This window comes from Streptomyces barkulensis, from assembly GCF_002843305.1.
Lineage (GTDB): Bacteria > Actinomycetota > Actinomycetes > Streptomycetales > Streptomycetaceae > Streptomyces > Streptomyces barkulensis.
This window is the reverse complement of the sequence record NZ_PGSG01000026.1, coordinates 1-53,630: the sequence shown is the minus strand read 5'-3', so window position 1 is coordinate 53,630 and position 53,630 is coordinate 1. Positions and strand designations below refer to the sequence as shown.

Below are 53,630 nucleotides of genomic sequence, written 5' to 3'. Positions count from 1 at the left end.
GCCCGGGCGCCGGACGGTTCTCCGTGCCCGACGGACGAAAGGTGCCGACATGACCGCGAACAGCCCGTACGAGCAGCCCTCGGGCCACGGCCCGCAGAGTTCGCAGGAGGCCCGGGTGCAGGCGCTGGAGACGCAGGTGCAGGCGCTGGCCGAGGCCGTCCGGGCACTGGCCCGGGGCCTGGAGCAGCCCCCCTCCCAGGACACGGCGCTGCCCGAGGAGGCGGCCCGCGGGGCCAGGCTGGCACACGAGATCCTGCTGGCCCAGGGCCTGTAGACGACGCCTTCGGCCGCTTGCGGCCCGCCCCGCCCGGCGGGCGCGACCGGCGGGGCGCTGACAGACTGGGTAGGCGAGGGGGCGAGAGACTACCCCGGAGGCGGCTATGACGAGTTCACAGGGGCGTCGGCCGATCGTGGTGGGAGTGGACCCCGATCCCTCCCGGCGGGCGGCCCTCGCCTGGGCCGCGGACGAGGCCGCCCGGCGGGGCCTGCCGCTGCGCGTGGTGCACGCCCAGGGCGTGCCGACCGGCGGTTACTGGTCGTCGGAGCTGCGGCCGTCCTGGGAGCAGTGGAACGAGGCGCTGCACGAGGCCGGCGAGCGGGTGCTGGAGGAAGCGGTCGCCTTCGCCGGGGAGCGGCAGCCGCGGGTGGAGGTCTCCTGGCTGCTGGCGGAGGGGCATCCCGCCTGGGTGCTGCGCGAGGAGTCGCGGAACGCGGCGATGGCCGTGGTGGGTTCCTGGCACCTGTCCTCCGCGCAGGAGCTGTTCGGCTCCACCGCGGTGGGACTGCCGCTCACCGCCCACGCCACGTGCCCGGTGGTGGTCCTGCGGGAGCCCGAGCACCTCACCCGGCAGCCGCCGTACCTCGTGGTGGGCGTCGACGGCAGTCCGGACTCCGCCGCGGCCGTCGACTTCGCCTTCGAGGAGGCCTCGCTGCGCGGCGCGGCGCTGCGGGCGCTGTACGTGTGGCATCCGCCGCTGCTGGGCTCCCTGGACGAGGACGCGGCGGAGCAGGAGGCCCGCCGGCTGCTGTCGGAGTCGGTCGCGGGCCGCACAGCCGCGCATCCGGAGGTGGATCTGCGGCACGAGTTCGTACGAGGCCATCCGGTACAGGTCCTGGCCGAGGCTTCCGAGCAGGCTCTCGGCCTGGTCGTGGGCACCCGGGGCCGCGGGGGCTTCACCGGGATGCTGCTGGGTTCGGTGAGCCAGGGCGTGCTCCACCACGCGCGCTGCCCGGTCTTCACCGTCCCCGCCGGCGGGCACACCGCCTGACGCGGCGCTTCGCCGTCCGGATGCGGGGGGCGGTGGAACGGACCAGAATGGACTACCGGTCCAGGCGTCCGAGGGCGCCGGGGCGCCCAGGCGCCCGGGGACTCCCCGTGGAGCCGGGGCCACCGCGGTCGCCGGGCCCGCCGGACCCGCCGAATCCACAGCATTCCCGCATTCCCGCATTCACAGCATTCACCGCATTTCCGATGCGAGGAGACTGCCATGACCACTGCCCGGGACATCATGCACACCGGCGCGGAGTGCGTCGGGGAGCACGAGACGCTGGACGCCGCGGCACGGCGCATGCGCGACCTCGACGTGGGCGCGCTGCCGATATGCGGCGACGACGACAAGCTGCACGGGATCATCACCGACCGCGACATCGTGGTGAAGTGCCTGGCCACGGGGGGCGACCCGACCAGGACGACCGCCGGTGAGCTGGCCCAGGGGCGGACGTTCACGGTGACCGCCGACACGGACGTCGAGAAGGTGCTGGACACGATGGAGAAGCACCAGATCCGCCGGGTGCCGATCATCGACGAGGAGAAGCGGCTGGTCGGCATGGTCAGCGAAGCCGACCTGGCGCGCAACCTCCCCGAGACCGAGGTCGGCCGGTTCGTCGAGGCCGTGGTGGCCAAGCAGATCTGACCACCGCTCCCGCGGGGCCGGGGCTCCGGTCCCGCGGGGACCGCGGGACCGGAGCGCGTCAGCGGCCTCCCGCCAGGGGCGGGCCGAAGCGGACGTCCACGCGCGGCGCGTACAGCACGCTGAGCGGGGCCCCTTCGGGAGCGGGCAGCCCGCAGGCGGCGACGAGGTCCTCCTCGCACTCCAGGAGCTCGGCGCGGTGCAGGGGCCAGGTCCCGTGGACGTTGGGCAGGTACACCGTTCTGCCGCCGTACCAGGCCGTGTGCAGCCCCCAGCGGGCCGTCAGGAAGTGCTCCAGGGCGGTGGGCTCGGCGATCCGCTCCCCCACCCGCACCCGGATCCGGGTGGCCGGGCGGCCCCGGCCACCCGGCCCGATCCTGGCGCTGGTCCACAGCAGGTCTCGGCCGCCCCCGGTGCGGCGGCGCATGGAGGCCCAGCGGTACGGCAGGCGCAGCGCGGCCCGCGCCCCGAGCACCGGCAGCAGCCGCGCGCACTCCAGCGTCAGGAACACCACCCCGCGCCGCCCCCGCCGGTCCACGCCGTACACGCGCACGTTGGTCTCCGGGAAGCTCCCCAGGTACGGCAGTCCGGGCCCGCGGCCGAAGCCCAGACCGTGCATCCGGAAGGGCACCAGCCCCACATGGGCGGTGCCCTCGTGGACGTCGGGGCGGACTCCGGCGGGCAGCAGCGGGGCGACCGCCGCCGGGGCAACCGGCCAGTGCAGGAAGGTCACATCGCGCCAGGACTGCGTCAGCAGCGCCCGCCCGACAGGGCGCGGGCCGACCGTCGTGACGGGCTCGGCGGACTCGTCTCCCCACCGGCTCATGGGCGCTTTCCCCCTCACTCCCGGCCGTCCGTGCGGTCCGTGCGGTCCGTGCGGTCCGTGCGGTCCACCGCACAGTACTGCGAGGGCCCCGGCCTCACCGTAGGCTGGCCGGTGTGCGCACCGTGGAGTTGCTTCCGGACGGCGCCGCCGAGCTGGCCGTGCGCCGGGCGTGGCGCCATCTGGCCGCGGCGGGGATGCCCAGCCAGGAGGCGCACACCCATCCGACCAACCGCCCCCACCTCACCCTGGCCGCCGCCGGCGCACTCCCGGACGCGGCGCGCCAGAAGGTGACCGAGGCGCTGGCCGCCCTGCCGCTGGGGCTGTGCCTGGACGGACTGCTGCGTTTCGCGGGCCGCACGCACGTCCTGGCCTGGGCGGTGCGGCCGGACCCGGAGTTGCTGCGGCTGCACGAGGCCGTCTGGCGGGCGCTGGCCGCCTCGCCGGAGGCCGGGGGGAGCGGGGGGACGAACCCGCTGCACGCCCCCGGCCGCTGGGTTCCGCACATCACCCTCGGACGCAGCCGCCGGCCGGCCTGGGACCGGCCGGATCCGGAGTTGCTGCCCGCCGGGCTGCGGGGACCGGTGCGGGGCCGTCTGACCGCCGCTCGCAGCTACGACTCGGCCACCCGCACCACCGAGTCCCTCGCGCCGTAGGGGCCCGCCCTGGGGTCCGCCGCCCGTCAGCCGGCCGTACGGCCCTCCCGCGCAACCAGTGTGAAGGTGTGCCCGGCCGGGTCGGAGTACAGGCACACGTCGCGCGGGCCGCCGTTGTCCCTGGTGTCGACCGGACGCGCCCCGTGCCCGACCGCCTCGCGTTCGGCCTCGTGCATGCCGTCCCGCGGAACCAGGATGTGCGGATGCGCCTGGAGCGAGTCGTCCGGGCGGGGCCGGCTCGGCGGCGTGAAGCCGTGGTCCCACCGGGCCGCCAGGCGGATTCCCTCCGCTCCGGTCACCTCGACGAAGTCCGGATCCACGCCCCGGCGCACCTCGGCGCCCAGGAGGTTCGCGTAGAACTCCGCCAGCGTCTCGGGGTCGGCGCAGTCCAGCACCAGCACGCTCGTCTTCTGCATGGGCACGGGTCACCCCCACGGGTCGCCGTCGGCTGTCCGCCGGACCCCGTACACCCGAATCGCCGGAACAGCGTCCCGATCCTCCAACTCCTTTAGGGACAAGCCGGTTCACGGGCCGGCCCACCCGCATGCCCGCCTGCGCACGGATGCCGCGCGGACTCCGGGCCGGCGCGGAGTGGATCGGTACAGAACGGACACACCCGGCGAGGCTGTCGCACCGGGTCCGTGGGTAGGTTCCGTCCATGACTGATGTCGTGGACGCAGACGAACTCCTCCGTCGCATCCGGGTCGCACGCGACTGGGCGGCCGAGAGGGAAGCCGGGACCGGGGGCCTGTCCGGCGCGGGCGAGGGCGCCGACCCCACGGCGGCCGGTATCGACCGTGTCGCCTTCTCCGTGGTCCGCGAGGTGCTGGACGAGATCATCAACCCGGGCACCCACTCCCGCCCGCGGTAGGTTCCGGTTCCGGGGGCGCGGGCCGACGGGAACCGGCTCGGCTCACGGCCGGCCCGCGCCACCGCCGCCCTGCCGGCGCCCGGGCGGTCCGTGCCGCCCACGGCCGCGGGAGGAGCCTGCCGGGTCCGCCGCGCCCGGACGAACCGCACGGGTCCGGCGGTGAGCGCCCGCGCCCCGGCGCGGGCACCGCGCCCTCTCCCCCACGCCGTCTTCCGTGCCATCACCTGCCGCGGGTCGCGCACGGGCCGCCCCGCCGCGAGTGCGGCCGACGGGGCTCCGCCCGGTGGCCGGGCGCGGGACGTCGCGGCCCCGTCGCCCCGCATTCACGGGCACGCCCCGGCCTCCTCTGTACTGCCCCGCATGGCCACTCGGGGGTTCGGTCCGGGAGACCGGAACCGCTCGAACCGGCCCACGGACGCATCCCACAGAACCGCTCACAACCCTTCACGCAAGTACACATAGGGAATTTCCTACGCGCCCGCCGTTGGCATCCGTGCGCTGTTGTGGTGGTGTCCTCGCATTTCTAGTGTGGTGTTCGGCTTCGAGGGATTCGCGACGACCGGCTGCGCACGGGCGGGCGGACAGGCCGCCGTCCTTCCGGGACGCCGGCGCCTCCCGCTCCGGCCGGTCTCGAAGCCCGCGCGGAACACCCGCGTGCGCACCACACCGCACCACACCACACCACACCACAACCGAAAGGAAACGATCATGCGCGCTTACGTGCGTCCCACCCTCGCCATGGCCGGCGGCTTCCGCAGGACGACCGGGCTCGCCGGCAGGGCCGCTCCGGACCTGCTGGGCGGCAAGAACCTGCTCTGACACGGCTCCTGCCCAACGGCTCCGCACCCTGCACGGGTGCGGAGCACCGGCCGGCCCTCCCCGCCGGCCGGACGGCCGGGTGGCAACCGCTGCCACCCGGCTCGCCCGTCCTCAGGTCCCGTGACCGAAAGGTGTGTACGCCCATGGGCGGCTCCTTCTCCCCACCTCCCGCCTCCACGTGGTTCGTCGTCCTCCCCGACACCGAAGCGGCCGCCGGGATCGGCGCACGGGCCCGCGCGCACGCCTCACAGGAGGTGGCTCACCCCTCCGGCCGCCCCTGGATCCTGGGTCGCTGGGCACAGGAGGCGCTGACGCTGGGGGACTGCGGCGACGCGCGGGTGGCGGTGCTCGGCGAGCATCTGGTCACCGCCGAGGAGGCCACGCGTGCCGCCGCGGCGGCACGCGGCTCCCTGGCCTCGCTCGACCGGTTCGCCGCGGCGTGGCCCGGTGGCTTCCACCTCGTCGCGAGCGCCGCCGGCCGGGTCCGGGTGCAGGGGGGCGTGGTGGGGATCCGGCGCGTCTTCCACGCCGACGCCGGTCCGGTGACGGTGGCGGGCGACCGCGCGGACGTGGTGGCGGAGCTCGCGGGCAGGAACCTGGACGAACGGCGTCTGGCCGTCCATCTGCTGACCCTGAGTCTGCTGCACCCGCTGTCGGGGCAGCCCGTGTGGGACGGGGTGGAGCGCCTGCCCGGCGACCACTGGCTGTGCCTCCCCGCGGAAGGGGGCGCGCGGCGATTCCGCCGGTGGAGGGCGCCGGACCCCTCCGTGCCCCTGGCCAGAGGCGCCGAGGCGCTGGCGGAGGCGCTGACCACCGCCGTCGGGGTACGCACCCGGGGCCGCACCCTGGTGACGGCGGACCTGGGCGGCCTGGACTCCACCGCGGTGTGCTGCGCGGCCGCCCGCGGAACGGCCCAGGTGGTCGCCTACACCGCGCAGACCCACGACCCGCTCGGCGACGACGCGCACTGGGCCCGCCGGACGGTGGCGGCCCTGGGGAACGTGGAGCACCATCTGGTCCCGGCCGAGCGGATCCCCCTGACCTACGACGGTCTGGACACGTTCGACGACCGCCTCGACGCCCCCTGCCTGATGGCCGTCGACCACCGGCGCCGCATGAGTCTTCTGGAGCTGGCCGCGCGGCGCGGCTCCACCCTGCACCTGACCGGCATGGGCGGCGACGAGCTTCTGATGGGCTGCGCCGCGCATCTGCACACGACGGTCCGCACGCATCCGCGGACCGCCCTGCGGAACCTGCGGGGCTTCACCGCCAAGTACGGGTGGTCCCGGCGGGAGGTGCTGCGCCAGCTCCTCGACCGGCGGGACTACTCCTCCTGGCTGAAGGGGGTCGGGAAGGACCTGCTGCGGCCGCAGTCGCGGGAGCGGGAGCCGCTGCTGGAGTGGTGCGTTCCGCCCCGGCTGCCGCCGTGGACGACGCCCGACGCCGTCCACGCGGTGCGCGAGCGGATCCTGGCCGAAGCCGCCACCGTGGAGCCACTGGCTCCGGGGCAGGGCCACGGACCCCACCGGGAACTGGCCACCATGGATCTCACCTCGCGTTTCGCCCGGCACGTCGACCAGATGGCCGCGCCGCTGGGAATCGCCTGCGAGGCGCCCTACTACGACGACCGGGTCGTCGAGACGTGCCTGGCCGTACGCCCACAGGAGCGGATCACTCCCTTCCGCTACAAGCCGCTGATCGTGGAGGCCATGCGCGGCATCGTGCCCGAGGAGAGCCGTACACGGGCCACCAAGGCCAATGCCGGGATGGAGGCGGAACTCGGCCTGCGCCGCCACCGCGAACGGCTGCTGGCCCTGTTCGAGGACTCCCGTCTGGAACGGCTGGGCCTGATCGACGCCTCCGCACTGCGCCGGTGGTGCGAACGCCCGGTGTCGGCGGAGCTGGGCAGCGAGCTGCTGCAGCCGACCGTCGCCTGCGAGGTGTGGCTGCGCTCCCGCGAGAACTCCGCCGTCCCCTCGCGGACGGCCCCCTGATCCACCCCCACCACCCCGACCGCCTGCGGCGGACCGAACGGAAGGAAGGCCACCATGGCACTCACCCTGCGCTCCGGTGTGCTGATGACCGACACCGAGTACGGGACGGCGCTGCTCGACCAGCGGAGCGGCGAGTACTGGACCCTCAACCCCACCGCGGCCTCCGTGCTGCGGGCCCTGCTGGAGGGCCGCTCCGCCCGGCAGGCGGCGACGGTTCTCACCGGCGAGTACGACGTGGCCCTGGAGGAGGCCGAGGAGGACGTGGCCCGCATTCTCGGTGAACTGCGCGACGCGCGGCTCGTCGCGGACTGAACGGCCCGGAGGGAGGGAGAAGGAGAAAGGAGAGGAGAAGAAGGTGTCGACCCCCGAAGCGGTTCCGTACGATCCCCGCTCCGTACCCCCGGCAGACCGTCTGGCCGCGCGTTTCGCCGTGGGGTGCGCCCATCTGCTGGCCGTACTGCCGCCGGGCCGCATCCGAGCCGTCCTGACCCTGCTGCGGCGCGGCGCCCGTCCGGCGACCGGGGCGGAGGCGGCGAAGGCCCGGGAGACGGTGGTCGCGGTGAGCCTGGCCTGCGGCGGACAGCGCGGCTGCCTGCCTCGCTCGCTGGCCACCGTGCTGCTGTGCCGTATGCGCGGCCGATGGCCCGTGTGGTGCGTGGGGGTGCGCACCAGCCCGCCCTTCGCGGCGCACGCCTGGGTGGAGGCCGAGGGGGTTCTCGTGGGCGAGGGCTGCCCGGCCGGCTATTTCCAGCGCTTCTTCACCGTGGGGTGAGGCCGTTGACCTCACAGGTCGCGCGCCCGCCCGCGGCGGGCACCGCACGCGGCGGAGGACCGGAGGGGAACGGAGCCACCGGCACAGCCCGGCCCCGGTGGCTCACCGGCCACCCTGGCAAGGGCCCCTCCGGCCCCCGCGCGCTCACCGGCCGGCTCCGCCCGCACCGGACCGGCGTCCTCGCGGGCACGCTGCTCGGCCTGCTCGGCGGTCTGCTCTCCCTGGCCCAGCCGCTGGCGGCCAAGCGGCTGGTGGACGAGCTGGGCGGCGGGCGCGCGGCGGCCGGCTGGGTGCTGCTGCTCGGCGTGCTGGTGCTGGCGGGCGCGCTCCTGGCAGCCGCCGGGCAGTACGTCCTGGAGCGGACCGGGGAGGCCGTGGTGCACACCGTCCGGCGGTCCCTCACCGCGCACCTGCTGCGGCTGCGGGTACCGGCGGTGGAGCGCGCCGAGCCCGGTGATCTGATCGCCCGTGCCACCTCCGACACCACCGTCCTGCGGCAGACCGCCGTCCAGTCGGTGGCCTCGGCCGTCGTCGGCTCGCTGACCCTCCTGGCGACCGTCGTCCTGATGGGCCTGCTGGACGCGGTGCTGCTGGGCGTCACCCTCGGCGCGCTCGCGCTCGTCGCCGGCGCGGTGGCGGCGGTCGCGCCGCGGATCGGCCGGGCGGTCCGGCAGGCACAGGAGGCGGTCGGCGCCATGGGTTCCGCCCTCGAACGCGCGCTGGGCGCCTTCCGCACCGTCAAGGCGGCCGGCGCGGAGCCGCTGGAGACCGCCCGTCTGCACGAGGCGGCCGACGGCGCCCGACGGGCCGGCGTCCGCGCCGCGGGCTGGGAGGCCGTCTCCGCGACCGCCGGGGGTGTGGCCGTGCAGGTGGCGTTCCTGGCGGTGCTGGGGGTGGGCGGCGCGCGGGTGGCCTCGGGGGCCGCGGACGTCTCCACGCTCGTGGCCTTCCTGCTCTACCTCTTCTCGCTGGGGCCTCGCGTGCACCAGCTCGTCGACGTCGTGGGCCGGTTCCAGGCGGGTTCGGCCGCGGCCCTGCGCGTGCGGGAGGTGGAGTCGCTGCCCGCCGAGCAGGCCGGCGCCGGTCCCACCCCGCCCTCCGCACCTGCCGGAACGGGTCGCCCGGGGCCTGCCCCGCTGGTCTTCGACGCGGTCCGCTTCTCCTACCGGACCGGGCTGCCGCCCGTGCACCGCGGGGTGAGCTTCACCGTCCCGGCGCGGGGGGTGACGGCCCTCGTCGGGCCCTCGGGCGCGGGCAAGACCACCGTCTTCTCCCTGGTCGAGCGCTTCCACGAGCCGGACTCCGGGTGTGTTCTGTTCGACGGCCGGGATGTGCGTGACTGGCCGTTGTCCGACCTGCGGGCCGCCATCGGATACGTCGAGCAGGACTGCCCCGTCCTGGCCGGAACCCTCCGCGACAACCTGCTGTTCGGCGTCCCGCCGACCGGCGGCCGGGATCTGGACGACGTGCTGCGCCGCACCCGGCTGGAGTCCCTGGTGGCCCGGCTGCCGCAGGGGCTGGACACCCCCGTCGGCCACCGGGGCGACCGGCTCTCGGGGGGCGAACGGCAGCGCATCGCCGTCGCGCGCGCTCTGCTGCGCTCCCCCAGGCTCCTCCTCCTGGACGAGGCCACCTCCCAGCTCGACGCGGCCAACGAGGCCGCTCTGCGGGACACCGTCGCCGACGTCGCCCGGAGCACGACCGTACTGGTGGTGGCCCACCGGCTGTCCACCGTGACCGCGGCCGACCGGATCGTGGTCATGGAGGGGGGAAGGGTCAGGGCGGTGGGCACCCATGACGAACTGCTGACCCGCGACGCCCTCTACCGCGAGCTGGCGGCCGCTCAGCTGCCCGGCCCGCTTCCCGGTGGGCGCGGGCGGAACGGCACCGGGCGGGCGGGGACGCGAAGCCGCCGGGACGGGCGGCCGCGCTGAGCACGGCCCCGCGGTGAAGCGGGCGGCCCTCACCGCCGTCCGCGGCTTCGCTGTGGCGGGATACGGCCATACCGATACCATGAGGACAAACGGGGCTTTTCATCCGTCCACCCCCCGCGGGAGGGGAAGATGACGAAGAAGAACAGGAAGTTCCGCAAGGGGGACAGGGTCTCCTGGAAGAGCCACGGAAGCGAGGCCGTCGGCAGGGTCGAGAAGGAGATCACCTCCCGTACCGAGGCCGGCGGGCGCACCGTGGACGCCTCCCCCGAGGACCCCCAGTACCAGGTCCGCAGCGAGAAGTCCGGCGGCCGGGCGGTCCACCGCCCCGACGCCCTCCGCGAGAAGGAGCCGGGGGATGACTGAGCACCGCGAGGACCGCGAGGACCGCGAGGACCGCGAGGACCGCGACGGGACCGTCACCGAGTTCGGGAAGCTGGTCAACCTCACCCCCAAGCAGCTCCAGGACTGGCTGGAACGGGAGGAGTCCAAGGCCGCCGGGCAGCACCGAGGCGGCGGGGAGAGCACCGGCCACGCCTCCGGCCGCCGCATCGTCGAACTGCTGCGGACCTCGGAGTCCGACCTCGGTGACGACGACGTGGCCCACATGCGCAAGGTCAACGGCTACATCAAGCGGCACCTGGCCCAGCGGCCCTCCGGCGACGTCACCGACACCACCTGGCGGCACTCCCTGATGAACTGGGGGCACGACCCCCTCAAGGACCGCTGACGTCCCCGCCCGCCCGCGTCACCGCTCGGGCTCGCCCTCGTCCACCCGGTAGGCCCTGCTCCAGGTGGCTCCGCACCGGCAGCGGGACAGTTCGATCAGATCGCCGTCCTCGGACACCTCCAGCCCGTGGTTGAGGCGAACGTGCACATGCTCTGCCATGGCGGACCGACTCCCGGTCGACGAGGACTCTCCGGCCCTGCGGCAGGAGGGGACGCCCCCATCATCCACACCCGCCGCACCTGCGGGAATGACGCGGATCACTCCCGCGGAGCCGGCTCCGCCCGCCGTACCGCGTCTCACCTCGCAGGCCGTGCGGAAGGGCGGCGGGAATCCGGCGCTCCGGGAGCCGGGGAGTCCCGTGGACCCGTTCTCCGGGACGGAGGGCGCGGCCGGGCGGTGCGCACCGGCTCGTCAGTCGGCCGCCTTGGCGGCCTCGGGTACCTCCGCCCGCCCTCCGGCGGGCTCCCCTCCCCCGGCGGTGGCCCGGGGGTCGGCCCGCAGGATCCCGGCGGCCCCGGCCGCCACGGCGCACAGGGCCACGGGCAGCAGGAAGGCGACGTTCAGCGGCACGAGATGGGTGAGCGGCCCGATGACGGCCGGCCCGGCGAGCATGCCGAGGTAACCGAGCCCCGCCACTCGTGAGACGTTGGCCCCGGCCGCTTCCGGGTCGGCGTGGCCCGCGGCGCTGAAGAGCTGGGGCACGCACCCGGACAGCCCCATGCCGAAGACGGTCCAGCCGGCCAGGGCCAGGGGAATCCAGGGCGAGACCACCACCGCCGACAGGCCGGCCGCCGCCAGGAGGGCGCCGTAGCGGACGATCGCGACCGGGCCGAAGCGCGCGGCCACCCGGTCGGTGAGCAGGCGTCCGACGGTCATGGCGGTGGCGAAGGCCCCGTAGGCGAGGGCCGCCGTGGCCGGGGGCGCGCCCAGGACGTCCTGCAGGGCGAGCACGCTCCAGTCGTTGGCCACGCCCTCGGCGAGCATCAGCATCAGCGCGAGGGCGGCCAGCGCCCAGATCCGCCCGGGCGTCCCGCCCCCGGCCCCGGTCCCGGTGGACGGCTTCAGGTCTTCCTCCGCGGGCCCGGCGGGCTCGGTGGGTCCGGCGGACTCGGTGCGCAGCAGCGCGGGGGCGGCCAGGACGGCGACCAGGAGCCCGACGGCGCCCATCCCGGCCAGCGTCCCGGCGGCGTTCCAGCCCCAGCTGAGGGTCCGGGCGCCGACCAGGGCCGCGAGCACCCCTCCGACGGAGAAAACCGCGTGGAAGGCGGACATGACGGGCCGCCGGTAGCCGCGTTCCACCTGGACGGCGTGGGTGTTCATGGCGACGTCCAGGCAGCCGTTGCCGAAGCCGAACACCAGCAGGGCCGCGCCCAGGGCCCAGGCCCCTTCGGCCAGGCCGGGCAGCACCAGGGACGCACTGCACAGCACCGCGCTCAGCGGCACCACGGCGCGGGCTCCGAAGCGGTCGGCCAGCGGGCCGGTCAACCGCATGCCCGCGAAGGCTCCGCCACCGAGCAGGAGCAGCAGCCAGCCCAGGACGGCGTGGCTGATACCCGCACGGTCCTCCACCACCGGGATGTGGACGACCCACATGCCCATCAGGAAGCCGTTGAGGCCGAAGTAGGCGAAGGTGGCCAGCCGTGCGAGCCGCAGCGTTCTCTCCATGTTCCAGAACTTAACAAACGAGATAGCTGTTCGATAGATTGAATTACGCACATGCTTCATGTTCAATTTCCGGCGTGGCGAGCGCGGAACGACTGAGACTGATCACCGAGGCCGTGCGTGAGGCCGGGCAGCTGAGCGTGGCGGAGCTGGCCGGGCTCACCGGCGCCTCGGAGATGACCATCCGGCGCGACCTGGAGGTCCTGGCGAACCAGGGGGTCCTGGAGCGCTACCGCGGCGGGGCCAGCAGCCTGCTGCTGCGCGGCGAGGAGCCCCCATTCGGGCTGAGGGAGCTGGAGAGGCCGCACACCAAGCGGCGGATCGCCTCCGAGGCGGCCTCCCTGATCGCCGACGGCGAGTCGGTCGTCCTCGACAGCGGCACGACCTGCCTGGAGGTGGCCCGCGCTTTGGTCGGCCGCCGGCTGACCGTCATGCCGCTGTCCCTGCACGCCGCCAACGCTCTCACCGGCGCCCCCCGGCTGAGGCTGCTGCTGCCCGGCGGGGAGCCGCGCCCGGGCGAGCTGGCGCTGACCGGACCGCTGACCGAGGCGTCCCTGGCCGCACTGCGCTTCGACACCGCCGTCATCGGCTGCTGCGGACTGAACGCCGCGGACGGGCTGACCGCTTACGACCTGGCCGACGCCGCCGTCAAACGCGCCGCGATCGCCTCGGCCCGCCGGGTGGTCGCGGTCGCCGACGCGGCCAAGTTCTCCCGTACCGCCCTCGCCTCCGTCGCGCCCGCCTCGGCGCTCGACGCGGTGGTGACGGAGGAGGGCGCCCCCGAGGACGAGACCGGCGCGCTGGCCGCGGCCGGCGTGGCCGTGCGGAAGGTGTGAACCGCCCCGCCGACGGCCTGGGCGGCCCGTCTGCGGGCCCCGGGGGCGGGGCGGGCAAGCGGTCATCGCTCTCTCAGCAGCCCCTTGACGACCCGGCCGAACAGCAGGCGGGCCGCCCAGGCCGTCGGCGGGTCAAACAGGCGCGGCAGTCCCCGCACCCGCACCTCCTCGCGCCAGACGGCCAGCGATCCCCCGCCGACGGGGACCACCTCCGCCTCGGCCCAGCCGAGCACGACCCTCCCCCGTTTCTCCACACGGCAGCGACCTGGCCGGTCCCCGGCCGGCGGTTCCCAGCGCACGACCTCCATGGGGTCGTCGACCCCGGCGCGCCCGGTGCCCGTACGCGCCGTGAAGCGTGTGCCGACACGGGTGGGCGGCGCGGTGGTGACCGTGATCGTGGTGAACGGAACGTGGCGGGCGTGGTTTTCCCAGGTGGTCAGCCGGCGCCACGCCTCTCCTGCCGGGAGGTGGGTACGGCGCTCGATCCGGATGAGGGGCATACCGCGACGGTAGGCACCGTGCGCCCGCGCACCCGGCCGACCCGCCGAACACCTCCCCCAGTGACGTCCGCCGGCCGGGACCGGTGTCCCGGCCGGCGGACACCGGGTCACTCGGCCGGGACGATCAGCTCGTGGAGACCGTCGCGGCGGCGGTGGAGCAGGGCTCCGCGCTCGGTGGCGGTGTCGACGAAGAACACGAACGGCAGACCGGTCGCCTCCAGTCGCCACACCGCCTGCTCGACCCCCATACGGGGCGCCGGGATCCCGCTGACCCCCAGCGGAACGGCCGGCGGAGCGGTCGGCGGGAGGTCCGACGGCGCCGGCGCGGAGGCGTCCCCGCGGGCGCGGGCCAGCCGGTGGCCGCCCTCTCCGTCCCGGTAGACCACGCTGTCGACGCCCGAGACGGCGTCGGTGAACAGGTGGAAGCCGTACCCCAGGGTCTCCATCCGGCGCACCGCCTGGGCGGGGGTCATCCGGGCGGGGCCGTGGGCGCGGCGGCGCACGATCCGGCGTCCCTGCCCGATGCGCGAGCCGGGGCGCGGCCCGCCGCCGTGGTGTCCGCGGCGGTGGGCGCGGGACAGCCGGCCCGCCAGCCGGTCGCGCAGCAGGTCGATCGCCTCGGGCATGGTGTCGGCGGCGACGTGGGCCCGCACCGGGCGGCCGTTGACGTCCACGTTCACCTGGGCGTGCGCCGGGTGCCGCACGGAGGCACCCGCCTGGCTCAGCTTCACCCTGGTGCCCAGGACCGGCTCCCCGACCTTGCCCAGGGCCGCCAGCACCTTGGTCCGCGCGTACTCGGCCGCGTCCCCGGGCACCTCGCCCCGGACCTCGACCCTGACCTCCGGGAGGGGACGGATCTGCGAACGGTTCATGGTTTCCTCCTGCCGTCGTGGCACCTTCAGACTCCTCCCGCGCCGGTCTTCCCGGCAGGGCCGAAGGTCCCCGGGGCCGGTGCCGTCCGTACCCCGCCAGAAGGGGAGGTACGGGCCGGACCGGCCCCGAGCGGCCGGCGTGGCGGCCGTGACGCGGCGCACGGGGAGCGGAGGGCGCCCCGGCGGTCAGCAGATGCGGGGCAACTGCTCGCCCAGCGGCAGGTCCACCACACGGGTGCCGCCGAACCCGGTGCGGGCCACGACCATGCCCGGATGGTCCTCCACGCACTCCCCGACGACCACCGCCCCGGCGCCCTGGGGGTGCGCCCGCATCGCGGCGAGCACGGCGTCGGCCCGCCCGCGCGGGACGAAGGCCACCAGGCGGCCCTCGTTGGCCACGTACAGCGGGTCCAGGCCGAGGAAGCCGCAGGCGGCCGCCACGGCATCCGGCACGGGCAGGGCCCGCTCGTCCAGCACGACGCCGGTGCCGGACGCCGCCGCGATCTCGTTCAGCGCCGTGCCCAGCCCGCCGCGGGTGGGGTCGCGCAGCGCGTGGAGGTCCGGGGCGGCCGCGAGCATCGCCTGCACCAGACCGCCCAGGGGCGCGGTGTCGCTGGACACCTCCACCCCGAACTCCAGCCCCTCGCGGACGCTCATGATGGCCACCCCGTGCATCCCGATCGGCCCGCTGACGATCACCACGTCGCCGGGTTCGGCGCGCTGCGGGCGGATGTCGACGCCTTCGGGGATCAGACCGATGCCCGCGGTGTTGACGAAGATCCCGTCGCCGTGCCCGGCGTCGACCACCTTGGTGTCGCCGGTGGCGACGGTGACGCCGGCCGCCGCGGCGGCCGTTCCGACCGCCTGGGCCACCCGCCGGACCACCGACAGTTCGGTGCCCTCCTCGATGATGAAGGCGCACGACAGGTACGCGGCCCGAGCGCCGCTCATGGCCAGGTCGTTGACGGTGCCGTTGACGGCCAGGTCGCCGATGCAGCCGCCGGGGAAGAACAGCGGGCGCACCACGTAGGAGTCGGTGGAGAACGCCAGGCGCGCGCCGCCCAGCGACAGCGCGGCCGAGTCGGCGAGCCCGGCCAGCGTCTCGTTGCCGTAGGCGGGGACGAAGAGGTGCTCCACCAGTTCGGCGGAGAGGGCCCCGCCGCCGCCGTGCCCCATGACGACCACCGGGTGGTCGCGCAGCGGGGCCGGACAGGTCCACTCGGCGGGGTCCACGGGTTCGGCGGCCGTGCCGGTGGTTCGGGTGGTGTCGGTGGTGTCGGTGGTGTCGGTGGTGTCAGCCAACGGAGGTCGCCTCCCTCGCCGGCTCGGTGCCGCGCGCCGGACCCGCCGGACCCGCCGGGCCGCCCAGGCGCCGGTAGAGGTGGTAGGCGGCGCAGGCGCCCTCGCTGGAGACCATGGTGGCGCCCAGCGGGTTGCGGGGGGTGCAGGTGGTGCCGAAGGCCTCGCACTCGTTCGGTTTGATCAGCCCCTGTAGCACCTCGCCACTGCGGCACACCCCGGACTCGCGCGTCGTGATACCGCCGACCTCGAAGCGGTGCTCGGCGTCGTACTCACGGAACGCCTTCGACAGCCGCCAGCCGCTGGCCGGGATCACCCCGATGCCCCGCCAGGCGCGGTCGGTGACCTCGAAGACCTCCTCCAGCATCCGCCGCGCGGCGGGGTTTCCCTCCTCCCGCACCGCCCGGGGGTAGGCGTTCTCCACCCGGTGCTCACCGTTCTCGAGCTGGCGGACGGTACGGCGCACGCCTTCGAGGATGTCCAGCGGTTCGAAGCCGGTGACCACGATGGGCACGCCGAAGCGGTCGGCCAGTGCCGGGTACTCGGCCGTCCCCATCACGCTGCACACGTGGCCGGCGGCCAGGAACGCCTGGACCCGGCAGTGCGGCGCCCGCATGATCGCCTCGATGGCGGGCGGCACGCGCACGTGGGAGATCAGCATGCTGTAGTTGCGGATGCCGCGCCGCCGTGCCTCGTGGACGGTCATCGCGTTGGCCGGCGCGGTGGTCTCGAAGCCGACGCCGAAGAAGACCACCTCGCGGTCGGGGTGGCGCTGTGCGATCTCCAGTGCGTCCAGCGGCGAGTACACCACCCGTACGTCCCCGCCGGCGCTCTTGATCCGGAACAGGTCCCGGTCGGTGCCGGGGACGCGGAGCATGTCGCCGAAGGAGCAGAAGACCACCTCGGGGCGGGAGGCGATCTCCAGCGCCTTGTCGATCATCTCCAGGGGGGTGACGCACACCGGGCAGCCCGGGCCGTGGATGAGCTCGATGTGCTCGGGCAGCAGCTGGTCGATGCCGTGCCGGATGATCGAGTGGGTCTGACCGCCGCAGACCTCCATCATGGTCCAGGGGCGGGTGGCGGTGGCGTGGATGTCCTCCAGCAGCCGCCGCGCCAGCTCCGGGTCGTTGAACTCCTCGACGTACTTCACCTGGTGGCCTCCTTCGCCGCGGCCGGCCGCTCCGTGCGCCCGCCGGCCGTCTCCGCCGGGGCGGTCTTGGGCCGGTCCTGCCCGGCCTCGGTCGCCGCCCGTTCCCATGCGTCGCCGAACTCCTCGTCCAGCAGACCCAGTTGCTCGAACAGCTCCAGCGACGCCCTGGCCGACTCCTCGTCCAGCCGCTGCAGCGCGAAGCCGACGTGGACGATCACGTACTCGCCGACCTCCACGTCGGGCAGGTAGGCCAGGCACACGTCCTTGACCACCCCTCCGAAGTCGACGCGCGCCATGCGCGTGCCGTCCCGTTCCTCGATCCCGGTCACCCTGCCGGGCACCGCCAGGCACATGTGCGTTCTCCGTCCGTCGCCGGTGAGTTCACCAATGGGTCGTGAGGTTTCGCCGGGGCCCGTCAGGGGGCCCCGGCGCGCGCCGCCACGAGCAGCTGGCCGAGGGCCAGGCCTCCGTCGCCGGGCGGCACGCGGTGGTGGCTCAGCACCGTGAACCCGGCGGTGCGCAGCCGCCGTTCGCACTCCTCGTCCAGCAGCGCGTTGGCGAACACCCCGCCGGACAGGGCGACGGTGGCCGCCCCGGTGTCCCGGCGCGCCCGGTGGCAGATCTCCTCCACCGCCCCGGCCACGGCCCGGTGGAACCGCGCGGCGACGACCGGGGCGGGGGCGCCGGAGCGCAGGTCGCGGACGGCCTCGCGCAGTACGGGCGCGGGGTCGAGCACCGTCGCGCCCGTGCCGCCCGGGGCCGGCCGGCGCAGGGCGAAGGCGTATCCGGGTCCGCCCTCCTGCCAGGCCGCCGCGGCGGCGGCCTCCAGCTCGACGGCGGCCTGCCCCTCGTACCCGGCCCGGTGGCACACTCCGGTCAGCGAGGACACCGCGTCGAACAGCCGCCCCATGCTGGAGGTGGGCGCGCAGGCCAGTGAACGCTCCAACTGCCTCTCCAGCACGCGCCGTTCCTCCGGAGAGCAGGCGGCGGCGCACGGCAGGTCCGGGCCCCAGGGGATCCCGGCGGAGCGCAGATGGGACAGCGCCATGCGGCAGGGGTTTCCCACCCCGGCGTCGCCGCCGGGCAGGGGCACGTACGCCAGGTGCGCCAGCCGCCGGTAGCCGCCGTAGTCGGCCAGCAGCACCTCGCCGCCCCACACTGCCCCGTCGTCGCCGTAGCCGGTGCCGTCGAAGGCGACGCCGATGACCGGGGCGCTGCCGTCCAGCCCGTTCTCGGCCATGGCCGAGGCGATGTGCGCGTGGTGGTGCTGCACCCGGCGCAGGGGCCTGCCTCCGGCGCGGTCGCGGGCCCACCGCGTGGAGCGGTAGCCGGGGTGGCGATCGGCGGCCAGCAGCCGGGGCTCGACGCCGGTGAGCGTGCGCAGGCGCTCGTGCGCGCCGTCCAGCGCGCGCAGGGCGGCCAGGTCGTCCAGGTCTCCGATGTGGGGCGAGAACCAGGCGGAGTGCCCCTCTGCGAGGCAGATCGCGTTCTTCAGGTCCGCGCCGGCGGCCAGGGAGGGTTCCACCGGCACGGGAAGCGGGATGGGGGCGGGAACGTGGCCGCGCGAGCGGCGCAGGACGACCTCGCTCCCGTCCGCGCGCACCCGCACCACCGAGTCGTCGCAGGGCACCGCGATGGGCCTGTCGTGCCACAGCCAGGCGTCGGCCAGTTCCGCAAGCCGGGTCAGGGCCTCGCGGTCGTCGGTCACGATGGGCTCGCCCGACCGGTTGCCGCTGGTCATCACCAGCACCTCGGGGCCGGGCGGGTCGCCGGGCAGGCCGAACAGCAGCCGGTGCAGCGGGGTGTAGGGCAGCAGCGCCCCCACGTCCGGGCTGCCCGGACAGACTCCGTCCGCCAGCGGGTCGCCGCCTCGCTCGCCGGGCCGGTGGCGGCGCAGCAGCACGATGGGGCGCGACCGTCCGTTCAGCGCCCGGTGCTCGGCGGGGCCGACGCGGCCGAGCCGGGCGGCGGCCCGCGCGTCGGGGCACATCACCGCGAAGGGCTTGGCGCCCCGGGCCTTGCGCTCGCGCAGGGCGGTGACGGCGGCGGGGTTCGTCGCGTCGCAGGCCAGGTGGTAGCCGCCGACGCCCTTGACCGCCACGACCGCGCCCTCGGCCAGCAGCCGACGGGCCCCGGCCAGCGCCTCCTCGCCCGTGTCCTCGCCCATGTCCGCGATCGTGCCCGCTCCTGTGCGGCGGGCACGGGTGAGCCTCAGCCGGGGGCCGCAGTCGTGGCAGGCGACCGGCTGGGCGTGGAAGCGGCGGTCGGCGGGGTCGGCGTACTCCCGTGCGCAGGCCGGGCACAGGGGGAAGGCGGCCATGGTCGTGGTCGCGCGGTCGTAGGGCAGCGCGGTGGCGATGGTGAACCGCGGGCCGCAGTGGGTACAGGTGACGAACGGGTGCCGGTGGCGGCGGTCGGCCGGGTCGGCCAGCTCCCGCAGACAGTCGTCGCAGGTGGCGGTGTCGGGCGGGATCAGGGTGCGGCCCCCGCCCCGCTCGGAGGGGCGGATGACGAACCCTTCGCCGTGCGGGCCCGCGTCCGGTCCGGCTCCCAGTGGCGGGACGTCCTCGGCCGCCACCGAGGAGACGACCGCCAGGGGCGGCGCCCGCTCCACCAGCTCCCGGCAGAACGCCTCCACCGCCGCGGGCGCGCCCTCGACCTCGGCGACCACCCCGCCGGCGTTGTTCAGCGCGTGGCCCGACAGCCCCAGCCGCGAGGCCAGTGCGTGGACGAAGGGGCGGAAACCCACGCCCTGCACGGTGCCGCGCACGGTCAGACGCCGCCGTACGCGGTCCGCCCCGGCGTCCGGCCCCGGCCTGCCTTCGACGGTGGCCGTCATGGCGCTCCTCCCTGCCCGTCCCCGTCCGCCACTACCGCGCGGGCAGGCCGGCGCCGGGCAGCGCGCCTTCCCCGCCGGGGTGCGCGTGCGGGTGCTCGTGGTCGCGGGGGTGGCCGTGGCTGTGCTCGTGGCTGTGCTCAGGGCCATGCTCATGGCGGTGTTCGCTCAGGTGCCGCCCGGCGAGCGGGGGCCGGTGGGGGCGGGTGCCCTCGCACACGGCCAGCACCCTTTCCAGGAGCGCGTCGACGCCCTGCCCGGTGCGGGCGGAGGTGTGCAGCACCTCGACTCCGGGGTTGACCCGCTCGACACTCTCGGCGAAGGCGTCGCCGTCGAACCCGGCGGCCTCGCCGAGGTCGGCCTTGCTCAGCACCACCAGGTTCGCCAGGCCGAAGGCGGTGGGGTACTTCACCGGCTTGTCCTCGCCCTCGGTGACCGACATCAGCACCACCCGCAGCGTCTCGCCCAGGTCGTAGGCGGCGGGGCAGACCAGATTGCCCACGTTCTCCACGAACAGCACCCGGGTGTCCCTCGGCGGCCAGCCCTCCAGATGGCCGCGCATCTGGGCGGCCTCCAGATGGCACAGCCCGCCGGTGAGGACCTGCTTGACGGGCGCGCCGGACCTGGCCAGCCGCCGTGCGTCGTTCTCGGTGGCCAGGTCGGCGGTGAGGGCCGCCGCCGGCACACCGCGCCCGGCGGCGCGGGCCAGGAGGAGTTCCAGCAGGGCGGTCTTGCCGCTGCCCGGGCTGGACAGCAGGTTGACCGCGGTGATCCCCCGGCCGTCCAGTTCGCGGCGCAGCCCGGCCGCCAGTCCGTCGTTCCTGGCCAGTACGGCCTGCCTCACGTCCACGACCCGGCACATCACGCGACTCCTCCCTGTCGTTCCCCCTGTGGCGCCGAGCCTCCGTCGCAGGACGCGCCTGCCGGCGGGAGCGTGACGTCGACGATCTCCAGCTCCCGTCCGGCCACCAGTTCCGTCGCGCCCTCCCCGCACTCCGGGCACCACAGCCGCAGCGGGACTCCGGGGGCGAACTCCAGCGCGCAGGCCGCGCAGCGGGCACGGGCGGGAACGTCCTCGACGACGAGTTCGGCGCCGGCGAGCTCCGTGCCCTCGGTGACGACCTCGAAGGAGAACCGCAGTGCGTCGGCGACCACACCGGACAGTTCCCCCACGCGCAGGCGCACCGCCTCCACCGAGGAGGCCCCGTGGCGGCGGGCGGTGTCCTGCGCACTCTCCACCACGGCGGCGGCGATCGACAGCTCGTGCATGGGGGGTCACGCTAGCCATCCGCTCCGGCCTCCCCGGGGGCCGCCGGTCCGGTTTCCGGGCGAGTTCCCCCGTACGGCCCAGGCATCGCGGCGTCCGTCCGCGGCGGGCCTCCTCCGGACGTGCGGGCGCGTCCGGAAAGGGGGGCTTCCCCGGCACGGCACGTTTGAGTTGTAGGGATTTGTTGGAAATGTCACGCTTCGTGGAACGGTCGGCGGCCCGCGGCACACGGCTCGCCGCCCGCCCCGGGCCCGGACTCCGGTCCCCGCCACCCGCAGGGAAGGAAGGCTCCATGAGCACCGACACGCTGGCCCCCGGCGGCGTCGACGAGGTCCACATCCTGTGGACCTCCGAGGGCATGAGCTGCGACGGCGACACGGTCTCGGTCACCGCCGCGACACTGCCGAGCCTGGAGGACGTCGTCCTCGGCGCGATCCCCGGCATCCCCAAGGTCCATCTGCACAACAAGGTGCTGGCCTACGAGACCGGCGAGGACTTCACCCGCGCCTTCCACCGGGCGGCCGAGGACGAGCTGGGGCCGTTCGTCCTGGTGGTCGAGGGCTCCGTTCCCAACGAGAACATCAACGGGGACGGCTACTGGACGTCGATGGGCAACGACCCCGACACCGGTGAGCCGATCACCCTCAACCAGTGGATCGACCGCCTGGCGCACAAGGCGTACGCGGTGGTGGCCATCGGCACCTGCGCCACCTACGGCGGCATCCACGCCATGGCGGGCAACCCGACCGGCTGCATGGGCCTGGCCGACTACCTGGGCTGGGACTTCCGCTCCGCGGGCGGGCTGCCGATCGTCAACGTGCCCGGCTGCCCGGTGCAGCCGGACAACTTCATGGAGACCCTGCTGTGGGTCCTGCACCAGGCGGCCGGGCTCGCGCCGCCGATCCCGCTGGACGACCAGCTGCGGCCGACCTGGCTGTTCGGCAAGACCGTCCACGAGGGCTGCGACCGGGCGGCCTACTACGAGCAGGGCGACTTCGCGCTGGACTACAACTCCCCCAAGTGCCAGGTGAAGATCGGCTGCTGGGGACCGGTGGTGAACTGCAACGTCCCCAAGCGCGGCTGGATGGACGGCGTCGGCGGCTGCCCCAACGTCGGCGGCATCTGCATCGCCTGCACCATGCCGGGCTTCCCCGACAAGTTCATGCCCTTCATGGACGAGCCCCCCGGAGGCAGCGTCTCCTCCGGACTGCTGAGCCGGACCTACGGGCCCCTGGTGCGCTCCCTGCGCGCCATCACCAACCGCACGGTGAACAAGGAACCCAGGTGGCGCCACAACCGCGCCGAGCTGACCTCCGGCTACGACCCCCGGTGGTCGGGCCGGTGACGACGAACCGCCCGCCGGCACCGAGGACGCCAAGGACGCCGAAGAGGCTTGAGAGGACCACTCCGTGACGACCAGCCAGACCGTCCCGGTCGAGCAGCGCACCCTCACCGAGGTGGCGTTCGACCCCATCACCAGGATCATCGGCAACCTGGGCATCTACACCAAGATCGACTTCCCCAACCGGGAGGTCGTCGAGTGCCGGAGCACGTCCTCGATCTTCCGCGGCTACAGCGTCTTCATGAAGGGCAAGGACCCCCGCGACGCGCACTTCATCACCAGCCGCATCTGCGGCATCTGCGGCGACAACCACGCGGTGTGCTCGATCTACGCGCAGAACATGGCGTACGGGGTGAAGACCCCGCCCCTGGGGGAGTGGATCATCAACCTCGGCGAGGCCGCCGAGTACATGTTCGACCACACGATCTTCCAGGACAACATGGTCTTCGTCGACTACTGCGAGCGCATGGTCAAGGAGACCAACCCGTCCGTCCTGGAGCGCGCCGAGCGGACCGCGGCCCCGCGCGGCGACGTGCACGGCCACCGCACGATCGCCGACATCATGCGCTCCTACAACCCCTTCGAGGGCGCCACCTACAAGGAAGCCCTCACCATGAGCCGTCTCACCCGCGAGATGTGCTGCCTGATGGAGGGCCGGCACGTCCACCCCTCCACGCTCTACCCCGGCGGCGTCGGCACCGTGGCCACCCCCCAGGTCTTCACCGACTACCTGGTGCGGCTGATGCGCTGCATGGACTTCGTCAAGCGGGCCGTCGCCATGAACGACGACGTCTTCGACTTCTTCTACGAGGCCCTGCCCGGCTACGAGGAGGTCGGCCGCCGCCGCACGCTGCTGGGCTGCTGGGGCGCCTTCCAGGACCCGGACGTGGTCGACTACGACTACCGGACGATGAACGAGTGGGGCAACGCCATGTTCGTCACCCCCGGCATCGTCGTGGACGGCGAACTGGTCACCACCGACCTGGTCGACATCAACCTGGGCATGCGGATCCTGCTGGGCAGCTCCTACTACGAGGACTGGATCGGCGAGGAGACCTACGTCGACAAGGACCCCCTCGGCAACCCGGTCGACCCCCGCCACCCGTGGAACCAGACCACCCTGCCCGCCCCCCAGAAGCGCGACCTGGAAGGCGGCAAGTACAGCTGGGTGATGAGCCCCCGCTGGTACGACAGGCGGACGAACGACTTCCTCGCCCTGGACACCGGCGGCGGCCCGATCGCCCGGCTGTGGGCCACCGCCCTGGCCGGGAAGGTGCGCACCCCCTATGTCCGCTCCACCGGGCGCAGCGTCGAGATCGACCTGCCGAAGACCCCCGCCATGCCGGAGATGCGGCTGGAGTGGACCCCGCCGCCCTTCCCCAACACCATCGAGCGCAACCGGGCGCGGATGTACTTCGTCGCCTACGCCGCCGCGATGGCCCTGCACTTCGTCGACAGGGCGATGGAGGAGGTACGGGCCGGGCGCACCAGGGTCTTCCAGGACTTCGACGTCCCCGAGGAGGGCATCGGCGTGGGCTTCCACGAGGCCGTGCGCGGCGTCCTCTCCCACCACCTGGTGATCCGCGACAAGAAGATCGCCAACTACCACCCCTACCCCCCGACCCCCTGGAACGCCAGCCCCCGCGACTTCTACGGCACACCCGGCCCCTACGAGGACGCCGTCCAGGGCTGCCCCGTCTTCGAGGAGAACGGGCCGGAGAACTTCAAGGGCATCGACATCATGCGCACCGTGCGCAGCTTCGACCCCTGCCTGCCGTGCGGCGTCCACATGTACCTGGGCGGCGGGCGCACCCTGCGCCAGACCCACTCGCCCACCTTCGGCCAGGTCTCGTAGCGGGCGGCCGGAGATGCCCTGGGACGACGAGTACGCGCGCGGGCAGGCGGCCCGCGCCGAGGAACTGCTGTCCGCGCTGGAGTCGCTGCCGGACAGCGCCGCGGCCGCCCGCGCCACCGACACCGTCCACACCCTGGTCGGCCTCTACGGGGACTGTCTGGCCCGGATCGTGGACCGCCTGGACCGGGAGGAGGGCGGCGGCGACGCTGTGCGCCGGCTGGCCGGCGACGAACTGGTCGGCCATCTGCTGCTGGTGCACGGCCTCCACCCCGAGCCGGCCGAGACCCGGGTGCGCCGCGCCCTGGCCGGCCTGCGCTCCCGGCGGCGGCTCGGGGAGGACGAGGTGGAGCTGACCGGGGTCTCCCAGGAGGCGGTCCGTATCCGGCTCGGCGCAGGCGGGCGCGGCTGCTCCTCCTCCCCGCAGGCGCTGGAGCAGGCGGTGCGCGAGGCGGTGGCCGCCGCCGCACCCGAGATCGAACGGGTGGAGGTGGACGCCGAGACCGCCCCGGACCGGGCGCCCACCGCTCTCATCCCGGTGGACGACCTCTTCCGCCGCCCCGCCCTCGCCGCCGAGCGAGAGGAGTGAGCCGCCGTGTCCGCCCCCATCTCCACACCCCGGCTGCGACGGCTGGCCCACCGCCCGGCCCGCCTTCGCGGACCGGAGGCGGACGGCGCCCCGCCCGGGCACCAGCGGTGCGACCTGTGCTCCGAGCCGCTGCCCGAGACACACCGCCACCTGCTGGACGTCCGCGCCGGCGCGGTCTGCTGCGCCTGCCGCGCCTGCTCCCTGCTGTTCGACCGCAAGGAGGCGGGAGGCGCCCACTACCGGCTGCTGCCACTGCGCAGGACCCGGCTGGACGAGGACGGTTTCGACGACGCGCTGTGGGCCTCGCTCGGCGTCCCGGTCGGTCTGGCGTTCTTCACCCGTGACGGCGGGAGCGGCGAGATCACGGCCGGCTACCCCAGTCCGCTGGGCCTGCTGCGCTCCACCGTCGAGGCGGAACGCTGGCGTGCGGTCCAGGCCTGCGACCCGGACGTCGCGGCGATGGCCGACGACGTCGAGGCGCTGCTGGTCAACCTGGCGAACGGCGCGCGGGAGCGGTGGATCGTCCCCCTGGACGACTGCTACCGCCTGGCGGCCGTCGTACGCACCCACTGGAAGGGGCTGGGCGGCGGGCCCGAGGTGTGGCGGCACGTCGGGGACTTCTTCCGGGGTCTCCGCCCCGGCCCGCCCGCCGCTCCCTCCCCCGGTCCGCACACCGACCCGACCCCCACCGACCTCCCGTCCACCGCATGAAGGAGGCGTCATGGCCCGTATCGCCGTAGGCAAGGCCGATGTGAGGCCCGACAGGGCGGCCCATGTCAAGGGCACCAGGCAGGGCAACCAGAAGGGCTCCTACCGCAAGACCCCCGGGCTCCTGCCCGGCGACCGCTCCACGGCCCGCCGGTCGACGGGCGTCAACGCCGGGCGCCGCGACCCGGTGATGCCCGGGATGCCGAACCTCTCCCCGTCATGACGGCGCAGCACACGAAGCCGGCCGGCGCTCCGTCCCGGCACGTCATCCCGGCCCTCTCCTTCGAGGTCACGGGAGCGGGTCCCGAGCGGCACGCCGCCGTGCCCACACTCCGGTTCGACGTGGAGATCACCCGCACCGGCGGCGGCCCGGTCCGCTCGGTCAGCCTGACGACCGCGATCAGGATCGATGTCACCCGCCGCCACTACGACCAGCGGGCGCGGGCGGCCCTGGCCGAGCTGTTCGGCGAACCCGAGCGGTGGGCCACCACCCTGCGCCCGCTGGCCTGGACCCGCACCACGGTGGTGGTCCCCCCGTTCGACGAGACCACCACGGTCGGCCTGACGGTGCCGTGCCCCTGCGACGCCGAACTGGCCGTCACCAAGTACCTGCGGGCCGTCCCCGGCGGGGAGGTGCCGCTGGACTTCCTCTTCAGCGGCACGGTCTTCTTCGACGGCGGTCAGGGCCGGCTGAGAACGGCCCAGATCTCCTGGGCCGAGGACGCCGGCTACCGGCTGCCCGCCGCCCTGTGGCACACACTGGTCGACCGCTACAGCGGCGGCAGCCCCTGGCTGCGGCTGTCCCGCGAGACCCACGACCGGCTCGACGCCTACCGCACCCGGTGGACGCTGGGCACCCTGGACGACGCCGTCGGCGCCCTGCTGGACCGGGCGGAGGGCCTTCGCGCCCACTCCCCCGCCGCGCCGGCCACCCCCGACATCCCCAGAACACCCGAGACCACCGGAGCACCATGGACGACGTGACACCGGCGGAGCGCACGGCCGAGCCCGCGGGGAAGGCCGAGAAGATCGTGCGCACCTGCCTGTACGAGGGCTACCTGCTCTGGCCGTACCGCAGATCCGCGCTGAAGAACACCAAACGCTGGACCTTCGGCGGGGTCTTCCCCCGGTCGTGCGCCGACACCCTGGGCGAGGCGCACCGGATGCGCACCCAGGTGCTGCTCGAAACCGGCGGACGAGCGGCCGACCGCACCGAGGTGGCGGTGCGCGTACGGTTCCTGCACGTCGTCGACCGCGGTGTGGTCAGGCAGGGCCCGGACGGGCCCGAGGCCGTGGACGAGCTGACGGTGGACGGCGAGCGGCACCTCGCCTGGCAGGAGGCGACCGAGCGCGAGGTGTCCGTACCCGTACGGCTGGACACCGTCCTCGACCGGACGGTGCGCGTCCCCGTCGCCGTCCCCGCCGGCACCGACCGCGAACCGCTCCTGGACTCCTCGGGCCGCACCGCCGGCGCCCTCGTCCGCCGGTGGAACGCGCTGAGCGGCACGGTCGAGATCGGCGCCGAGCCCGTCGCGGACGGGGTGTTCCGGCTGACCGTGCGCGTCGAGAACACCACACCGTGCCCGGCTCCCGACCCCGTGGACCGGGGCGCGCGGGAGGCGGCCTGCGCCTACGCCTTCGTCTCCACCCACACCGTGCTGCACAGCCGCACCGGGCGCTTCGTCTCGCTCCTGGACCCGCCCGGGCGGCTGCGGGAGGCGGTCTCGGCGTGCGAGAACCAGGGCACCTGGCCGGTCCTCGTGGACGACGACACCGGCACCGGCATCGGCACCGGGGAGGACGGCGACGGCGCGAGCGGTACGGGTGACGGGTCGTTCGCCCGCACCGTCCTGTCCTCTCCCGTCACCCTGTACGACTTCCCCGAGGTGGCTCCCGAGAGCCCCGGCGACCTGTTCGACGGCACGGAGATCGACCGGCTGCTGATCCTCGGCGTGATGAGCCTGACCGAGGAGGAGAAGCGGGAGGCGCGGGCCTGCGACCCCAGGGCCCGGGAGATCCTGGACCGCTGCGCGGGCCTGGGCCCCGACGAACTGCTCGCCCTGCACGGCACCATCCGCGAGTTCCGGCCCGTCGGGGAGGAGGCGTGAGGGACAGGACGGTAGTGGTCGGCGGGGTGCGGCTGGGACGGGGCGGCCGGGTGCGGCTGCGTCCCTCACCCGGCGCCGACATCCTCGACCTCGCCCTCACCGGGCGCACCGCCGAGATCGACGCGGTCGAGGAGGACATGGAGGGCCGCACCCACGTCGCGGTGGTCCTCGACGACGACCCGGCCGGGGTCGACTTCGGTACCAGCGGGCAGATGGGGCACCGCTTCTTCTTCTCCCCCGAGGAGCTGGAACCGGCCGGACCGCCCGGGGAGCCGGCCGCACCCGGCGCCCGGGTCCTGGTGGCCGGAATCGGCAACGTCTTCCTCGCCGACGACGGGTTCGGCCCCGCGGTGGCCGAGGCGCTGCGCGACCGGCCCCTGCCCGACGGCGTCCACGTCGCGGACTTCGGCATCCGCGGGATGGACCTGGCCTACCGGCTGCTGGAGGGGTACGGCACGGCCGTACTGGTCGACGCCGCGCCCCACGGCCAGCCGCCCGGCACGGTGTCGGTCATCGAGCCGGACGCCGACGCCCTCGACGACGCCCACGCCGCGCCCGAGGTCCACGCCATGGACCCGGTCAGGACGCTGGCCCTGGCCCGGCGGCTCGCGGCCGACGGCGGTGCCGCGCTGCCGCGCGTCCTGGTCGTCGGCTGCGAACCGCTGGTGCGCATGCGCGGCGACGAACCGGATGTCGCCGTCGGGCTCAGCGAACCCGTGCGGCGGGCGGTCGGCGAGGCCGTGGAGCTGGTGGAGTCCCTGGTGGGGGAACTGCTCGCGGGAAAGGAGGTGACCCGATGAGGAACGGTGTCTTCGTCCCCGCCGCCGTGGTGCGCGTCGCCGTGGGCGTCCTGCTGGCCGCCGCCGCGGCGACCGCGGTCGCGGGAGCGCCCTCCCTGGTGCGGTACATGCGGATCAGGGCGATGTGACGGACACGGCGGAGGAGGCTGATGCGACGGCGGGGTCCGTCCCTCCCGCCGGCCGCCCCCGGCGCACCACCGAAGCCGCCGGAGCGGCCCCCGGCCGGGCGGACGACCGTAAGGAGCCACTGCTGTGCCGGAACGGGACCTCGCCGTCCGCCGCATGCTCGCCGGCCTGCTGAGAGCCAGCCACCTGACCCCCCTGGAGGGGCTGCCGGCCACCGTGGCCGAGCACGCGGCGACCGCCGGCCTGCGGGACGTCCGGATCTACCTGGCCGACCTGCAGCAGTACTCGCTGCGCCTGCTGCCGGGCCCCGGACCGCTCCCGGACACCGAGGAGAGGGAACTGCCCGTCGAGGGAACCGTGCCCGGCCGGGCCTTCCAGTACGGCCAGACCCTGCCCGCCGCCGGAGCCGGGCCGCACGGCTACCGCTGGTGGGTGCCCCTGCTGGACGGCACCGAACGCCTGGGGGTGCTGAACGTCAGCACCGCCCTCGACGACGACCGTATCCATGACCACATGGGACTGCTGGCCTCCCTGACGGCGCTCATGCTGGAAGGCAAGGGCAGGACCAGCGACATCGGCGCCCGGCTGACGCGCACCCGGGAGATGAACGTCGCGGCCGAGATGCAGTGGCACCTGATGCCCCCGCGCACCTACGCCGACGGCCGGGTGGTGATCAGCGCCGCCCTGGAACCCGCCTACCTCGTCAGCGGCGACGCCTACGACTACGCCACCGCGGGGCCCGTCATCCATCTGTCGGTCTTCGACGCCATGGGCCACGACACCGCGGCCGGGCTCACCGCCGGCCTCGCCGTGGCCGCCGGACGCAACCTGCGCCGCCAGGGGGCCTCGCTCACCGAGACCGGCGAGGCGATCGAGGACACCCTGGTGCGGCAGTTCGGCAACACTCGTTACGCCACCGGGATCCTGGCCGCCCTGGACACCCGCACCGGTGTGTTCTCCTGGGTCAACCGCGGGCACCACCCGCCGGTCGTCATCCGCGGCGGACGCTGGTCCGCCCTGCTGCGCTGCCGGCCCACCCATCCGATGGGCACCGAACTGGGCCTGGCGAGCACTCTGTGCCGCGAGCAGCTCGAGCCGGGCGACCGCGTGGTGTTCTACACCGACGGCATCACCGAGGCCCGCGGGCCGGGCGACCGCGAGTTCGGTCTGTCCCGCTTCATCGACTTCCTCATCCGCCACCACGCCGACGGCCTCCCCGTGCCCGAGACGCTGCGCCGCCTGGTCCACGCGGTACTCGGCCACCACGGCGGACGGCTCCAGGACGACGCGACCGTCCTGCTGTGCGAGTGGCTCGGATCCCGCCCCGACGCCGTCGGCCCGGCAGCGGCCCGGGCCGGTCTGCACACCGCCTAACGGGAACCGGCGCCCGGGGGCCCAACCCCGCCGCTGCCGGAGAAGGAGGAGGAAGCCTCGCGCTCCGGCGCCGGCGGCGCGCTCCTGCGCAGAACCAGAAGGGCGATGTCGTCCGCCGGGCTGCCCCCGGTGTGGGCCATCAACTGGTCCAGCAGGCCCGCGGCCACCTCCCGGGGAGAGGCGTCCGCCCACCCGGCCAGGCGCTCCTCCAGGGGGAAGAAGGACCCGGAGGAGTCGCGCGCCTCGGTGACGCCGTCCGTGCAGAGCAGCAGCATGGCGTCGGGCGGAAGACCGAACCGTTCCACCGCCCGGGACTTCGGCGCGAGGGAGCCCAGCCCGAGGGGCACCCCGGAGTTCCGCAGCGGGACCGGCCGGGCCGCCGGCCCGCTCCGCTCCCGGCGCAGCAGGTACGGCGGGATGTGGCCGCAGTCCACCACCTGGACGTCCCCGCCGCCGTCGGCGTTCAGGACGAGCGCGGTGACGAAGCGTTCGGGCTCCCCGGTCCGCGCCTCGAAGGCGTTGTGCCGGACGACCGCCTCCTCCAGGGCCTCCACGACCGAGGTGAGTTCCGGCTCCCGGCCGGCGGCTTCCCGGAACGCGCCCAGTACCGCGAAGGCCGTCCCGATGGCGGGCAGCCCCTTGCCCTGGACGTCGGCGATGAGCACCCGGGTGCCGTACGGCGAGGGCATGACCTCGTAGATGTCCCCGCCGACCCTGCTGTCCTCCTCCACCGGCTCGTACACACCGTCTGCCAGGAGCCGGTCGGTGAGCAGCGGAAGAGGGCGCAGGATCTGGCGCTGCAGCGCGGCGGCGGCCGAACGCAGCCGGGTGATCTCCGCGTCCCTGCGGCCGCGCTGCCAGGCCCCGGCGATACTCAGAGCGCCCAGCGCCGCGGTGAAGGCGAGCGTCGAGAGGTTGGCGGAGACCGTCTGGAACGGGTCGTAGACCAGCAGCCCCACCAGGACGAGAACGACCCACGCGGCGGCGGCGGCGGTCTGCCGTGCCGTACCGAGGCCCGCGACGAAGGCGGGCAGGAAGATCAGCAGGGGGACCAGACCGAGACCCCGGTCGGCCAGGTAGTCGGAGACCACCACCAGCAGCGTCACGACGACGAGCAGGACCACCAGCGCCCGGGAACCGAGCCTCGGGGGGACGTACCCCCTCCTCCGGGCCCCGGCCGCACGCGCTCCGCCGGGGGGTTCAGGGCCGCGCACCGTCGCCTTCCGCACCTCTCGTGGTCGGGTTCCGCCGGAACGATCCGTGCCGCACGGGACGGATCCGGTCTCCCCACCCTGCCCCATCCCCGGGCCGCGGCGGGGGATTCGCACACCGCGTCACCCGTGCGCACACGCGCCGTACCCCGACACGCCGGAGCGTGAGGCCGCGGGCCGGGGAGCCGCCGACGCATGCGGTGGACCTCCGGGTGGGACCCTGATCGCCGCGGACGGAAGCGTCCTGCGGCAGGAGACGACCGGAAGGGCGGCGCATGGCACACTATTCCCGACGGGCGCGGGAACTGGGGATCGTGGCGGACGATGACGAGCCGGGCCCCTGCAACGCGATCACCGACGTGCCCGGGGTCGCCGTCGGACACACCACCGTGCGCAGGCCGCCCGATGTGCACACCGGGGTGACCGCGGTCGTCCCGGCGGGCATCGGGCCCCATCCCGGCGGCACTCCGCTGCCCGCCGCGCTGTTCACCGCGAACGGCTACGGCAAGCTGGTCGGCGCCACCCAGGTCGCCGAACTGGGGCAGTTGGAGTCACCGGTCGTCCTCACCTCCACCCTCTGTGCCTTCCGCGCCGCGGACGCGGTGGTGAGCTGGATGCTCGCCCGCCCGGAGCACGCCGGGGTGCTCTCCTTCAACCCGGTGGTCGGCGAGTGCAACGACGGATACCTCTCCGACATCAGGGCCCGGCCGGTGCGCGAGGAGCACGTGCTGGCCGCGATCGAGGGGGCTGCGGGCGGACCGGTGGCCGAAGGGTGCGTCGGCGCGGGCACGGGCACCTGCGCGCTGGGGTTCAAGGCGGGGATCGGCACCGCCTCCCGGCTGGTCACGCCGGAGCCGGCGGGTCCGGTCCGGGTGGGCGTGCTGACGCAGGCCAACTTCGGCGGCACGCTGCGGCTCTCAGGTGCCCCCGTCCTTCCGGCCCCCTCCGGCCCGGCCGAGGATCCGGGCCCCGGCGAGGACGGCTCGTGCATGGTGATCGTCGCGACCGACGCGGCGCTGGACTCCCGGCAGTTGGGCCGGCTGGCCCGGCGCGCGGTGTTCGCCCTGGGCCGGGTCGGCGCCTCCTACGGCCACGGCAGCGGGGACTACGGGCTCGCGTTCAGCACCTCTGCCCTGCGCGGCGGCGCACCGGTGGCGGTTCCCGACCGCTGCCTCGACCCGCTGTTCGGCGCGGTCCTGCGGGCAACCGAGGAGTCGGTGCTCAACGCCCTGTGCGCGGCGGTCACCACGACCGGCCGGCTGGGCCGTACGGTTCCCGCGGTGCCGGTGGACCGGCTGCGGGAACTGGCCGTGGGGGCAACCTCGTCCGGCGCGTGACGTGCGGCGGCCGGCGCACGGCGGCCGGGGCGGCGCCGGGGTCGTATCGGGGTGCCGCCGGTATGCGTGCCGCCGTGAACGACGGGTACGCGAAGGACACAACCCGCAAGGGAGTCTCACAGTGGTCAGCGGAGTTCCACGCGCTGACGCCGCCGGCGGCCGGGTGTCCGTCCCCCGCACAGATCGGCCGCCGGCTCCTCCCTTCCCCGGCCGGCCCCCAAACGAGCCGAGACACCCCGACTCCGGCTCGCCTTGGACGAGGAAGCCGGGCCCGGGAGGAGGACGCGCCGCCCGGCGGGCCCGCCAGGGACCCGCACGAGGCGGCCGCCGTCCGTCCGGCACCGGGTGTGTTATCCGGCCTCCTGAGGGTCTTCCGGACGGCATCCCGCAGGGCAGCAGGGCGATGTGGCGACAGGTCGACAAATCCCTGCGGGTGACATGGGGGACCGAATGCAGCAGGCCGCCGCGCGGCCGGGCCGCGCCGGGGTCATGGTGGAAGTCCCCCCAACGTCTCGAAGGAGATTGATCCCATGCGTCGTCTTGTCCGCATGTCCGCGGTCGGTGCCGGTCTCTGCTGCGCCCTGTTCGCCGCCGCCCCCGCCGCCACCGCCGCCTCGGCCGCCCCCGAGTCGGGCGTCCAGATGTGCTCCGAGCACGTCAACCCCGGCCTCCTGGGCGGTCTGCTCCCGAGTGCGGGCAGCCAGACCAAGGGCTGCATGACCAGCAACGCCACCACGGCGGAGTAATCACTCGGCGGCGCCCCGGGTGGGTGCCCCGCGGCGGGCCGCGGGGCACCCACCCGCCGTTGTGGGCCCCGCCCCTACCGCATGGTCCGCCGCGCACGGGGTACGGTTCCCGCACCGTCGGCCGTGCCGGGAAGGAGCCGTGGGAGATGCCGGATTCCGCACCCGCCCCGGGCGGGCCGCTCCCTCCGTACCCTCCCGCCCCCTGGACCTTCCGGGGGCGTCTGTGGGTGGCGCTCCTGCCGGTACGCGGCCGGCTGCCCGTCCCGCCGGACCTCCGCCCGCTGGCCCGCGCCTCCCTGCTGGCGGTCGGGCTCGTCCGGTACCGGGAGGGCACCCTCGTCTACGACGAACTGGCCATGGGGCCCCTGGTCCGGCGCGGCCGCCGCGCCGGGCTGCTGATCGACCGCGTCTGGGTCGACGACGCCACCTCGGTGCGGGGCGGCCGGGAGATCTGGGGCCTGCCCAAGCGGTTCGCCTCGTTCACCTGGACGGACCGCTCGGTGCACGTCACCGATCACGAGGGCCCGGTCGCCTCTCTGGCCTTCACCCCGGGGAGGCTGCGGCTCCCGGCGTTCCCCATGCCCCTGCCGGGCTTCTCCGGCCCGGCCGGGCGGCGGCTGTTCGTTCCGGGCCGCCTGGTGGGGTCCCCGCGCCTGGAGAAGGTGGCGGTCACCTCGTGGTCGGAGCGGCTTCCGCCCCTGGAGCGCACCACCGCCCGGATCTCGCTGGCCGTGCGCCCCTTCCGCATGACCGTTCCCGGCCCGGTGCGCTGCTGACCGCCGGTCACGGCGGCCGCATACCCGCCACCGCCCGCACCAGGCCGGCCAGACCCCGCCGGACGGCGGGGTCGTCACAGGCCTGGTCGATCCGGTCCAGGGCGAGCGCGCTCAGCCGCTCGATCCGCCTCTCCACGGCCGCCCGCACCCCCAGCTCGGTCAGGACCTCGCGGAAACGGGCGAGCCGCTGGGGGGTAAGCGTCCGGTCGCCCAGGCTCTCACGCAGGACGGCGAGGGCCTCGGTGTCGCCGAGCGCCTCGGCACGGGCCAGGGCGAGGGCCGCCGGATAGGTGTTCTTGCCCTCCCGTACGTCGTCACCCGCCGGTTTGCCCGTCCGCCGCGGGTCACCGAAGACGCCGAGGAGATCGTCGCGGAGCTGGAAGGCCAGCCCCGCCCGCCGGCCCGCGAGGCGCAGGGCGCCGACGAGTTCGGGGGGCGCCCCGCGCAGGGCCGCGCCCAGTTGGAGGGGGCGTTCGACGGTGTAGAGGGCGCTTTTGAGGTGGGCCACGCGCAGCGCCGCCGGCGCCGAGAAGCCTCCCCCGGCCTGGGTGTGCAGATCGAGGAACTGGCCGGCCACCATCTCCGTGCGCATCGCGCGCCACGGCTCCCGCACCCGCCGCCCGGCCGGCCCCTCCGGCAGGGCCTCGGTGAACAGGTCGTCGGCCCAGGCCAGCGCGAGGTCTCCGGCGAGGATCGCCATCGACGCCCCGTACGCCTCGGGGCTGCCGAGCATCCCGTCGTGCCGGTGGCGGCGGGCGAGGTCGACGTGGAGGGCCGGGCGGCCGCGGCGCAGCGCGGAGTCGTCCATCAGGTCGTCGTGGATCAGCGCACAGGTCTGGAGCAGTTCCAGGGCTGCGGCGAGCCGGAGGACGGTGGTCTCGTCTCCGTCCCCCGGCCGTCCTCCGGAGGCGCGCCAGCCCCACCACAGGAAGGCGGCCCGTGTCCGTTTGCCCCCGTGCAGCGTGAACCGTGCGACGTCGGCGGCCGGCCGGGCGCGGAAGAGGCCGTCGATGCCGCCGGCCTCCTCGCACCTGCGGCCGGTGTAGCGCCGCAGGGTCTCCTCCAGGCCGCGCCGGAACTCGTCGCCGGGCCCCGCGGGTCCGCCGCGGTCCGGGCCGGGGCGGGCGTCCGGGTCCGGGCCCGGGTCCGGACCCGGCGGACACTCGCGGGCGCCGGCGGGAGCGTCACCGCCGGGAGCGCCGGGACCGGTCGTGGCCATCGGACGCCTCGCACGGGGTCGTGCCCGGCCCGGCGAAGGGGTGGGAGCGCCGCGCCGGACTGGACGCGGGCGGGGTACGGCCGACGGGCATCGCGGTCCTCCTCGTCGCCACCGGGTTCGGGGCACCGGGCAGCGGCGGACGGGTGCCCTTCCTCGGCGGCGGGGAACCTCCGGCGTCCTCCGGGGGAAGCCGGAAAGCCGGGAGCCGGCGGGGCTCAGCGCCCGCGGGAGTGGCGGGCGAGCAGGCTGGAGTCGAGGTGGGCCAGCAGGTCCGCGGGGTTCTCGTAGACCTCCGCAGCGCCCGCCTCCTCCAGCTCCCGCCGGGTGATGCCGCCCGAGAGCACGCCCACGCAGGGCACGTCCGCCCGCTCGCACGCCACCACGTCCCACACGGTGTCGCCGACGAAGACGGCCCGGTCCGGGGTGACCCGCGCGTGGTCGAGCGCGGAGCGCACCAGGTCCGGCGCGGGCTTGCTGGCCTCCACGTCGTCGGAGCTGGTCGCGGCGGTCACCGCCTCGTCCGCGCCCACCGCGCGCCGCATCGCCTCCAGTTCGTCGCCGCGCGCGGAGCTGGCCAGGACGACCGTCCAGCCGCGGTCGGCGCAGGCCCTGAGCAGTTCGGCGGCTCCGTCCAGCGGGGCCAGCCGCGGCCAGTACTCGGCGTACAGGGTGTGGTGGGCCGCGCTGACGGCGGCGGCCTCCTCCGGGTCGCGGTCCTCGCCGAGGAACCGGGCGAGGAGCTGGTCGCTGCCCATGCCGATGGTCCGGTGGATCACCGACATCGGCACCCGGCGGCCCGCCTGCCGCAGCGCCTCCCACCAGGCCACGGTGTGCAGGTAGGTGGTGTCCACCAGAGTGCCGTCCACGTCGAAGAGCACGGCCCTTTCCGTTCCGTCGCCGCTCATCCGCAAGCCCCTTTCCGCCGGTTCGCCTTCCATGGCCGTCTTCCCGTTCGCCCCGGAACTCCCCGGCTGTGGGGCGTGCGGTCACCCGGACGGATGCGCGCCGTCCGCCCCCCGGGTCCCGCCGGCGGCCCACTCCTGGTGGGAATCCCAGGCGGACAGCGTGCGACGGCTGGTGAAGCGGCGCGCGCGGCCGGTGACCGGATCGGTGAACTCCAGCGATCTGGCCAGCAGTTGGAGAGGGCGGCCGAAGTCGTCGGGGGCGGGGTCGGTGACCGTCGGATAGACCGGGTCGCCCAGTATGGGCACGCCCAGGGAACTCATGTGCAGGCGCAGCTGGTGGGTGCGGCCGGTCAGCGGCACCAGCCGGTAGCGGCCGAGCCCGCCGCGGTGCCCGGTCAGCTCCACGCGGCTGACGCTGTCGGGCTCCCCCGGCACCTCCCGCGCGGCGATGACCCCGAGTTCCTTGACGATCCGGCTGCGCACCGTGCGCGGCAGCTCCAGACCCGGGTCGTGGGGCGCCACGGCCTCGTACTCCTTGCGCACCCGCCGGTCCTGGAAGAGGCCCTGGTAGGCGGCGCGGTGCTCGGGGCGGACGGTGAACATCACCACGCCCGCGGTGAGCCGGTCCAGCCGGTGCGCCGGGCTGAGCCCGGGCAGCCCCAGATCGCGGCGGAGGCGGGCCAGCGCGGTCTCGGTGACGTGCCGGCCGCGCGGTGTGGTGGCCAGGAAGTGCGGCTTGTCCGCGACGACCAGGACGTCGTCGCGGTACAGCACCTCCACCTCGTACGGCACCGGCACCTCGTCGGGCAGCTCCCGGTGGAACCACAGGTAGGTCCCCGGCCGGTACGGGGCGTCCGGTGCCAGCGGGCCGTCCGCGCACCAGACGCCGCCCTCGCGCAGCATGGTGTCGATCAGGGCCGGCGCCACCGCGGGCAGCCGGTCGACCAGATGGTCTCGGACCGTCTCCCAGCGGCCTTCCTCGGGCAGCCTGAGGCGGACGGGGTCGATCCCGTGGCGCTGCGGCAGGGGGGAGGGCGGCACGGGTCGTCTGCGTCTCATCTCGGGGCAAGCCTAGTGCCGTGCGGTAGTGGGGCCGCCTGGGCGGGTGCCCGGCCGCCGGGCGGGCCCGCCGTAGGATCGGGGCGCCCGTCCACGCCCCTTCCCGGAGGTGCCGGTGTCCCCCGAGGAGACCCCCCGCGTCCTGACCGACCTCGACGACCGCATCGCGCGGGCGGCCCCCGGCGAGGGCGGGGCGCTGTGGCGGCTGGCCGAGTCCGGACGGCAGCTCGACGCGAATCTGGTACGTCTGCCGCCGGGGGCGTCCGTGGGCGAGCACGCCGAGAACGATCTGGACGTGCTGCTGCTGGTGGTCGCCGGCGACGGGGAGATGGAGGACGGCTCCGGCGGACGCCGGGCGCTCGCTCCCAAGGCCCTGGTGTGGCTGCCGCGCACCTCGCGGCGGGCCCTGCGGGCGGGCCCGGAGGGCCTGGTCTATCTGACCGTCCACCGCAGGCGGCCCGGTATGACCGTCGGGGTGCGCCCGCCCTCCGCCGAGCACGCCGCCCCCGGCGGCGGGAGCGGTGGCGAGGTCTGTGATGAGGGGGGCGAGGGGCCGTGCATGCTGGACCGGGTCTGCCCCGCGTGCGGACGGCTGAACGAGCGGGTGGGCTCGGGCGTCTGCGAGCGGTGCGGCGAGCCGCTGCCGTCGCCGGAGGCCGCGTAGGCACCTCGGTCCCGGAACACCCCGCCCGCCGCCGCGCTTCGGCGGTCAGCGCCCCCGGCAGCTGTAGAGCAGCAGGAGCAGAAGGGCCGTGCCGGCCAGACTGACCAGCAGGGAGCCCAGGCACCCGGTGCGGTTGGAGAAGAAGACGAACACGGTCACCGTCTCAGGGGTCGTCGCGCGGGCGCTCCGGCGAGTGCCGGTGCGCCGGGCCGGTGGCCCGCACCGGCACTGCTCACGTGTGCCCCGAGCTGCCCGAGAAAAGCACTCGGGCGAGTTCGTCGTCCAGGGAGGGGCGGATCTTCGCCGAGCACGCCCCGCCGGTGGCCTCGTCGACCACCTCGATCACGCAGCGGGCCTCGTGCATCGCCTTGGGGCGGTCGGCCGAGGCACGCTGCGCGACGCGGTCGAAGAACTCCTGGGTGCTCATCCGCATGCCCGAGACCGGCTCGTCGGGGGCGTACGCGACCCTGCGCAGATGCTCGCCGATCTCGCGCGGAAGCTGGGCGGCCAGCTTCTCCGCGACCGTGGCCGGGACGCGTTCCGCGAGGGTCTCCAGGCTGGCCCGGGTGGCGGTCTCGGCCGCGCCGGGGTTGTCCAGCCGGGCGCGTGCCTGTACCTGTCCGAGGAAGGTGTCGTACCGCATGGTCACCTCGTCCCTTCTTCGCTGACCTGGCCCCGGTACCCGGACCGAAGGGGAGGAAACACCCGCCCGGCGGCTCCGGCCCGAGCCCCGTGACGGCGGGTTCGGACCGGAGCCGGACCGGTGGGACGGCCGTGTCAGGAGCCGGCGCAGACGGTCTCCGGTACGGCCGGGGAGCCGGTGGCCGTGAAGCCGAACGTCGCCGATCCGTCCGGGGCCAGCCGCGCGTTCCAGTCCGCGCCGGTGGCGATCACGGTGTCGCCGGAGCGGGTGAGCGTGGCGTTCCAGACGCTGCCGGGGGTGAACCCGCCCTGCGGAGTCCAGCGCACCTGCCAGCCGTCGACGGGGGCGGAGCCGTTGTTGCGCACCGTCACCTCGGCCTGGAAGCCGTCCGACCACTGGTTGACGACCCGGTAGTCGGCGGTGCACGGCGCCTGCCCGGGGTTCTCCGGGTCACCGGGCTCCTCCGGGTCCTCGGGCTCCTCCGGGTCGCCCGGGTCCTCCGGGCCGGCGTCGGTGTAGGTGAGTCCGTACCCGTAGGGGAACAGCGCGTCCTTGCCGTCGCCGTCGTTGACCGGCTGCTGGCTCGCGGACCGCATCCAGGTCACCGGGAGCCTCCCCGTCGGCGCGTGGTCGCCGTAGAGTACGTCGGCCACCCCCGCGCCCTCGGTGCCCGGCAGCCAGGAGGCGAGCAGCGCGTCCCAGCCGCCGAGCTGTCCGGCGATGTCCAGCGGACGGCCGGAGACGAGCACGACCACGACCGGCACCCCGGAGGCCCTCAGCCGCGAGAGGGTGGCCAGATCCTCCTGGTCCAGGCCCATCGAGCCGGGCCTGTCGCCCTCCATCTCCGCGTACGGCTTCTCGCCGACGACGGCCACGGCCACGTCGTAGGAGCCGTCGATGCCGTTGCCGTGGCGGTCGTAGGCGACCTTCGAGGGGTCCGAGGCCGCGGCCCGCATGCCCTCCAGGACGGTGGTGCCCGGTGTGATGTCGCCGGAGGAGCCCTGCCAGGTGATGGTCCAGCCGCCGCTCTGGTTGCCGATGTCGTCGGCGTTCTTCCCCGCCACGAAGACCTTCGCCGAATCGGCCAGCGGCAGCAGTCCGCCGGAGTTCTTCAGCAGCACCTGGGACTTGCGCACCGCCTCGCGGGCGAGTTCGCGGTGGGCGGCGGAGCCGATCGTGGAGGTGTAGGAGCGGTCGGTGTAGGGGTTCTCGAACAGACCCAGCTCGAACTTCTTGGCCAGGATGCGGCGGTTGGCGTCGTCGACGCGCTCCATCGGAACCCGTCCGGCCCGCACCTCGCCGCGCAGCAGCTCGATGAACCCGCGGTAGTCGTGGGGCACCATCACCATGTCGATGCCGGCGTTCACCGCGTCGCGGACCTCGGAGGCGGTGAAGCCCTCCCGGCCGTCGAGCTGGTCGACGCCCGCCCAGTCGGACACCACGAAGCCGGTGAAGCCCAGTTCGCCCTTGAGGACGTCGGTGATCAGGTAGCGGTGGCCGTGCAGTTTCGCGCCGTTCCAGCTGCTGTAGGAGACCATCACCGAGCCCACGCCCCGCTCCACCGCCTCGCGGAACGGCGGCAGATGGATCTCGCGCAGCTCGGTCTCGCTCAGCTCGGTGTTGCCCTGGTCGTCGCCTCCTGTGGTGCCGCCGTCGCCGATGTAGTGCTTGGCGGTGGCCAGGACCGAACCGGGGGCACCGAGCGAGGCGCCCTGGAGGCCGTCGATCAGCGAGGTCATCGCACCGGGCAGTTCGGGCGTCTCACCGAAGGACTCGTAGGTGCGCCCCCAGCGGTCGTCGCGGGCCACACACAGACAGGGCGCGAAGGTCCAGTCGACGCCGGTGCCGGAGACCTCCTCGGCGGTGGCCCGCCCGATCCGCTCCACCAGGGCGGGGTCGCGGGCGGCCCCGAGCCCGATGTTGTGGGGGAAGATCGTCGCGCCCCGTACGTTGTTGTGGCCGTGGACGGCGTCCACGCCGTAGATCATGGGAATGCCCAGCGGAGTGGACAGGGCGGTGCGCTGGAAGGAGTCGTACATCTCCGCCCACGCCTGGGGGGTGTTGGGCGTGGGGGCGGAACCGCCGCCGGACAGGACGGAGCCGATGCGGTAGGCCGCCAGGTCGTCCGGCCGCGCATCCAGGGCGCCGCGGTCGACCTGGGTCATCTGGCCGATCTTGTCGTCGAGGGACATGCGGGACAGCAGGTCCTCGACTCGGTCGTCCACCGGCAGGGCCGGATCCTCGTAGGCGGGCGGCGCGTCGGCCGACGCCGCGGCGGGGGTGCCGTTCAGGCTGCAGGCCACCATCAGGCTCACCGCCGCTCCCGCGGTCAGCCGCCTGATCCGGCCGCGCAGCGCGGTGCCGGCCGGTGTCCGCCCTCTCCCGCGCTCAGGGGTTCCTCTCGTCGTCCTTCTCATGGCGGTGCCGTCCTTCCGGTGGGGCCGCGCTGCGGGCATGCGGCCTGTGGGGGCTTTCCGGCCCCGGCCGGCGGCCACCGGCCGGACGTCCGGCCCCGGCGGAGGAGACACCGGGGCCGGACGCGGAACCGGTCCGGCGGCGCGCCCTCATCGCGCCGCCGGGCCGGGGGTTCCCGACCGGGGCTCCAGGCGCGGGGAGCGTCCGGGCGGGTGGTCGCGGTTCAGGGGCGCAGCGGCGGCTCCGCGTTGCGCACCAGTTCCAGCGCCTGCTGCGGGAACCACTGGCCGGCCGCCGGATCGACCATGCCGCGCGCGGGATCCTCGGGCCCCTCGGTGCCGCGCAGGCACAGGCCGTCCGACTCACCGGGGATCTTGATCCACAGGCGGGCGTCGTGCAGCGGGTCGCCGGTGCGGGTGGTCGGCCGCGCGCCCAGGCCGCGGTCCGGCGGGTTGCACCAGTCCTGCGGGTCCGGGTAGAGATCCGCCGGCGGCGTCCACGGCCCCTTGCCGTTGCGGCTGGTGTCGGTGACGAAGTGGGGCTGGTCGGCCGGGTCGGCGGTGACGTTCTCCTCCAGCCAGGCCCGGGCGTCGTTCCGGTCCGACCACTGGTCGGGGCAGGAGGCCGCGTCGCCGCCGCCCCGGACGTACTCCACGCAGCCGGAGACCAGCTCGCCGTACCGGGCCAGCTCGTCGTCGGCCCGGTAGTTGGAGGCGTTGAGGTAGAAGCCGGCGGTCCGCTCGATCCCGGCCTCGACCAGCCGGGGCACGATGGACCTGACGCTGTGCCAGCCGCTGTGGCCGGCGTCGAGGTAGACGGTGGTGCCGGGCCGGGCCGAGAGGGTCTCGACGGCGTAGTCGATCTCCGCGTAGCGGGCGGCGGTCAGGGTTCCCTCGTCGTCGTCCTGGCCGCAGTCGGAGGGCAGCAGGGCCAGGGAGTCGGGCTCCAGGACGATCAGCGCCCGCTTGCCGCCGATGCCCCTGGCGACCTCGTCGATCCAGGCCTTGTACTCGGCGGTGTTCGCCGCGCCGCCCGCCGAGTACTGCGAGCAGTCGCGCCCGGGGACGTTGTAGAGGGCCAGCACCGGCAGGGCGCGTTCGCGCGCGGCGTCCCGCACGATGCGGGCCACCTCCTGCCGGATACGGCTGTCGTCCCCGTTGCCGTTGAGCCAGACCGCCTGGGGAGTGGTCACCATCCGGGCGACACCGACGGCGTCCCGGTACTCCCGCGCCTCCACCAGCTCCCTGATCTGCGTGTACGCATCCGGGTTGGCCGGCGGTACGTACAGGCGTCCCCCGCCCCGTTCCCGCTTCTGCGCTCCTCCTTCGGCCCGGTCGGCGGCCCCGGCCGCCCCGGTCCCGGCGACCAGCGCCAGCGCGGCGGCCGCCGCTGCGGCTGCGACGGTGCCTCTTCTGCGTCTCTGCACGTTTGCGGCTCCTGACGTGGGCGATCCGACGAAGCGCTCCCCGCGGCACGGCCCGCCACCCCATGGGAGCGCTCCCATGCCTGTTGCCAGACCTTCCCCCCGTCAGCGCCGCCCGTCAAGACCTCCCGCCCGGGTTTTCCGCGGCACCCCGCACCCCGTGCGCCGCCACAGGGGACCGCCGTTGCGGAGGCGAAGGGCGAAGGAACCTGTCCGGCCCCCGCCGGGCGGGGCGCTCCTCTAGAGTCGGGGGCATGGCTGCAGACGAGGGGAGCGTGCGGATCGACAGCTGGATCTGGTCCGCCCGGCTCACCAAGACACGTTCGATGGCCGCCGCCGCCTGCCGCGGAGGCCATGTCCGCATCAACGGCGACCGGGTGAAGCCCTCCCACCCGGTGCGCACCGGTGACGAGGTGCGGCTGCGCCACCTGGGCCGCGACCGGATCGTCGTCGTCACGCGCCTGGTGCGCAAGCGGGTCGGCGCCGCGGTCGCGGCGGAGTGCTTCGTCGACAACAGCCCGCCCCCGCCCCCGCGCGAGTACGCCGCCCCGGTGGCCCGGCGCGAGCGCGGCGCGGGCCGCCCGACCAAACGGGAGCGGCGCGAGACGGAGCGGCTGCGCGGCCGCTGACCGCAGTCGGCGCGCGAATCCCGGCGGCCGTACGGCGGCGGCGCGCGGCCGCCGGGATTCGCGACGGGGAACCATCGGCGGCCCATGCGCCCGGTCACGTCCGGGGCGCCCCCCCCGGGGGCGCCGACCGCCTCCGGGGCCCCACCCCCGTAACCGGCCGTCCGCCACCACCCCCGCCTCCTCGTCCAGTTTTCAACCATTTGCCGGACGCCGCCGTCCGCGGACCGCGGCGAGGCGGGGACGGAGGCCCGGCCGGACGCGCTGTCAGGTGATGCGAAGTACGCCCTCACCCGTTTTCTTTTGACACCGCATATGACTAACATCGCTCCGTCCTTCGCCGCTCCCACCAGCGGCGACCCGTCACCGTGAACCACTGCTGGGGAGAGATGGCACTGCGCATCCGTGTGCCGAGACGGCGGGGTCGGTCGGCGAGTAAAACGTTCCGTCTGAGTTCACTGCGCCCGAAGTCGATCCGGGCGGCCCTGCTCGTCCTGGCCGTCGTGCCCAGTCTCGCCATGATCGCCCTGTGGGGCGTGACCACCGGCCAGTGGGCGCGGGAGTGGGAGGTCCAGAAGGACGAGAAGGCCCTCGCCATCCGCGCCGGCACTCCGGCCAACGCCGTCTACTTCAACCTCCAGGAGGAGCGGCGCCTCAGCGCCGAGATGCTGGCCGGACCCGATGCTTCGACCCGCAGCGCCCTGCGCGAGCAGCGCGCCCGGACGGACGAGGCGCTGCGCGCCTTCCGCTCGCTGTCGGGCATCGAGGCCTCCAACGCGTCCGAGGAACTGCGGGAGATCGTCGAGCTGACCCGCTCGGACATGCTCCGCATCGACCGCATCCGCCAGAGCGTGGACAACGGGGTGGCGAGCCAGGCCGACGTCTTCCGCTACTTCACCGAGCTGATCGCCGTCGACCTGCGTCTGTTCGAGACCCTGAGCCGTTCGGAGAACAGCGAGGTGACGGCCCGCGCCAGGGTCCTGATCGACCTGTTCTGGGCCAAGGAGATGATCTCCCGCGAGGACGCCCTGCTCGCCCGCGGCTGGGGCTCCGGCCGGCTCACCGAGGGCGAGCACTCCAGCCTGACCGAGTGGATCGGCGCCCAGCAGTTCCTGCTGGAGAGCCGGATCGCCTCCCACCTGCCCCACGAGGACCTCCTGCTCTACCGCCAGATGACCACCAACAGCCACTGGCTGGGGAAGGCCGAGACGGAGCGGGTGCTGCTGGAGTCGCACTCCCACGACGGGCGGCCCGGCATCCCCCTGCCCGACTCCGAGGCCGAGTGGCGCAGGTCGGTGGACTCGCTCACCCCGCAGTTCCAGAAGCTGATCATGAACCGGACCATCGACATCAACCAGGTCGGTAGCGAGTCGGTGGCGGCTCTGGAGCGCCGTATGACGACCATCGCCGCCATCAGCCTGGCGGCGGTCCTCCTGATCGTCACACTCAGCCTGCGGATCGCGGGCACCCTGCGACGGCGTATCACCTCCCTGCGCCAGGAGGCTCTGGAGCTGGAGGGGAGGCTGCCCGACGTCGTCGAGCGGCTGCGCCGCGGCGAGACGGTCGACACCGAGGCCGAGGTGCCCCGGATCGGTCACGAGGACGACGAGCTGGGCCGGCTGGGCCAGGCGCTCAACCTCGCGGGCCGCAGCGCCGTCGAGACCGCCGTGCGGGAGGTCGAGCAGCACCACGGCTTCGAACGCCTGCTCCAGCGCATCGCCCGCCGCACCCAGCTGCTCATCGGTCTCCAGATGAAGAAGCTCGACGAGATGGAGCGCCGCCACGAGGACCCGGAGGTGCTGGAGGGCCTGTTCGACCTCGACCATCTGACGGCCCGTCTGCGCCGCTACGAGGAGAACCTGGTCATCCTCGGCGGCGGCCAGCCGCAGCGGCGCTGGCGCAAGCCGGTGAAGATGCTGGACGTGCTGCGCGCCGCGCTGGGCGAGGTGCAGGACTACCGCCGCATCCAGGTCGAGGTCGAGGGCAGGCCCTGGCTGACCGGCCGCGCCGTGGGCCCGGTGGTGCACGTGCTGGCCGAGCTGATGGAGAACGCCGCCGCGTTCTCCAAGCCGCCCACCCCCGTGGAGGTGCGGGCCGGCATGGTCGGGCGGGGCCTGGTCGTGGAGATCGAGGACCGCGGCCTGGGCATGGAGCCGGACGAGTACGAGCGGGTCAACCGGCTCGTCGCCGACCCGCCCCGCGCCGACATGCTCTCCCGCGCCGACGATGTCCGGCTGGGCCTGTACGTGGTCGCGCGGCTCGCCTCCGGGCTGGGCCTGGGGGTCGAGTTCCGGCCGTCGGTGTTCGGCGGCACCCGGGTGATCGTCCACATCCCCGAGGAACTGGTCGCCGACAGGCCCCCCGCCGGCGACGGCGCGCCCCGGAGAGCCGGCGCGCGCCGGGAGGCGGACGCCGCGGACGGAAGCGCCGCCGACCGGAGGAGCGCTCCGTCCGACGGCGGATCCCCCGCACCGCTGCCCGTGCGGTCCCGCGGCCGGGCGATGTCCGCGGTCGTCCCCGCTCCGACGGCCCCGCCGTCCGCCGAAACGGCCCAAAGCGCCGGAAACGCCCAGGGCACCGGGGACGCCCAGGAACCCCGGCACGACGGCACCGGCGCGGCCGGTGACGCGCAGGGCGCCGCGGAGGAAGCCGCCGAGCACCCCGACGGCGCGGCGGACAAGCCGCTGCCCAAGCGGGTCCGCCAGGCCAGCCTCGCCCCCGAACTGCGCAAGCCGGCCGTCCGGAAGGCTCCCGGCCCGGACGAGGACACGCTCACCCTGCGCCCGGAGCCCGCCCGTTCCGGCGCCGCCATCGGCGCCTTCCAGCGGCAGTCCCGCATCGCCAGGCAGCAGGCCGCCGCCCCCGACGCCCCCTCCACAACCGGCGGCAGCACGCCGGGGCAGAGCCGACCCAAGACGGAAGACCGAACATGACACAGCGAACCACCGCCACCAACCAAGACCTGGACTGGCTGCTGGACGGTCTGGTCGAGCAGGTGCCGGGCACCCGGCACGCCGTCGTCCTGTCGGACGACGGGCTGGTGATCAGCCAGTCGGGCACCATCGAGCGCACCGCCGCCGAACGGCTGGCCGCCGTGGCCACCGGCCAGCAGAGCCTGGCCCGCGGTGTCGACGAACTGTTCGACGGCGGCCCGGTGCAGCAGGTCATCGTGGAACTGGCCAACCTGTGGCTGTTCATCACCGCGGCCGGCAAGGGCACCCACCTGGCCGTCGTCGCCTCCCAGGACGTGGACGCGGAGGTGATGGCCGTGGCCATGCACACCCTCGTGCAGCAGGTCGGCCAGAAGCTCGGCACCGAGACCCGGTCCGACGCCTCGGCCTCCGGCGGGGGTGGACGTGGGTGAACCACTGGACGGACAGCCTGGAGTCCGACGGCGAGGAAGAGGACTCACTGGTCCGGCCGTACACCATCACCCGCGGCCGCACCGCTCCGCAGCGCGACGACCTCACCCTGATCACGGTGGTGACGACGGCCGAGCCCGGGGAGGGCCGGCCCGCCGGGCGGCGGCTGGAGCCGGAGCACCGGGCCATCGTCGAGCAGTGCCGCGAGCCGGCCGCGGTGGCGGAGATCGCCGCTGAGCTGGATCTGCCCGTGTCGGTGACGAAGATCCTGATCGGCGATCTCGTGGAGCTCGGCGCGGTGACGACCCGCCCGCCTCTGGCGGACGGGGGAAGTGGTGGACTTAACGTGGAAATTCTTCAGGCGGTGAGGGATGGGCTCCAGAGACTCTGACGCTACGACGGGCCCACTGGCCGTCAAGATCCTCGTCGCCGGGGGCTTCGGGGTGGGCAAGACCACGATGGTGGGGGCGGTCAGTGAGGTGGCCCCCCTGCGCACCGAGGAGTACCTGACCGAGGCCAGCATCGGGGTGGACGACACCGGCGGTCTCGCGGAGAAGACCACCACCACGGTGGCGCTCGACTTCGGCCGAATCACCGTCAACCCCGAACTGGTGGTCTACCTCTTCGGCACCCCGGGCCAGGAGCGCTTCTGGTTCATGTGGAACGACCTGGTCAACGGCGCCCTGGGCGCGGTCGTCCTGGTCGACACCCGGCGGCTGGATGTCAGCTTCGCCTCCATCGACTTCTTCGAGAGCCGGGGCATCCCCTTCGTGGTGGGCGTCAACTGCTTCCACGGCCGCTGCGACCGCACCGAGCAGGAGGTGCGCGACGCCCTCGACCTCGACCCGGGTGTCCCGCTGCTGATGGGGGACGTACGGCGGTCCGAGGCCGGCCGCGATCTGCTGGTCGCGCTGATCGACCTGCTGATGGCCCGGTCCGCGCCGGTCCGCGAACCGGCCGGCTGACCGGCGGCGAAGGCCGCTCCCCTCTTTCGTCCGCCCTCTTTCGTCCGCCCTCTTTCATCCGCCCTCTTTCATCCGCCTTCGTTCGCTCACCGGCACGCTCCGGCGCCCGGCGCGTGCTCCCGCCCGCACGTCCTGCGTCGGGCACGCCCTTCTCCCGAAAGGAAGCCATGTCCCCGGCCCGTACCGTTCTCATCGTCGGAGGCGGGATCTGCGGCAACGCCCTGGCCGTCCTGCTGCGCCGCGCAGGCATCGCGGTGGATCTGGTCGAGCTCTCCTCCAACTGGAGCGTCCGGGGTTCCGGCATCACCCTCCAGGGCAACGCCCTGCGGGTGCTGCGCGAGGTGGGCGTGTGGGAGGAGGTCCGCCAGAAGGGCTTCGGCTTCGACACCCTCGGACTGGTCGCCCCGGACGGCACGGTGCTGCACGTCGCCGAGGACCTCCGCACCGGCGGGCCCGAACTGCCCGCCACCCTCGGTATACGCCGCCCCGACCTCCAGCACGTCCTGACCGGCGCCGTGCGCGCGGCCGGGGTCCGCGTCCGGCTCGGCTGCGCGGTGGAGTCCCTGGAGCAGGACGGCGACGGGGTGGACGTCCGCCTCACCGACGGCACCGCCGGCCGCTACGACCTGGTGGTCGCCGCCGACGGGCTGGGCTCCCCCACCCGCGCGATGATCGGGATCGAGGACCGGCCCGAGCCCACCGGGATGGGCATCTGGCGTGTCACCGCCCCCCGCCCGCGGAGTGTGGAGCGCACCGACCTGGCCTACGGCGGCCCCGCCTACATCGCGGGCTACTGCCCCACCGGCGAGGACACCCTCTACGCCTATCTGGTCGAGCCCGCGCGGGAGCGGGCCGAGCTGTCCCCGTCCTCGTACGCCGCCGGGATGCGCGCCCTGGCCGCGGGCTACGGCGGCGCCTGGGAGGAGATCCGCGCCTCCATCACGGAGGACTCCGCCGTCAACTACACCTGGTTCCACCGGCTTCTGGTCGAGGGGCCGTGGCACCGCGGCCGGGTCGTGCTGGCCGGGGACGCGGCCCACGCCTGTCCTCCGACCCTCGCCCAGGGGGCGGCGATGTCCCTGGAGGACGCCCTCGTCCTCGCCGAGCTGCTCACCGGCGGCGCCGGCTGGGACGAGGAAACACTGGCCGTCTACCGGGAGCGCCGCATGCCGCGGGTGCGCGTGGTCGTGGAGAACTCCGTGCGGCTGGGCGCCTGGCTGATGGAGGGGGTGCGGGACGCGGACGTGCCCGGACTGATCGGCCGGACCATGGCGGTGCTCGGCGAGCACCCCTAGACGGTGTCCTTGACCGTGCCCGGCGGCCGTGCACGCTCCGTCGAAGGCTCGTAACGGTCTCTCACCACCTCTAAAATCCGTTTATCGTTCCGGCATGTTCGATTCGCGGCACATCAGGACCTTCCACGAGGTGGTCCGCACCGGTTCGTACTCGGCGGCGGCCCGCTCCCTGGGGTACACACAGCCCGCGATCACCCAGCAGATGAAGGCGCTGGAGCGGACCGTGGGCACTCCGCTGTTCCTGCGGGCCGGCCGGCGGATGCGGCTCACCGAGGCGGGCGAGGCCCTGTCCCGGCACGCAGGCGTGATCCTGGGCAGCATGGAAACCGCCCAGCGGCAGATGACGGCGCTGACCAGGCTGCGCGCGGGGCGGGTGCGGGTGTGCGCGTTCCCCAGCGCCGGTGCCACCCTGGTGCCGGAGGCGCTGGCGCGACTGGCGGCCGACCACCCCGGAGTGCGGGTCGAACTCCAGGAGAGCGAGCCGCCGGAGTCGCTGGACCGCGTGGTACGCGGCGAGTGCGACATCACCCTGGCCTTCACCTACCCCGGGCTGCGCGAGCAGGTGCCGGGCGAACTGGTGGAGATCCCGCTGCTGGAGGACCAGCTCACGGTGCTGCTGCCGGCCGGGCACCCGATGGCGCGGCGGCGGGCGGTACGGCTGGCGGAGCTGGCGGACGAGCGCTGGATCGCCGGGTGTCTGCGCTGCCGCACCAACTTCCTGCACGAGTGCGCCGAGCTGGGTTTCGCACCCGACATCGTCTTCACCACCGACGACAACCTCGTGGTGCAGAGCCTGGTCGCCGAGGGGCTGGGCATCGCCATGATGCCGGGGCTGGTGCTGTCCTTCCTGGTCCACCGGAAGGTCACCGGACGCGCCCTGGATCCGGCCGCCCGGCGGCAGGTCTCGGCGTACGTGCTCCGCGAGCATCTGCGGATACCGGCCACAGCGCTGGTGCTCCAGGAGCTGCGGGCGGTGGCCGCGAACCGCACCGGCTGCTGAGGCCGGCCGCCGGGCGGCCCGTCCCCCGCCCGTTCTCGGCACTCTCCCATAAGCAGAATTTGGGGAACCGCGAAGAAACCCTCGTTGGACGTGATGGGAGATCGGCGCGACGCTGCGGACATGGCCGCTTCGCTCTCCTCCACGACACACACCGCCACCCGCCCGGCCGCCCGCGCCGCCGGCCCGCGGACGACCGGCCGCCTCGCCGCTCTCGTCGCGGACATCCGCGCGGCCGTGGGACGGGGCCTGCCGCCGGACCCGACCGCGTGTCTGGTCGGCGAGAAGCTGGCGCCCCACCTGGGCGCCCCCGGTCTGCTCACCCCCGGGCAGTGCGAGGGCGACCCCGAGCGCTACCGCCAGCACCTGCTGCACGCCGAGGCCGACGGCAGTTTCTCGCTCGTGGCCCTCGTCTGGCTGCCCGGCCAGCGCACCTCCGTACACGACCACGTCTCCTGGTGCGTCACCGGAGTCCACCAGGGCGAGGAGCACGAACGCCGCTACCGACTGCTGCCCTCCGACTCCCCGGACGGCCGGGCGCGGCTGATCGCCACCGAGGACGTGGTGAACCCGCAGGGCTCGGTGTGCGGCTTCGCGCCCCCCGGCGACATCCACCGGGTCTGGAACGGCGGCTCGGACAAGGCCGTGTCCATCCATGTCTACGGAGCCGACATCTCCCGGCTGGGCAGCAGCGTCCGCCGGGTCTACGACCTCCCCGCAGACCGCTGATGGCGCTGCTCGGACAGCGTCCGCGGCGGCACACCGGCGAACACGGCACCGGCGAGCACGGTGACGGCGAGCGCACTCCGGCGCGTCCGGCCGGGCCGAGGCGCCCGCGCCGGGGCGTGCCGGATCCGCTGCCCGGTCTCGCCCTCGCCGCGGGCGGCACGGCGCTGGCCTGGGCCGTGCACCGGCTGCTGCCGGGGGTGCCGATGCTGACCGCGGCGGTCGTGCTGGGCGTCGCCGCCGCCCACCTGCCGGGGACGGGCCGGTTCGCCTCCGGCGCCGGCCGCCCCGGACTCTCCCTGGCCGGGAAGCGGCTGATGCGCGCCGGTGTGGTGCTGCTGGGTCTGGAGCTGAGCCTGGGTGACGTACTGGGGCTGGGCTGGGCGACCGTCGGCATGGTGCTGGCGGTGGTGGCCTCGACCTTCTTCGGCACCCTGTGGCTGGGCCGCCGGCTCGGACTGCGCGGGGACCAGCCGCTGCTGGTCGCCACCGGCTACTCGATCTGCGGGGCCTCCGCGATCGGCGCGGTCGGCGAGGCGCGCGGCAGCGACGAGCGGGACACGGCCGCCTCCGTGGCCCTGGTGACCCTGTGCGGCACGCTGGCCATCGTCGTCCTGCCGCTGCTGCACCATCCCCTCGGCCTGGACGGTGCCCAGTTCGGACGCTGGGTCGGCGCCGGTGTGCACGACGTGGGGCAGGTGGTGGCGGCCGCCCAGACCGCGGGCGAGGCGGCGCTGGGCGAGGCGGTGCTGGTGAAGCTGATGCGGGTGCTGCTGCTGGCTCCGCTGGTCGCGGCGGTGGCCGTCTCGGCCGTCCGGCGCGGCCGGGCATCCGGTGGCGGGGAGCCCGGCGGCAGACGCCCCCCGCTGGTTCCGCTGTTCGTGGCCGGGTTCCTGGCGGCGGTGGCCGTGCGCACCACCGGGGCCGTCCCGGCCGGCGCGCTGGAGGCCACCGCGACGGTCCGGGAGTTCGTCCTCGCCGCCGCGCTCGTCGGCCTGGGCAGCGCCGTCCATCTGCCCACCCTGGCACGCACCGGCGTGCGGCTGGCCGTACTGGGGGCCTGCTCGTGGGTGGTCATCGCCGGGGTCTCCTACACGGGCGTACTGCTCACCTCCTGACGCCCGCGGGCGGCCATCGGCCTTCCCCGGCACCTATGAAGGGGCGACAGCCGGGGAAGGCGGGCCATAACGGACATCCGACAAGGAGAGCACGAGATGGCCAGCATCGAACCGAACCCCGTGAACCCGGTCAGCGACGCCTGGAACACGGTGGCCGGCTACTCCTCCTACGAGGAGGCCCAGAGCGCCGTTGACCGCCTCTCCGACGAGAGGTTCCCCGTGGAGCACATCGACATCGTCGGCTCCGACCTGCGCCTGGTCGAGCATGTCACCGGGCGGATGACCAAGGGCCGGGCGTCCGCCATGGGCGCCGCCAGCGGCGCCTGGTTCGGCCTCTTCATCGGCCTGCTGGTGGGGCTGTTCACCACCGGCGGGGCCTGGCTCGGGCTGATCCTCGGCGGCATCCTCATCGGTGCGCTGTGGGGGGCGGTCTTCGGGTTCGTCAGCCACGCCGCGACCGGCGGGAAGCGCGATTTCTCCTCCACCCGGTCCCTGGCCGCCGCCCGCTACGACGTCATCGTGCGCGGCGGGCACGCCGACCGGGCGCGGGGCATCCTCCAGCACCAGGGGCTGTCCGGCACGGCGTGACCGCGCCGCGGTCGCGGTGCAGCAGCGCCCGCTCCGCCGTGAACAGCCGGTACATCACGAAGAAGACGGGCAGCTGCGCCAGCATCGGCAGACAGCCGGCCGCCGGCGAGACCCCCTCACGGGTGTGCAGTTCCAGCAGGACGCGCCGCAGCCGCTCGGGGTCCGCGGCATGCCGCTTCCTGAGCCCGGCGGTCTGCGGGGCGAGGCGGGCGCGGGCCCTCTCCGCCCGCGCCCCGGCCCGGGCCAGGGGGTGGAGCAGGGCGCGTACGCACACGGTGGCCACCACGATCGCGGCGGCGGTCGCGAAGGTGGCGAAGAGCGGTTCGAGCGCGCCGGCCAGCAGCGCGAGGAGATGGACGATGACGGACATGGCTGAGCCCTCCCGGGGCCTCGTCGTGCCGGACTGATCGGACGTCGGCGTGACGAGCCGTGCGGGCGCGGCCCCGGCGAAGGATGCGCCGCGGTTCTCCCGCGCCTACCCGGCCGTCGGGAGGGGACGGCCGGGAGCCCGGGGCCGCGGGCGGCCCGAGGCGTCGGGGTCGCGCTGCGGCAGGAAGGCGGTACGGCGTTCCCGGTCGCGCAGGGCGGTGCGGATGCGCGCGGGCGGCGCGGGCCGGGCGCGGCACACGGTGAGGAGGGCGGCCACGGCAAGCGCCGTGCCCGCGGCGACGGTGGCGGCGAGGGCGGCGGCGGTCTCCGCCAGACCGCCGCCGTGGGCGGGCTGGAGGCCCGCCAGGAGCATCAGCAGCGCCGTCAGCGCCGGGGGGTGGTGTGCCACCGCAGTGCGCGGGGCGTGTGCGCACGGCGCGAGTGCCTGCCGTACGGCATGTACGCCCCCTCCTCACGAGCCGCTCCCCTGCGGTCCCGTCCGTCCGTGACCGCCTTCGATGCTAGCCCAGACGCGCGGAAGCGGCCCCGGGGTTCCAGGAGGGCTCCCTGCCGCTGAGGCCGACGGCGCGGTCCAGCAGCGGGGAACCGTCGGGGACCTCGACGACGGGGCCGAACGTCCCCGCCCTCTCCGCCTCGTCCGTCGACTGCGACAGCAGGCCGACCGACACCCGCAGGCTCGTCTCGTCGCAGTCGTACTCCTGGCCGGTGGCGCGGGCGATGTCCCAGCCGTGGATGAGGAGCTCGTTCAGGGCGACACGTCCCGCCACCGCGGCCGGCAGTGTGACGCCGCCCGCCTGGGTGGTCCCCTCCCAGGCCGCGGGTTCCCGCCATGCCGCGACGAGTCCGTCCAGGGCGCGGGGTACGGCGTCGCGCCAGTCGGCGGGCAGCAGCGCGGCGGAGGGCCGGGAGGCGGAGGGATCGGTCCGGGTGGCGGGGCCCAGGTCCTTGCGGGCGGCGTCCCGGAAGGCGACGCTCAGGCCGAGCACATGGTGGATCAGGTCGCCGACGGTGCTCTCCTCGCACGGGGTCGGTGCGGAGAGCCGCTCGTCGGCGACGTTCTCCAGCACCAGGGCCATGCGCCGGGCCGGGGGCTCCAGGTCAGGCATCGCGGTCATCGGGGCTCTCCTTCGTGGATACCCCGTCCTTTGGGGCGGGGAGGAAACGAAGCTCCTGCGGAGCAGGGCAGGGAACGCCGGTTCGCCGCCAGGGCGGACCGGCGTCCACCCGCAACTGCCCACACTCCGTCACAAACTGATGGGGTAGTATGTGAACCGTGAAGACCACCCACGTGAAGCGGGCTTTCAAGTACCGCTTCTATCCGACCGATGCGCAGGCAGC

Annotated in this window: 60 protein-coding genes; 38 read left to right on the top strand and 22 right to left on the bottom strand. The window is 74.5% G+C overall.

Features of this window, described 5'->3' with window-relative positions; all coding sequences use genetic code 11:
- Positions 1-49 precede the first annotated feature (49 nt).
- From CUT83_RS05905 to CUT83_RS05895, 3 genes are all read left to right on the top strand, one after another.
- Positions 50-274, top strand: a complete 225-nt coding sequence (locus CUT83_RS05905; protein ID WP_101254810.1) for a hypothetical protein — start codon at positions 50-52, stop codon at positions 272-274.
- 106 nt (positions 275-380) lie between these two features.
- Positions 381-1,268 (top strand): universal stress protein, encoded by an 888-nt coding sequence (locus CUT83_RS05900; protein ID WP_101254809.1) that lies wholly within the window; start codon positions 381-383, stop codon positions 1,266-1,268.
- A 219-nt stretch (positions 1,269-1,487) separates the two neighbouring features.
- Positions 1,488-1,913, top strand: coding sequence for a CBS domain-containing protein (locus CUT83_RS05895; protein ID WP_101254808.1), 426 nt, complete (start codon positions 1,488-1,490; stop codon positions 1,911-1,913).
- A 58-nt stretch (positions 1,914-1,971) separates the two neighbouring features.
- On the opposite strand, the gene CUT83_RS05890 is transcribed toward CUT83_RS05895, so the two are convergent.
- The gene (locus CUT83_RS05890; protein ID WP_101254807.1) at positions 1,972-2,736 is read right to left on the bottom strand and encodes a YqjF family protein; all 765 of its coding nucleotides are present in this window, start codon (positions 2,734-2,736) and stop codon (positions 1,972-1,974) included.
- Between the two features lie 113 nt (positions 2,737-2,849).
- Here CUT83_RS05890 and CUT83_RS05885 point away from each other — a divergent pair, with 113 nt between their 5' ends.
- Positions 2,850-3,389 carry a 2'-5' RNA ligase family protein gene (locus CUT83_RS05885; protein ID WP_101254806.1) on the top strand — a complete coding sequence of 180 codons (540 nt, stop codon included), beginning with the start codon at positions 2,850-2,852 and terminating at the stop codon, positions 3,387-3,389.
- Positions 3,390-3,415: 26 nt separating this feature from the next.
- On the opposite strand, the gene CUT83_RS05880 is transcribed toward CUT83_RS05885, so the two are convergent.
- A complete protein-coding gene (locus tag CUT83_RS05880; RefSeq protein WP_420882424.1) occupies positions 3,416-3,805 on the bottom strand; it encodes a VOC family protein in 390 nt (129 codons plus the stop codon).
- A gap of 242 nt (positions 3,806-4,047) precedes the next feature.
- Here CUT83_RS05880 and CUT83_RS05875 point away from each other — a divergent pair, with 242 nt between their 5' ends.
- From CUT83_RS05875 to CUT83_RS05840, 8 genes are all read left to right on the top strand, one after another.
- Complete coding sequence (locus CUT83_RS05875) at positions 4,048-4,260, top strand: hypothetical protein (protein WP_101254804.1); 213 nt, start codon at positions 4,048-4,050, stop codon at positions 4,258-4,260.
- 708 nt (positions 4,261-4,968) lie between these two features.
- A complete protein-coding gene (locus CUT83_RS30775) occupies positions 4,969-5,079 on the top strand; it encodes a keywimysin-related RiPP (RefSeq protein ID WP_240957963.1) in 111 nt (36 codons plus the stop codon).
- Between the two features lie 143 nt (positions 5,080-5,222).
- On the top strand, positions 5,223-7,073 hold the full coding sequence (locus CUT83_RS05865; RefSeq protein ID WP_101254802.1) for an asparagine synthase-related protein: 1,851 nt from the start codon (positions 5,223-5,225) through the stop codon (positions 7,071-7,073).
- 54 nt (positions 7,074-7,127) lie between these two features.
- Positions 7,128-7,385: a lasso peptide biosynthesis PqqD family chaperone gene (locus CUT83_RS05860; protein ID WP_101254801.1), complete on the top strand. Its 258-nt coding sequence runs from the start codon at positions 7,128-7,130 to the stop codon at positions 7,383-7,385.
- A 43-nt stretch (positions 7,386-7,428) separates the two neighbouring features.
- The gene (locus CUT83_RS05855; RefSeq protein WP_101254800.1) at positions 7,429-7,845 is read left to right on the top strand and encodes a lasso peptide biosynthesis B2 protein; all 417 of its coding nucleotides are present in this window, start codon (positions 7,429-7,431) and stop codon (positions 7,843-7,845) included.
- Positions 7,846-7,850: 5 nt separating this feature from the next.
- Entirely contained in the window at positions 7,851-9,779 is a 1,929-nt protein-coding gene (locus tag CUT83_RS05850) for an ABC transporter ATP-binding protein (RefSeq protein ID WP_101254799.1), read from the top strand.
- Positions 9,780-9,908: 129 nt separating this feature from the next.
- The gene (locus CUT83_RS05845) at positions 9,909-10,142 is read left to right on the top strand and encodes a hypervirulence associated TUDOR domain-containing protein (RefSeq protein ID WP_101254798.1); all 234 of its coding nucleotides are present in this window, start codon (positions 9,909-9,911) and stop codon (positions 10,140-10,142) included.
- Positions 10,135-10,506: a DUF3140 domain-containing protein gene (locus tag CUT83_RS05840; protein WP_101254797.1), complete on the top strand. Its 372-nt coding sequence runs from the start codon at positions 10,135-10,137 to the stop codon at positions 10,504-10,506. The genes CUT83_RS05845 and CUT83_RS05840 overlap by 8 nt, the downstream gene beginning before the upstream one ends.
- A gap of 18 nt (positions 10,507-10,524) precedes the next feature.
- Here CUT83_RS05840 and CUT83_RS30270 read toward each other — a convergent pair whose 3' ends face one another.
- Positions 10,525-10,665: a hypothetical protein gene (locus CUT83_RS30270; RefSeq protein ID WP_165869490.1), complete on the bottom strand. Its 141-nt coding sequence runs from the start codon at positions 10,663-10,665 to the stop codon at positions 10,525-10,527.
- Positions 10,666-10,917: 252 nt separating this feature from the next.
- Positions 10,918-12,171 carry an MFS transporter gene (locus CUT83_RS05835; protein ID WP_101254796.1) on the bottom strand — a complete coding sequence of 418 codons (1,254 nt, stop codon included), beginning with the start codon at positions 12,169-12,171 and terminating at the stop codon, positions 10,918-10,920.
- A gap of 74 nt (positions 12,172-12,245) precedes the next feature.
- On the opposite strand from CUT83_RS05835, the gene CUT83_RS05830 reads away from it, so the two are divergent.
- On the top strand, positions 12,246-13,004 hold the full coding sequence (locus CUT83_RS05830; RefSeq protein ID WP_101254795.1) for a DeoR/GlpR family DNA-binding transcription regulator: 759 nt from the start codon (positions 12,246-12,248) through the stop codon (positions 13,002-13,004).
- A gap of 62 nt (positions 13,005-13,066) precedes the next feature.
- Here the strand turns inward: CUT83_RS05830 and CUT83_RS05825 are convergent, their stop codons facing one another.
- The 8 genes from CUT83_RS05825 to hypA all read right to left on the bottom strand — a co-directional run bounded on the left by CUT83_RS05825 (position 13,067) and on the right by hypA (position 20,930).
- Positions 13,067-13,504 (bottom strand): SRPBCC family protein, encoded by a 438-nt coding sequence (locus CUT83_RS05825; protein WP_101254794.1) that lies wholly within the window; start codon positions 13,502-13,504, stop codon positions 13,067-13,069.
- Positions 13,505-13,611: 107 nt separating this feature from the next.
- Positions 13,612-14,376: a sigma 54 modulation/S30EA ribosomal C-terminal domain-containing protein gene (locus CUT83_RS05820; RefSeq protein ID WP_101254793.1), complete on the bottom strand. Its 765-nt coding sequence runs from the start codon at positions 14,374-14,376 to the stop codon at positions 13,612-13,614.
- Between the two features lie 186 nt (positions 14,377-14,562).
- On the bottom strand, positions 14,563-15,552 hold the full coding sequence (hypE, locus tag CUT83_RS05815; RefSeq protein ID WP_173915031.1) for a hydrogenase expression/formation protein HypE: 990 nt from the start codon (positions 15,550-15,552) through the stop codon (positions 14,563-14,565).
- A gap of 118 nt (positions 15,553-15,670) precedes the next feature.
- Complete coding sequence (gene hypD / locus CUT83_RS05810) at positions 15,671-16,825, bottom strand: hydrogenase formation protein HypD (protein ID WP_101254791.1); 1,155 nt, start codon at positions 16,823-16,825, stop codon at positions 15,671-15,673.
- On the bottom strand, positions 16,822-17,178 hold the full coding sequence (locus tag CUT83_RS05805) for a HypC/HybG/HupF family hydrogenase formation chaperone (protein ID WP_101254790.1): 357 nt from the start codon (positions 17,176-17,178) through the stop codon (positions 16,822-16,824). The genes hypD and CUT83_RS05805 overlap by 4 nt, the downstream gene beginning before the upstream one ends.
- A 62-nt stretch (positions 17,179-17,240) precedes the next feature.
- Positions 17,241-19,664, bottom strand: a complete 2,424-nt coding sequence (gene hypF / locus CUT83_RS05800) for a carbamoyltransferase HypF (protein WP_101254789.1) — start codon at positions 19,662-19,664, stop codon at positions 17,241-17,243.
- A gap of 31 nt (positions 19,665-19,695) precedes the next feature.
- Positions 19,696-20,523: a hydrogenase nickel incorporation protein HypB gene (hypB, locus tag CUT83_RS05795; protein WP_101254788.1), complete on the bottom strand. Its 828-nt coding sequence runs from the start codon at positions 20,521-20,523 to the stop codon at positions 19,696-19,698.
- The gene (gene hypA, locus CUT83_RS05790) at positions 20,523-20,930 is read right to left on the bottom strand and encodes a hydrogenase maturation nickel metallochaperone HypA (RefSeq protein ID WP_101254787.1); all 408 of its coding nucleotides are present in this window, start codon (positions 20,928-20,930) and stop codon (positions 20,523-20,525) included. The genes hypB and hypA overlap by 1 nt, the downstream gene beginning before the upstream one ends.
- A 290-nt stretch (positions 20,931-21,220) precedes the next feature.
- On the opposite strand from hypA, the gene CUT83_RS05785 reads away from it, so the two are divergent.
- The 10 genes from CUT83_RS05785 (at position 21,221) to CUT83_RS05745 (ending at position 29,827) form a co-directional block, all read left to right on the top strand.
- Positions 21,221-22,273, top strand: coding sequence for an NADH-quinone oxidoreductase subunit B family protein (locus tag CUT83_RS05785; RefSeq protein ID WP_101254786.1), 1,053 nt, complete (start codon positions 21,221-21,223; stop codon positions 22,271-22,273).
- A 64-nt stretch (positions 22,274-22,337) separates the two neighbouring features.
- Positions 22,338-24,125, top strand: coding sequence for a nickel-dependent hydrogenase large subunit (locus CUT83_RS05780; protein WP_101254785.1), 1,788 nt, complete (start codon positions 22,338-22,340; stop codon positions 24,123-24,125).
- A gap of 13 nt (positions 24,126-24,138) precedes the next feature.
- Positions 24,139-24,711 carry a NifU-related iron-sulfur-binding protein gene (locus CUT83_RS05775; RefSeq protein WP_101254784.1) on the top strand — a complete coding sequence of 191 codons (573 nt, stop codon included), beginning with the start codon at positions 24,139-24,141 and terminating at the stop codon, positions 24,709-24,711.
- A 6-nt stretch (positions 24,712-24,717) separates the two neighbouring features.
- Positions 24,718-25,422 (top strand): DUF5947 family protein, encoded by a 705-nt coding sequence (locus CUT83_RS05770; RefSeq protein WP_194074698.1) that lies wholly within the window; start codon positions 24,718-24,720, stop codon positions 25,420-25,422.
- Positions 25,423-25,432: 10 nt separating this feature from the next.
- Positions 25,433-25,642 carry a hypothetical protein gene (locus CUT83_RS05765; protein ID WP_093658193.1) on the top strand — a complete coding sequence of 70 codons (210 nt, stop codon included), beginning with the start codon at positions 25,433-25,435 and terminating at the stop codon, positions 25,640-25,642.
- Positions 25,639-26,403: a DUF6084 family protein gene (locus CUT83_RS05760; RefSeq protein WP_194074697.1), complete on the top strand. Its 765-nt coding sequence runs from the start codon at positions 25,639-25,641 to the stop codon at positions 26,401-26,403. Before CUT83_RS05765 ends, CUT83_RS05760 begins: the two co-directional genes overlap by 4 nt.
- Positions 26,391-27,527 (top strand): hypothetical protein, encoded by a 1,137-nt coding sequence (locus tag CUT83_RS05755; RefSeq protein ID WP_101254783.1) that lies wholly within the window; start codon positions 26,391-26,393, stop codon positions 27,525-27,527. Before CUT83_RS05760 ends, CUT83_RS05755 begins: the two co-directional genes overlap by 13 nt.
- The gene (locus CUT83_RS05750) at positions 27,524-28,327 is read left to right on the top strand and encodes a hydrogenase maturation protease (protein ID WP_101254782.1); all 804 of its coding nucleotides are present in this window, start codon (positions 27,524-27,526) and stop codon (positions 28,325-28,327) included. Before CUT83_RS05755 ends, CUT83_RS05750 begins: the two co-directional genes overlap by 4 nt.
- Entirely contained in the window at positions 28,324-28,455 is a 132-nt protein-coding gene (locus CUT83_RS31340) for a hypothetical protein (protein WP_277347720.1), read from the top strand. Before CUT83_RS05750 ends, CUT83_RS31340 begins: the two co-directional genes overlap by 4 nt.
- Before the next feature lie 154 nt (positions 28,456-28,609).
- Positions 28,610-29,827: a PP2C family protein-serine/threonine phosphatase gene (locus tag CUT83_RS05745; RefSeq protein WP_101254825.1), complete on the top strand. Its 1,218-nt coding sequence runs from the start codon at positions 28,610-28,612 to the stop codon at positions 29,825-29,827.
- Here the strand turns inward: CUT83_RS05745 and CUT83_RS05740 are convergent.
- Positions 29,824-30,951: a PP2C family protein-serine/threonine phosphatase gene (locus tag CUT83_RS05740; protein ID WP_240957965.1), complete on the bottom strand. Its 1,128-nt coding sequence runs from the start codon at positions 30,949-30,951 to the stop codon at positions 29,824-29,826. The genes CUT83_RS05745 and CUT83_RS05740 overlap by 4 nt on opposite strands.
- A 362-nt stretch (positions 30,952-31,313) precedes the next feature.
- Between CUT83_RS05740 and CUT83_RS05735 the strand changes: the two genes are divergently transcribed.
- From CUT83_RS05735 to CUT83_RS05725, 3 genes are all read left to right on the top strand, one after another.
- Positions 31,314-32,375 carry a P1 family peptidase gene (locus CUT83_RS05735; protein WP_101254780.1) on the top strand — a complete coding sequence of 354 codons (1,062 nt, stop codon included), beginning with the start codon at positions 31,314-31,316 and terminating at the stop codon, positions 32,373-32,375.
- Positions 32,376-32,905: 530 nt separating this feature from the next.
- A complete protein-coding gene (locus tag CUT83_RS30035) occupies positions 32,906-33,121 on the top strand; it encodes a hypothetical protein (protein WP_158238970.1) in 216 nt (71 codons plus the stop codon).
- A gap of 146 nt (positions 33,122-33,267) precedes the next feature.
- On the top strand, positions 33,268-33,897 hold the full coding sequence (locus CUT83_RS05725; protein WP_101254778.1) for an acetoacetate decarboxylase family protein: 630 nt from the start codon (positions 33,268-33,270) through the stop codon (positions 33,895-33,897).
- Between the two features lie 7 nt (positions 33,898-33,904).
- Here the strand turns inward: CUT83_RS05725 and CUT83_RS05720 are convergent, their stop codons facing one another.
- The 3 genes from CUT83_RS05720 to CUT83_RS05710 all read right to left on the bottom strand — a co-directional run bounded on the left by CUT83_RS05720 (position 33,905) and on the right by CUT83_RS05710 (position 37,080).
- On the bottom strand, positions 33,905-35,116 hold the full coding sequence (locus CUT83_RS05720) for a polyprenyl synthetase family protein (protein ID WP_143688500.1): 1,212 nt from the start codon (positions 35,114-35,116) through the stop codon (positions 33,905-33,907).
- Between the two features lie 215 nt (positions 35,117-35,331).
- Complete coding sequence (locus tag CUT83_RS05715) at positions 35,332-36,021, bottom strand: HAD family hydrolase (RefSeq protein WP_101254777.1); 690 nt, start codon at positions 36,019-36,021, stop codon at positions 35,332-35,334.
- A gap of 81 nt (positions 36,022-36,102) precedes the next feature.
- Complete coding sequence (locus CUT83_RS05710) at positions 36,103-37,080, bottom strand: RluA family pseudouridine synthase (RefSeq protein ID WP_101254776.1); 978 nt, start codon at positions 37,078-37,080, stop codon at positions 36,103-36,105.
- 115 nt (positions 37,081-37,195) lie between these two features.
- On the opposite strand from CUT83_RS05710, the gene CUT83_RS05705 reads away from it, so the two are divergent.
- Complete coding sequence (locus tag CUT83_RS05705) at positions 37,196-37,744, top strand: cupin domain-containing protein (protein ID WP_240957966.1); 549 nt, start codon at positions 37,196-37,198, stop codon at positions 37,742-37,744.
- A gap of 232 nt (positions 37,745-37,976) precedes the next feature.
- Here CUT83_RS05705 and CUT83_RS05700 read toward each other — a convergent pair whose 3' ends face one another.
- The 3 genes from CUT83_RS05700 to CUT83_RS05690 all read right to left on the bottom strand — a co-directional run bounded on the left by CUT83_RS05700 (position 37,977) and on the right by CUT83_RS05690 (position 42,228).
- On the bottom strand, positions 37,977-38,387 hold the full coding sequence (locus tag CUT83_RS05700; RefSeq protein WP_093848721.1) for a DUF2267 domain-containing protein: 411 nt from the start codon (positions 38,385-38,387) through the stop codon (positions 37,977-37,979).
- A 134-nt stretch (positions 38,388-38,521) separates the two neighbouring features.
- Positions 38,522-40,804, bottom strand: coding sequence for a glycoside hydrolase family 3 N-terminal domain-containing protein (locus CUT83_RS05695; protein WP_240957967.1), 2,283 nt, complete (start codon positions 40,802-40,804; stop codon positions 38,522-38,524).
- Positions 40,805-41,025: 221 nt separating this feature from the next.
- Positions 41,026-42,228, bottom strand: coding sequence for a glycoside hydrolase family 6 protein (locus CUT83_RS05690; RefSeq protein WP_240957968.1), 1,203 nt, complete (start codon positions 42,226-42,228; stop codon positions 41,026-41,028).
- A 206-nt stretch (positions 42,229-42,434) separates the two neighbouring features.
- Between CUT83_RS05690 and CUT83_RS05685 the strand changes: the two genes are divergently transcribed.
- The 10 genes from CUT83_RS05685 (at position 42,435) to CUT83_RS05640 (ending at position 51,902) form a co-directional block, all read left to right on the top strand.
- Entirely contained in the window at positions 42,435-42,854 is a 420-nt protein-coding gene (locus CUT83_RS05685) for an RNA-binding S4 domain-containing protein (RefSeq protein ID WP_420882425.1), read from the top strand.
- A gap of 386 nt (positions 42,855-43,240) precedes the next feature.
- On the top strand, positions 43,241-45,784 hold the full coding sequence (locus tag CUT83_RS05680) for a sensor histidine kinase (protein WP_101254773.1): 2,544 nt from the start codon (positions 43,241-43,243) through the stop codon (positions 45,782-45,784).
- A complete protein-coding gene (locus tag CUT83_RS05675) occupies positions 45,781-46,215 on the top strand; it encodes a roadblock/LC7 domain-containing protein (protein ID WP_093848718.1) in 435 nt (144 codons plus the stop codon). The genes CUT83_RS05680 and CUT83_RS05675 overlap by 4 nt, the downstream gene beginning before the upstream one ends.
- Positions 46,212-46,604 carry a DUF742 domain-containing protein gene (locus CUT83_RS05670; RefSeq protein WP_101254772.1) on the top strand — a complete coding sequence of 131 codons (393 nt, stop codon included), beginning with the start codon at positions 46,212-46,214 and terminating at the stop codon, positions 46,602-46,604. The genes CUT83_RS05675 and CUT83_RS05670 overlap by 4 nt, the downstream gene beginning before the upstream one ends.
- Positions 46,585-47,178 (top strand): GTP-binding protein, encoded by a 594-nt coding sequence (locus CUT83_RS05665; RefSeq protein WP_101254771.1) that lies wholly within the window; start codon positions 46,585-46,587, stop codon positions 47,176-47,178. Before CUT83_RS05670 ends, CUT83_RS05665 begins: the two co-directional genes overlap by 20 nt.
- 167 nt (positions 47,179-47,345) lie before the next feature.
- A complete protein-coding gene (locus CUT83_RS05660; protein WP_101254770.1) occupies positions 47,346-48,473 on the top strand; it encodes an FAD-dependent oxidoreductase in 1,128 nt (375 codons plus the stop codon).
- A 94-nt stretch (positions 48,474-48,567) separates the two neighbouring features.
- Entirely contained in the window at positions 48,568-49,473 is a 906-nt protein-coding gene (locus CUT83_RS05655; RefSeq protein WP_093848714.1) for a LysR family transcriptional regulator, read from the top strand.
- A gap of 120 nt (positions 49,474-49,593) precedes the next feature.
- Positions 49,594-50,199 (top strand): cysteine dioxygenase family protein, encoded by a 606-nt coding sequence (locus CUT83_RS05650; protein ID WP_101254769.1) that lies wholly within the window; start codon positions 49,594-49,596, stop codon positions 50,197-50,199.
- The gene (locus tag CUT83_RS05645) at positions 50,199-51,314 is read left to right on the top strand and encodes a YeiH family protein (protein WP_101254768.1); all 1,116 of its coding nucleotides are present in this window, start codon (positions 50,199-50,201) and stop codon (positions 51,312-51,314) included. Before CUT83_RS05650 ends, CUT83_RS05645 begins: the two co-directional genes overlap by 1 nt.
- Before the next feature lie 96 nt (positions 51,315-51,410).
- A complete protein-coding gene (locus CUT83_RS05640; protein ID WP_101254767.1) occupies positions 51,411-51,902 on the top strand; it encodes a YflT domain-containing protein in 492 nt (163 codons plus the stop codon).
- Here CUT83_RS05640 and CUT83_RS05635 read toward each other — a convergent pair.
- From CUT83_RS05635 to CUT83_RS05625, 3 genes are all read right to left on the bottom strand, one after another.
- Positions 51,829-52,272: a YidC/Oxa1 family membrane protein insertase gene (locus CUT83_RS05635; RefSeq protein WP_101254766.1), complete on the bottom strand. Its 444-nt coding sequence runs from the start codon at positions 52,270-52,272 to the stop codon at positions 51,829-51,831. The genes CUT83_RS05640 and CUT83_RS05635 overlap by 74 nt on opposite strands.
- 105 nt (positions 52,273-52,377) lie before the next feature.
- Positions 52,378-52,644 (bottom strand): DUF6412 domain-containing protein, encoded by a 267-nt coding sequence (locus CUT83_RS05630; RefSeq protein WP_101254822.1) that lies wholly within the window; start codon positions 52,642-52,644, stop codon positions 52,378-52,380.
- Between the two features lie 148 nt (positions 52,645-52,792).
- Positions 52,793-53,407 carry a TIGR03086 family metal-binding protein gene (locus CUT83_RS05625; RefSeq protein ID WP_101254765.1) on the bottom strand — a complete coding sequence of 205 codons (615 nt, stop codon included), beginning with the start codon at positions 53,405-53,407 and terminating at the stop codon, positions 52,793-52,795.
- A 158-nt stretch (positions 53,408-53,565) separates the two neighbouring features.
- Here CUT83_RS05625 and CUT83_RS05620 point away from each other — a divergent pair.
- Positions 53,566-53,630 (top strand): helix-turn-helix domain-containing protein (locus CUT83_RS05620; protein ID WP_143688490.1); only part of this gene is annotated, 65 nt, incomplete at its 3' end.

What these genes read in the sequence shown, in the direction of transcription:
- CUT83_RS05905 (WP_101254810.1), top strand. Translation starts at nt 50, where the DNA reads ATGACCGCGAACAGCCCGTACGAGCAGCCCTCGGGCCACGGCCCGCAG.
- CUT83_RS05900 (WP_101254809.1), top strand. Translation starts at nt 381, where the DNA reads ATGACGAGTTCACAGGGGCGTCGGCCGATCGTGGTGGGAGTGGACCCC.
- CUT83_RS05895 (WP_101254808.1), top strand. Translation starts at nt 1,488, where the DNA reads ATGACCACTGCCCGGGACATCATGCACACCGGCGCGGAGTGCGTCGGG.
- CUT83_RS05890 (WP_101254807.1), bottom strand. Translation starts at nt 2,736, where the DNA reads ATGAGCCGGTGGGGAGACGAGTCCGCCGAGCCCGTCACGACGGTCGGC.
- CUT83_RS05880 (WP_420882424.1), bottom strand. Translation starts at nt 3,805, where the DNA reads ATGCAGAAGACGAGCGTGCTGGTGCTGGACTGCGCCGACCCCGAGACG.
- CUT83_RS05875 (WP_101254804.1), top strand. Translation starts at nt 4,048, where the DNA reads ATGACTGATGTCGTGGACGCAGACGAACTCCTCCGTCGCATCCGGGTC.
- CUT83_RS30775 (WP_240957963.1), top strand. Translation starts at nt 4,969, where the DNA reads ATGCGCGCTTACGTGCGTCCCACCCTCGCCATGGCCGGCGGCTTCCGC.
- CUT83_RS05865 (WP_101254802.1), top strand. Translation starts at nt 5,223, where the DNA reads ATGGGCGGCTCCTTCTCCCCACCTCCCGCCTCCACGTGGTTCGTCGTC.
- CUT83_RS05860 (WP_101254801.1), top strand. Translation starts at nt 7,128, where the DNA reads ATGGCACTCACCCTGCGCTCCGGTGTGCTGATGACCGACACCGAGTAC.
- CUT83_RS05845 (WP_101254798.1), top strand. Translation starts at nt 9,909, where the DNA reads ATGACGAAGAAGAACAGGAAGTTCCGCAAGGGGGACAGGGTCTCCTGG.
- CUT83_RS05840 (WP_101254797.1), top strand. Translation starts at nt 10,135, where the DNA reads ATGACTGAGCACCGCGAGGACCGCGAGGACCGCGAGGACCGCGAGGAC.
- CUT83_RS30270 (WP_165869490.1), bottom strand. Translation starts at nt 10,665, where the DNA reads ATGGCAGAGCATGTGCACGTTCGCCTCAACCACGGGCTGGAGGTGTCC.
- CUT83_RS05835 (WP_101254796.1), bottom strand. Translation starts at nt 12,171, where the DNA reads ATGGAGAGAACGCTGCGGCTCGCACGGCTGGCCACCTTCGCCTACTTC.
- CUT83_RS05825 (WP_101254794.1), bottom strand. Translation starts at nt 13,504, where the DNA reads ATGCCCCTCATCCGGATCGAGCGCCGTACCCACCTCCCGGCAGGAGAG.
- CUT83_RS05820 (WP_101254793.1), bottom strand. Translation starts at nt 14,376, where the DNA reads ATGAACCGTTCGCAGATCCGTCCCCTCCCGGAGGTCAGGGTCGAGGTC.
- hypE (WP_173915031.1), bottom strand. Translation starts at nt 15,552, where the DNA reads ATGGGGCACGGCGGCGGCGGGGCCCTCTCCGCCGAACTGGTGGAGCAC.
- CUT83_RS05805 (WP_101254790.1), bottom strand. Translation starts at nt 17,178, where the DNA reads ATGTGCCTGGCGGTGCCCGGCAGGGTGACCGGGATCGAGGAACGGGAC.
- hypF (WP_101254789.1), bottom strand. Translation starts at nt 19,664, where the DNA reads ATGACGGCCACCGTCGAAGGCAGGCCGGGGCCGGACGCCGGGGCGGAC.
- hypB (WP_101254788.1), bottom strand. Translation starts at nt 20,523, where the DNA reads ATGTGCCGGGTCGTGGACGTGAGGCAGGCCGTACTGGCCAGGAACGAC.
- hypA (WP_101254787.1), bottom strand. Translation starts at nt 20,930, where the DNA reads ATGCACGAGCTGTCGATCGCCGCCGCCGTGGTGGAGAGTGCGCAGGAC.
- CUT83_RS05785 (WP_101254786.1), top strand. Translation starts at nt 21,221, where the DNA reads ATGAGCACCGACACGCTGGCCCCCGGCGGCGTCGACGAGGTCCACATC.
- CUT83_RS05775 (WP_101254784.1), top strand. Translation starts at nt 24,139, where the DNA reads ATGCCCTGGGACGACGAGTACGCGCGCGGGCAGGCGGCCCGCGCCGAG.
- CUT83_RS05765 (WP_093658193.1), top strand. Translation starts at nt 25,433, where the DNA reads ATGGCCCGTATCGCCGTAGGCAAGGCCGATGTGAGGCCCGACAGGGCG.
- CUT83_RS05760 (WP_194074697.1), top strand. Translation starts at nt 25,639, where the DNA reads ATGACGGCGCAGCACACGAAGCCGGCCGGCGCTCCGTCCCGGCACGTC.
- CUT83_RS05755 (WP_101254783.1), top strand. Translation starts at nt 26,391, where the DNA reads ATGGACGACGTGACACCGGCGGAGCGCACGGCCGAGCCCGCGGGGAAG.
- CUT83_RS31340 (WP_277347720.1), top strand. Translation starts at nt 28,324, where the DNA reads ATGAGGAACGGTGTCTTCGTCCCCGCCGCCGTGGTGCGCGTCGCCGTG.
- CUT83_RS05745 (WP_101254825.1), top strand. Translation starts at nt 28,610, where the DNA reads ATGCTCGCCGGCCTGCTGAGAGCCAGCCACCTGACCCCCCTGGAGGGG.
- CUT83_RS05735 (WP_101254780.1), top strand. Translation starts at nt 31,314, where the DNA reads ATGGCACACTATTCCCGACGGGCGCGGGAACTGGGGATCGTGGCGGAC.
- CUT83_RS30035 (WP_158238970.1), top strand. Translation starts at nt 32,906, where the DNA reads ATGCGTCGTCTTGTCCGCATGTCCGCGGTCGGTGCCGGTCTCTGCTGC.
- CUT83_RS05725 (WP_101254778.1), top strand. Translation starts at nt 33,268, where the DNA reads ATGCCGGATTCCGCACCCGCCCCGGGCGGGCCGCTCCCTCCGTACCCT.
- CUT83_RS05720 (WP_143688500.1), bottom strand. Translation starts at nt 35,116, where the DNA reads ATGGCCACGACCGGTCCCGGCGCTCCCGGCGGTGACGCTCCCGCCGGC.
- CUT83_RS05715 (WP_101254777.1), bottom strand. Translation starts at nt 36,021, where the DNA reads ATGAGCGGCGACGGAACGGAAAGGGCCGTGCTCTTCGACGTGGACGGC.
- CUT83_RS05710 (WP_101254776.1), bottom strand. Translation starts at nt 37,080, where the DNA reads ATGAGACGCAGACGACCCGTGCCGCCCTCCCCCCTGCCGCAGCGCCAC.
- CUT83_RS05700 (WP_093848721.1), bottom strand. Translation starts at nt 38,387, where the DNA reads ATGCGGTACGACACCTTCCTCGGACAGGTACAGGCACGCGCCCGGCTG.
- CUT83_RS05695 (WP_240957967.1), bottom strand. Translation starts at nt 40,804, where the DNA reads ATGAGAAGGACGACGAGAGGAACCCCTGAGCGCGGGAGAGGGCGGACA.
- CUT83_RS05680 (WP_101254773.1), top strand. Translation starts at nt 43,241, where the DNA reads ATGGCACTGCGCATCCGTGTGCCGAGACGGCGGGGTCGGTCGGCGAGT.
- CUT83_RS05675 (WP_093848718.1), top strand. Translation starts at nt 45,781, where the DNA reads ATGACACAGCGAACCACCGCCACCAACCAAGACCTGGACTGGCTGCTG.
- CUT83_RS05665 (WP_101254771.1), top strand. Translation starts at nt 46,585, where the DNA reads ATGGGCTCCAGAGACTCTGACGCTACGACGGGCCCACTGGCCGTCAAG.
- CUT83_RS05660 (WP_101254770.1), top strand. Translation starts at nt 47,346, where the DNA reads ATGTCCCCGGCCCGTACCGTTCTCATCGTCGGAGGCGGGATCTGCGGC.
- CUT83_RS05655 (WP_093848714.1), top strand. Translation starts at nt 48,568, where the DNA reads ATGTTCGATTCGCGGCACATCAGGACCTTCCACGAGGTGGTCCGCACC.
- CUT83_RS05650 (WP_101254769.1), top strand. Translation starts at nt 49,594, where the DNA reads ATGGCCGCTTCGCTCTCCTCCACGACACACACCGCCACCCGCCCGGCC.
- CUT83_RS05645 (WP_101254768.1), top strand. Translation starts at nt 50,199, where the DNA reads ATGGCGCTGCTCGGACAGCGTCCGCGGCGGCACACCGGCGAACACGGC.
- CUT83_RS05640 (WP_101254767.1), top strand. Translation starts at nt 51,411, where the DNA reads ATGGCCAGCATCGAACCGAACCCCGTGAACCCGGTCAGCGACGCCTGG.
- CUT83_RS05635 (WP_101254766.1), bottom strand. Translation starts at nt 52,272, where the DNA reads ATGTCCGTCATCGTCCATCTCCTCGCGCTGCTGGCCGGCGCGCTCGAA.
- CUT83_RS05630 (WP_101254822.1), bottom strand. Translation starts at nt 52,644, where the DNA reads ATGCTCCTGGCGGGCCTCCAGCCCGCCCACGGCGGCGGTCTGGCGGAG.
- CUT83_RS05625 (WP_101254765.1), bottom strand. Translation starts at nt 53,407, where the DNA reads ATGACCGCGATGCCTGACCTGGAGCCCCCGGCCCGGCGCATGGCCCTG.